66 protein-coding genes (2 of these 66 cut by a window edge) are annotated in these 53,057 nt (G+C 64.1%); 29 read left to right on the top strand and 37 right to left on the bottom strand.

The window, feature by feature from the left end; translation table 11 throughout:
* The 5 genes from P9236_RS22995 to groES form a co-directional block, all read right to left on the bottom strand.
* Nucleotides 1–234, bottom strand: the 5' portion of a protein-coding gene (locus P9236_RS22995) for a DUF982 domain-containing protein (protein ID WP_278076857.1). It extends 72 nt beyond the left edge of the window; only the first 234 of its 306 coding nucleotides appear in the window; its start codon is at nt 232–234; its stop codon lies beyond the left edge, outside the window.
* Nucleotides 215–646 carry a hypothetical protein gene (locus tag P9236_RS22990; protein WP_278076856.1) on the bottom strand — a complete coding sequence of 144 codons (432 nt, stop codon included), beginning with the start codon at nt 644–646 and terminating at the stop codon, nt 215–217. The genes P9236_RS22995 and P9236_RS22990 overlap by 20 nt, the downstream gene beginning before the upstream one ends.
* Nucleotides 647–701: 55 nt before the next feature.
* Nucleotides 702–920 carry a hypothetical protein gene (locus tag P9236_RS22985; RefSeq protein ID WP_278076855.1) on the bottom strand — a complete coding sequence of 73 codons (219 nt, stop codon included), beginning with the start codon at nt 918–920 and terminating at the stop codon, nt 702–704.
* A gap of 66 nt (nt 921–986) precedes the next feature.
* Nucleotides 987–2,615 (bottom strand): chaperonin GroEL, encoded by a 1,629-nt coding sequence (gene groL, locus P9236_RS22980; protein WP_278076854.1) that lies wholly within the window; start codon nt 2,613–2,615, stop codon nt 987–989.
* Nucleotides 2,616–2,668: 53 nt separating this feature from the next.
* Nucleotides 2,669–2,983, bottom strand: coding sequence for a co-chaperone GroES (gene groES / locus P9236_RS22975; protein WP_278076853.1), 315 nt, complete (start codon nt 2,981–2,983; stop codon nt 2,669–2,671).
* A 323-nt stretch (nt 2,984–3,306) separates the two neighbouring features.
* Between groES and P9236_RS22970 the strand changes: the two genes are divergently transcribed.
* From P9236_RS22970 to P9236_RS22955, 4 genes are all read left to right on the top strand, one after another.
* Nucleotides 3,307–3,648 carry a hypothetical protein gene (locus P9236_RS22970; protein WP_278076852.1) on the top strand — a complete coding sequence of 114 codons (342 nt, stop codon included), beginning with the start codon at nt 3,307–3,309 and terminating at the stop codon, nt 3,646–3,648.
* Between the two features lie 281 nt (nt 3,649–3,929).
* Nucleotides 3,930–4,403 carry an Hsp20 family protein gene (locus P9236_RS22965; protein WP_278076851.1) on the top strand — a complete coding sequence of 158 codons (474 nt, stop codon included), beginning with the start codon at nt 3,930–3,932 and terminating at the stop codon, nt 4,401–4,403.
* A gap of 91 nt (nt 4,404–4,494) precedes the next feature.
* Entirely contained in the window at nt 4,495–5,004 is a 510-nt protein-coding gene (locus P9236_RS22960) for an Hsp20/alpha crystallin family protein (RefSeq protein WP_278076850.1), read from the top strand.
* 344 nt (nt 5,005–5,348) lie between these two features.
* Nucleotides 5,349–6,767: a hypothetical protein gene (locus P9236_RS22955; RefSeq protein ID WP_278076849.1), complete on the top strand. Its 1,419-nt coding sequence runs from the start codon at nt 5,349–5,351 to the stop codon at nt 6,765–6,767.
* A gap of 143 nt (nt 6,768–6,910) precedes the next feature.
* On the opposite strand, the gene P9236_RS22950 is transcribed toward P9236_RS22955, so the two are convergent.
* From P9236_RS22950 to P9236_RS22940, 3 genes are all read right to left on the bottom strand, one after another.
* Nucleotides 6,911–7,804, bottom strand: coding sequence for a hypothetical protein (locus P9236_RS22950; protein WP_278076848.1), 894 nt, complete (start codon nt 7,802–7,804; stop codon nt 6,911–6,913).
* 94 nt (nt 7,805–7,898) lie between these two features.
* Entirely contained in the window at nt 7,899–9,557 is a 1,659-nt protein-coding gene (locus P9236_RS22945; protein ID WP_278076847.1) for an acyl-CoA synthetase, read from the bottom strand.
* A 368-nt stretch (nt 9,558–9,925) separates the two neighbouring features.
* Entirely contained in the window at nt 9,926–10,735 is an 810-nt protein-coding gene (locus tag P9236_RS22940) for a helix-turn-helix transcriptional regulator (RefSeq protein WP_278076846.1), read from the bottom strand.
* A 138-nt stretch (nt 10,736–10,873) separates the two neighbouring features.
* On the opposite strand from P9236_RS22940, the gene P9236_RS22935 reads away from it, so the two are divergent.
* Entirely contained in the window at nt 10,874–11,263 is a 390-nt protein-coding gene (locus P9236_RS22935; protein ID WP_278076845.1) for a VOC family protein, read from the top strand.
* A 3-nt stretch (nt 11,264–11,266) separates the two neighbouring features.
* Here the strand turns inward: P9236_RS22935 and P9236_RS22930 are convergent, their stop codons facing one another.
* Both P9236_RS22930 and P9236_RS22925 read right to left on the bottom strand, forming a co-directional pair.
* The gene (locus P9236_RS22930; protein ID WP_278076889.1) at nt 11,267–11,470 is read right to left on the bottom strand and encodes a WYL domain-containing protein; all 204 of its coding nucleotides are present in this window, start codon (nt 11,468–11,470) and stop codon (nt 11,267–11,269) included.
* Entirely contained in the window at nt 11,467–11,649 is a 183-nt protein-coding gene (locus tag P9236_RS22925; protein WP_278076891.1) for a hypothetical protein, read from the bottom strand. The genes P9236_RS22930 and P9236_RS22925 overlap by 4 nt, the downstream gene beginning before the upstream one ends.
* A 168-nt stretch (nt 11,650–11,817) precedes the next feature.
* On the opposite strand from P9236_RS22925, the gene P9236_RS22920 reads away from it, so the two are divergent.
* The 3 genes from P9236_RS22920 (at nt 11,818) to P9236_RS22910 (ending at nt 14,594) form a co-directional block, all read left to right on the top strand.
* On the top strand, nt 11,818–12,924 hold the full coding sequence (locus P9236_RS22920; protein ID WP_278076844.1) for a KamA family radical SAM protein: 1,107 nt from the start codon (nt 11,818–11,820) through the stop codon (nt 12,922–12,924).
* Nucleotides 12,925–13,050: 126 nt separating this feature from the next.
* Nucleotides 13,051–13,875, top strand: a complete 825-nt coding sequence (locus P9236_RS22915; RefSeq protein WP_278076843.1) for a BA14K family protein — start codon at nt 13,051–13,053, stop codon at nt 13,873–13,875.
* Between the two features lie 293 nt (nt 13,876–14,168).
* Nucleotides 14,169–14,594, top strand: a complete 426-nt coding sequence (locus tag P9236_RS22910) for a globin family protein (RefSeq protein WP_278076842.1) — start codon at nt 14,169–14,171, stop codon at nt 14,592–14,594.
* Between the two features lie 302 nt (nt 14,595–14,896).
* Here P9236_RS22910 and P9236_RS22905 read toward each other — a convergent pair whose 3' ends face one another.
* From P9236_RS22905 to P9236_RS22895, 3 genes are all read right to left on the bottom strand, one after another.
* Nucleotides 14,897–15,085: a hypothetical protein gene (locus P9236_RS22905; RefSeq protein WP_278076841.1), complete on the bottom strand. Its 189-nt coding sequence runs from the start codon at nt 15,083–15,085 to the stop codon at nt 14,897–14,899.
* 154 nt (nt 15,086–15,239) lie between these two features.
* Nucleotides 15,240–15,449, bottom strand: coding sequence for a cold-shock protein (locus P9236_RS22900; RefSeq protein ID WP_278076840.1), 210 nt, complete (start codon nt 15,447–15,449; stop codon nt 15,240–15,242).
* Nucleotides 15,450–15,798: 349 nt separating this feature from the next.
* On the bottom strand, nt 15,799–16,140 hold the full coding sequence (locus tag P9236_RS22895) for a hypothetical protein (RefSeq protein WP_278076839.1): 342 nt from the start codon (nt 16,138–16,140) through the stop codon (nt 15,799–15,801).
* A gap of 387 nt (nt 16,141–16,527) precedes the next feature.
* Here P9236_RS22895 and minC point away from each other — a divergent pair, with 387 nt between their 5' ends.
* From minC to minE, 3 genes are all read left to right on the top strand, one after another.
* Nucleotides 16,528–17,391 (top strand): septum site-determining protein MinC, encoded by an 864-nt coding sequence (minC, locus tag P9236_RS22890; protein WP_278076838.1) that lies wholly within the window; start codon nt 16,528–16,530, stop codon nt 17,389–17,391.
* A gap of 108 nt (nt 17,392–17,499) precedes the next feature.
* Nucleotides 17,500–18,315 carry a septum site-determining protein MinD gene (gene minD, locus P9236_RS22885; RefSeq protein ID WP_278076837.1) on the top strand — a complete coding sequence of 272 codons (816 nt, stop codon included), beginning with the start codon at nt 17,500–17,502 and terminating at the stop codon, nt 18,313–18,315.
* Nucleotides 18,312–18,584 carry a cell division topological specificity factor MinE gene (gene minE, locus P9236_RS22880; protein WP_040973218.1) on the top strand — a complete coding sequence of 91 codons (273 nt, stop codon included), beginning with the start codon at nt 18,312–18,314 and terminating at the stop codon, nt 18,582–18,584. Before minD ends, minE begins: the two co-directional genes overlap by 4 nt.
* 64 nt (nt 18,585–18,648) lie before the next feature.
* Here minE and P9236_RS22875 read toward each other — a convergent pair whose 3' ends face one another.
* From P9236_RS22875 to P9236_RS22855, 5 genes are all read right to left on the bottom strand, one after another.
* Nucleotides 18,649–20,427, bottom strand: a complete 1,779-nt coding sequence (locus tag P9236_RS22875) for an ABC transporter ATP-binding protein (RefSeq protein ID WP_278076888.1) — start codon at nt 20,425–20,427, stop codon at nt 18,649–18,651.
* Between the two features lie 11 nt (nt 20,428–20,438).
* Entirely contained in the window at nt 20,439–21,464 is a 1,026-nt protein-coding gene (locus P9236_RS22870; RefSeq protein WP_278076836.1) for a glycosyltransferase, read from the bottom strand.
* Between the two features lie 250 nt (nt 21,465–21,714).
* Entirely contained in the window at nt 21,715–22,827 is a 1,113-nt protein-coding gene (locus P9236_RS22865) for a glycosyltransferase family A protein (RefSeq protein ID WP_278076835.1), read from the bottom strand.
* The gene (locus tag P9236_RS22860) at nt 22,827–23,972 is read right to left on the bottom strand and encodes an acyltransferase (RefSeq protein ID WP_278076834.1); all 1,146 of its coding nucleotides are present in this window, start codon (nt 23,970–23,972) and stop codon (nt 22,827–22,829) included. Before P9236_RS22860 ends, P9236_RS22865 begins: the two co-directional genes overlap by 1 nt.
* Nucleotides 23,956–24,165: a hypothetical protein gene (locus tag P9236_RS22855; RefSeq protein WP_278076832.1), complete on the bottom strand. Its 210-nt coding sequence runs from the start codon at nt 24,163–24,165 to the stop codon at nt 23,956–23,958. Before P9236_RS22855 ends, P9236_RS22860 begins: the two co-directional genes overlap by 17 nt.
* 410 nt (nt 24,166–24,575) lie before the next feature.
* Here P9236_RS22855 and P9236_RS22850 point away from each other — a divergent pair, with 410 nt between their 5' ends.
* From P9236_RS22850 to P9236_RS22840, 3 genes are all read left to right on the top strand, one after another.
* The gene (locus P9236_RS22850; RefSeq protein ID WP_278076830.1) at nt 24,576–25,481 is read left to right on the top strand and encodes a DMT family transporter; all 906 of its coding nucleotides are present in this window, start codon (nt 24,576–24,578) and stop codon (nt 25,479–25,481) included.
* A 381-nt stretch (nt 25,482–25,862) separates the two neighbouring features.
* The gene (locus P9236_RS22845; protein WP_278076829.1) at nt 25,863–26,498 is read left to right on the top strand and encodes a hypothetical protein; all 636 of its coding nucleotides are present in this window, start codon (nt 25,863–25,865) and stop codon (nt 26,496–26,498) included.
* Nucleotides 26,499–27,108: 610 nt separating this feature from the next.
* On the top strand, nt 27,109–27,585 hold the full coding sequence (locus P9236_RS22840) for a hypothetical protein (RefSeq protein ID WP_278076828.1): 477 nt from the start codon (nt 27,109–27,111) through the stop codon (nt 27,583–27,585).
* A gap of 142 nt (nt 27,586–27,727) precedes the next feature.
* On the opposite strand, the gene P9236_RS22835 is transcribed toward P9236_RS22840, so the two are convergent.
* Together P9236_RS22835 and P9236_RS22830 are read right to left on the bottom strand one after the other, a co-directional pair.
* Nucleotides 27,728–28,372, bottom strand: a complete 645-nt coding sequence (locus P9236_RS22835) for a response regulator transcription factor (RefSeq protein WP_278076827.1) — start codon at nt 28,370–28,372, stop codon at nt 27,728–27,730.
* Entirely contained in the window at nt 28,369–29,766 is a 1,398-nt protein-coding gene (locus P9236_RS22830) for a sensor histidine kinase (RefSeq protein WP_278076887.1), read from the bottom strand. Before P9236_RS22830 ends, P9236_RS22835 begins: the two co-directional genes overlap by 4 nt.
* Before the next feature lie 207 nt (nt 29,767–29,973).
* Here P9236_RS22830 and P9236_RS22825 point away from each other — a divergent pair, with 207 nt between their 5' ends.
* Nucleotides 29,974–30,912 carry a 2-dehydropantoate 2-reductase gene (locus P9236_RS22825; RefSeq protein ID WP_278076826.1) on the top strand — a complete coding sequence of 313 codons (939 nt, stop codon included), beginning with the start codon at nt 29,974–29,976 and terminating at the stop codon, nt 30,910–30,912.
* 110 nt (nt 30,913–31,022) lie between these two features.
* Complete coding sequence (locus P9236_RS22820; RefSeq protein WP_278076825.1) at nt 31,023–31,763, top strand: class I SAM-dependent methyltransferase; 741 nt, start codon at nt 31,023–31,025, stop codon at nt 31,761–31,763.
* A gap of 272 nt (nt 31,764–32,035) precedes the next feature.
* Here P9236_RS22820 and P9236_RS22815 read toward each other — a convergent pair whose 3' ends face one another.
* The gene (locus tag P9236_RS22815) at nt 32,036–33,400 is read right to left on the bottom strand and encodes a (Fe-S)-binding protein (protein ID WP_278076824.1); all 1,365 of its coding nucleotides are present in this window, start codon (nt 33,398–33,400) and stop codon (nt 32,036–32,038) included.
* Nucleotides 33,401–33,682: 282 nt separating this feature from the next.
* Between P9236_RS22815 and P9236_RS22810 the strand changes: the two genes are divergently transcribed.
* Nucleotides 33,683–33,868: a hypothetical protein gene (locus P9236_RS22810; protein WP_278076822.1), complete on the top strand. Its 186-nt coding sequence runs from the start codon at nt 33,683–33,685 to the stop codon at nt 33,866–33,868.
* An 18-nt stretch (nt 33,869–33,886) separates the two neighbouring features.
* Here P9236_RS22810 and P9236_RS22805 read toward each other — a convergent pair whose 3' ends face one another.
* A complete protein-coding gene (locus P9236_RS22805) occupies nt 33,887–34,048 on the bottom strand; it encodes a hypothetical protein (RefSeq protein WP_278076821.1) in 162 nt (53 codons plus the stop codon).
* Nucleotides 34,049–34,177: 129 nt separating this feature from the next.
* Here P9236_RS22805 and P9236_RS22800 point away from each other — a divergent pair, with 129 nt between their 5' ends.
* Entirely contained in the window at nt 34,178–34,528 is a 351-nt protein-coding gene (locus P9236_RS22800) for an excalibur calcium-binding domain-containing protein (RefSeq protein WP_278076820.1), read from the top strand.
* 73 nt (nt 34,529–34,601) lie between these two features.
* Here the strand turns inward: P9236_RS22800 and P9236_RS22795 are convergent, their stop codons facing one another.
* From P9236_RS22795 to P9236_RS22785, 3 genes are read right to left on the bottom strand one after another with little or no spacing between them, the layout of a single operon-like run.
* Nucleotides 34,602–34,985 carry a VOC family protein gene (locus tag P9236_RS22795; RefSeq protein ID WP_278076818.1) on the bottom strand — a complete coding sequence of 128 codons (384 nt, stop codon included), beginning with the start codon at nt 34,983–34,985 and terminating at the stop codon, nt 34,602–34,604.
* A 13-nt stretch (nt 34,986–34,998) separates the two neighbouring features.
* Nucleotides 34,999–36,156 (bottom strand): chromate efflux transporter, encoded by a 1,158-nt coding sequence (chrA, locus tag P9236_RS22790; RefSeq protein WP_278076886.1) that lies wholly within the window; start codon nt 36,154–36,156, stop codon nt 34,999–35,001.
* 46 nt (nt 36,157–36,202) lie between these two features.
* On the bottom strand, nt 36,203–36,514 hold the full coding sequence (locus P9236_RS22785; RefSeq protein WP_278076817.1) for a PadR family transcriptional regulator: 312 nt from the start codon (nt 36,512–36,514) through the stop codon (nt 36,203–36,205).
* Between the two features lie 118 nt (nt 36,515–36,632).
* On the opposite strand from P9236_RS22785, the gene P9236_RS22780 reads away from it, so the two are divergent.
* Nucleotides 36,633–36,842, top strand: a complete 210-nt coding sequence (locus P9236_RS22780; RefSeq protein WP_278076816.1) for a hypothetical protein — start codon at nt 36,633–36,635, stop codon at nt 36,840–36,842.
* A 3-nt stretch (nt 36,843–36,845) separates the two neighbouring features.
* Here the strand turns inward: P9236_RS22780 and P9236_RS22775 are convergent, their stop codons facing one another.
* On the bottom strand, nt 36,846–37,028 hold the full coding sequence (locus P9236_RS22775; protein WP_210324999.1) for a hypothetical protein: 183 nt from the start codon (nt 37,026–37,028) through the stop codon (nt 36,846–36,848).
* A 206-nt stretch (nt 37,029–37,234) separates the two neighbouring features.
* On the opposite strand from P9236_RS22775, the gene P9236_RS22770 reads away from it, so the two are divergent.
* From P9236_RS22770 to P9236_RS22755, 4 genes are all read left to right on the top strand, one after another.
* Complete coding sequence (locus tag P9236_RS22770) at nt 37,235–37,384, top strand: hypothetical protein (RefSeq protein WP_095770090.1); 150 nt, start codon at nt 37,235–37,237, stop codon at nt 37,382–37,384.
* Between the two features lie 99 nt (nt 37,385–37,483).
* Nucleotides 37,484–37,741 carry a metal-sensing transcriptional repressor gene (locus tag P9236_RS22765; RefSeq protein WP_071036188.1) on the top strand — a complete coding sequence of 86 codons (258 nt, stop codon included), beginning with the start codon at nt 37,484–37,486 and terminating at the stop codon, nt 37,739–37,741.
* Nucleotides 37,742–37,748: 7 nt separating this feature from the next.
* Nucleotides 37,749–39,077, top strand: a complete 1,329-nt coding sequence (locus tag P9236_RS22760) for a cation diffusion facilitator family transporter (protein ID WP_278076815.1) — start codon at nt 37,749–37,751, stop codon at nt 39,075–39,077.
* The gene (locus P9236_RS22755; RefSeq protein WP_278076814.1) at nt 39,074–39,790 is read left to right on the top strand and encodes a sulfite exporter TauE/SafE family protein; all 717 of its coding nucleotides are present in this window, start codon (nt 39,074–39,076) and stop codon (nt 39,788–39,790) included. The genes P9236_RS22760 and P9236_RS22755 overlap by 4 nt, the downstream gene beginning before the upstream one ends.
* Nucleotides 39,791–39,882: 92 nt before the next feature.
* Here the strand turns inward: P9236_RS22755 and P9236_RS22750 are convergent, their stop codons facing one another.
* The 3 genes from P9236_RS22750 to P9236_RS22740 form a co-directional block, all read right to left on the bottom strand.
* Nucleotides 39,883–41,055 carry an MFS transporter gene (locus tag P9236_RS22750; protein WP_278076885.1) on the bottom strand — a complete coding sequence of 391 codons (1,173 nt, stop codon included), beginning with the start codon at nt 41,053–41,055 and terminating at the stop codon, nt 39,883–39,885.
* A gap of 99 nt (nt 41,056–41,154) precedes the next feature.
* On the bottom strand, nt 41,155–42,054 hold the full coding sequence (locus tag P9236_RS22745) for a DUF1259 domain-containing protein (RefSeq protein WP_278076813.1): 900 nt from the start codon (nt 42,052–42,054) through the stop codon (nt 41,155–41,157).
* Nucleotides 42,055–42,393: 339 nt separating this feature from the next.
* Nucleotides 42,394–43,242, bottom strand: coding sequence for an aminoglycoside phosphotransferase family protein (locus tag P9236_RS22740; protein WP_278076884.1), 849 nt, complete (start codon nt 43,240–43,242; stop codon nt 42,394–42,396).
* 286 nt (nt 43,243–43,528) lie between these two features.
* Here P9236_RS22740 and P9236_RS22735 point away from each other — a divergent pair, with 286 nt between their 5' ends.
* The gene (locus P9236_RS22735) at nt 43,529–43,801 is read left to right on the top strand and encodes a PilZ domain-containing protein (protein WP_278076812.1); all 273 of its coding nucleotides are present in this window, start codon (nt 43,529–43,531) and stop codon (nt 43,799–43,801) included.
* 105 nt (nt 43,802–43,906) lie between these two features.
* Nucleotides 43,907–44,449 (top strand): VOC family protein, encoded by a 543-nt coding sequence (locus tag P9236_RS22730; RefSeq protein WP_278076811.1) that lies wholly within the window; start codon nt 43,907–43,909, stop codon nt 44,447–44,449.
* On the opposite strand, the gene P9236_RS22725 is transcribed toward P9236_RS22730, so the two are convergent.
* The 3 genes from P9236_RS22725 to P9236_RS22715 all read right to left on the bottom strand — a co-directional run bounded on the left by P9236_RS22725 (nt 44,450) and on the right by P9236_RS22715 (nt 45,896).
* Nucleotides 44,450–44,917 carry an isoprenylcysteine carboxylmethyltransferase family protein gene (locus P9236_RS22725; protein ID WP_278076810.1) on the bottom strand — a complete coding sequence of 156 codons (468 nt, stop codon included), beginning with the start codon at nt 44,915–44,917 and terminating at the stop codon, nt 44,450–44,452. It lies immediately after the preceding gene.
* Between the two features lie 82 nt (nt 44,918–44,999).
* Complete coding sequence (locus P9236_RS22720; RefSeq protein WP_278076809.1) at nt 45,000–45,173, bottom strand: hypothetical protein; 174 nt, start codon at nt 45,171–45,173, stop codon at nt 45,000–45,002.
* Nucleotides 45,174–45,368: 195 nt separating this feature from the next.
* Nucleotides 45,369–45,896, bottom strand: coding sequence for a DUF6428 family protein (locus P9236_RS22715; protein WP_278076807.1), 528 nt, complete (start codon nt 45,894–45,896; stop codon nt 45,369–45,371).
* A 42-nt stretch (nt 45,897–45,938) separates the two neighbouring features.
* Here P9236_RS22715 and P9236_RS22710 point away from each other — a divergent pair, with 42 nt between their 5' ends.
* From P9236_RS22710 to arsC, 3 genes are read left to right on the top strand one after another with little or no spacing between them, the layout of a single operon-like run.
* The gene (locus P9236_RS22710; RefSeq protein ID WP_278076806.1) at nt 45,939–46,289 is read left to right on the top strand and encodes a metalloregulator ArsR/SmtB family transcription factor; all 351 of its coding nucleotides are present in this window, start codon (nt 45,939–45,941) and stop codon (nt 46,287–46,289) included.
* Nucleotides 46,286–46,984, top strand: a complete 699-nt coding sequence (locus tag P9236_RS22705; protein ID WP_278076805.1) for an MIP/aquaporin family protein — start codon at nt 46,286–46,288, stop codon at nt 46,982–46,984. Before P9236_RS22710 ends, P9236_RS22705 begins: the two co-directional genes overlap by 4 nt.
* Complete coding sequence (gene arsC, locus P9236_RS22700) at nt 46,981–47,391, top strand: arsenate reductase (glutaredoxin) (RefSeq protein WP_278076804.1); 411 nt, start codon at nt 46,981–46,983, stop codon at nt 47,389–47,391. Before P9236_RS22705 ends, arsC begins: the two co-directional genes overlap by 4 nt.
* 41 nt (nt 47,392–47,432) lie before the next feature.
* Here the strand turns inward: arsC and P9236_RS22695 are convergent, their stop codons facing one another.
* Complete coding sequence (locus P9236_RS22695) at nt 47,433–47,951, bottom strand: GNAT family N-acetyltransferase (protein ID WP_278076802.1); 519 nt, start codon at nt 47,949–47,951, stop codon at nt 47,433–47,435.
* Nucleotides 47,952–47,997: 46 nt separating this feature from the next.
* On the opposite strand from P9236_RS22695, the gene P9236_RS22690 reads away from it, so the two are divergent.
* On the top strand, nt 47,998–49,191 hold the full coding sequence (locus P9236_RS22690; RefSeq protein WP_278076801.1) for an MFS transporter: 1,194 nt from the start codon (nt 47,998–48,000) through the stop codon (nt 49,189–49,191).
* A 3-nt stretch (nt 49,192–49,194) separates the two neighbouring features.
* On the opposite strand, the gene P9236_RS22685 is transcribed toward P9236_RS22690, so the two are convergent.
* From P9236_RS22685 to P9236_RS22670, 4 genes are all read right to left on the bottom strand, one after another.
* Nucleotides 49,195–50,145: a S1/P1 nuclease gene (locus P9236_RS22685; RefSeq protein WP_278076799.1), complete on the bottom strand. Its 951-nt coding sequence runs from the start codon at nt 50,143–50,145 to the stop codon at nt 49,195–49,197.
* A gap of 145 nt (nt 50,146–50,290) precedes the next feature.
* Nucleotides 50,291–50,614, bottom strand: coding sequence for a DUF2934 domain-containing protein (locus P9236_RS22680; RefSeq protein WP_278076798.1), 324 nt, complete (start codon nt 50,612–50,614; stop codon nt 50,291–50,293).
* 100 nt (nt 50,615–50,714) lie between these two features.
* A complete protein-coding gene (locus P9236_RS22675) occupies nt 50,715–51,824 on the bottom strand; it encodes a mandelate racemase/muconate lactonizing enzyme family protein (RefSeq protein ID WP_278076797.1) in 1,110 nt (369 codons plus the stop codon).
* A protein-coding gene (locus tag P9236_RS22670) for an FAD-dependent oxidoreductase (protein ID WP_278076796.1) crosses the window boundary here: on the bottom strand, nt 51,824–53,057 show its 3' portion. Its footprint extends 1,205 nt past the window's final position; the window shows 1,234 of its 2,439 coding nt (coding positions 1,206–2,439); its start codon lies beyond the right edge, outside the window; it ends in the stop codon at nt 51,824–51,826. The genes P9236_RS22675 and P9236_RS22670 overlap by 1 nt, the downstream gene beginning before the upstream one ends.

Below are 53,057 nucleotides of genomic sequence, written 5' to 3'. Positions count from 1 at the left end.
CAGAATATCGTGGCGGCGCGCGAAGGCAACAAGGGTTGCCCTGACCGTTTCCGCGTCGATCTCCCCGGCAATGCCGGCTTTGCAGGCGTTGAGCGCGATCTCATGCGCGCTGCTCCTGTTCGCCGAAGGCCAGTCCTGAAGCAGGGCATGCGCCTCCATCACGGTTTCGAGCCTTGCTGGCAAGCCCATGCCGACGAGAATGGTGACAGGTTCTTCAAAGTGGTCGTGTTCCATGGTCCGAACCTCCTTTCGACTGCACGGCGATCGGATCGGGGCGAGGACCACCGGATGCGTGGCGACGCGGGTAGGGCGACTGCAGCACGATGCCGTGCGATTCCAGATGGTTGAGGATGTTGGCCTCGAGGCTTTGAATCGCCGCGGCCGGCCCCGTGTGCGCCACGGCTTTGGATTGGAGCAATCCCGGCGGCGGGAGCGCCTTGTGGGCCTTTACCAGCGCCTCGATCCAGGCGCCAACGGCGAGCGGTATCCGCGCGCGGCCGTCGACCCAGCGTGCCACTTCGCTTTGCGGATGGTTGAGCTCCTGAGCCAGGTCGACGGCGTCCCACCTCAGCACCTTCATGCATTCACGCAAACGTCCCGCAATCACAGTAACCTCCTTCAGCATGCCCGTATCGAATGCGGTCATCGATGCGGTGCAATTGACGAAGGACCCGCCTGGTGGGACGGGCCCAGTTCCTTGTTCAGCCCTTGGCGCCTGCCGTCGCCGACACCTGCTGCGCCGCCAGGAACATCAGCGTTGAGGCGGCGGTACGGCGTCTCCAGCCGGCGGCTTCGGCCGCGTCGAGCAATCCTGCAAGCTGCGGCTGCAGAGCGATTCGGCACTCCGCCTCATAGGCGAGGAATTCGCTCGGCTCATGTGTCGGTGCCGGCACCGGGCCGGTACCGCTCATCACATCCATGATGGCCTCCCAATCTGTCGCACGAGGCCCGCTCCCGAAGCCGGGCGCGGGCCTTTGGTCAGCGTCTTAGAAGTCCATGCCTGCACCGGTGGGCATGGCGGGCGCGGCTTCCTTCTTCGGCTTCTCGGCCACCATCGCTTCGGTGGTGACGAGCAGGCCGGCGACCGAGGCGGCGTCCTGCAGCGCGGTACGCACGACCTTGGCAGGGTCGATGACGCCCTGGCTGTAGAGATCGCCATATTGACCGGTCTGGGCGTTCCAGCCATAGGCGAAGTCGGTCTTCTCGCGCAGCTTGCCGACAATAATCGAGCCTTCCGCCCCGCTGTTTTCGGCGATCTGGCGAGCGGGAGCCTCGATGGCGCGCCGCACGATGTCGACGCCGTATCTCTGGTCAGGATTGTCGACGGCCACCGCGTCGAGCGCCTTGGCGGCCCTGAGCAGCGCCACGCCGCCGCCCGGAAGGATGCCTTCCTCGACCGCGGCGCGGGTCGCATGCATGGCATCGTCGACGCGATCCTTGCGCTCCTTGACCTCGACCTCCGTCGAGCCGCCGACGCGGATCACCGCGACGCCACCGGCAAGCTTGGCCAGACGCTCCTGCAGCTTCTCGCGATCGTAGTCCGAGGTGGTCTCCTCGATTTGCGCCTTGATCTGCGTAACGCGACCCTGGATCTCCTCCTTCTTGCCGGCGCCGTCGACGATCGTGGTGTTCTCCTTTTCGACCACCACCTTCTTGGCTCGGCCGAGCATCTCCAGCGTGACGTTTTCCAGCTTGATGCCGAGATCCTCGCTGATGGCGGTGCCGCCCGTGAGGATGGCGATGTCTTCCAGCATGGCCTTGCGGCGATCACCGAAGCCCGGAGCCTTGACGGCCGCGACCTTGAGGCCGCCGCGCAGCTTGTTGACCACCAGCGTCGCCAGCGCCTCGCCTTCGACATCCTCTGCGATGATCAGCAGGGGCTTGCCCGACTGCACCACCGCCTCCAGCACCGGGAGCAGGGCCTGCAGATTTGAGAGCTTCTTCTCATGGATCAGCACATAAGGCTCTTCCAGCTCGACGCGCATCTTGTCCTGGTTGGTGATGAAATACGGGCTGAGATAGCCGCGATCGAACTGCATGCCTTCGACGACTTCCAACTCGGTGTCGGCGGTCTTGGCTTCCTCGACGGTGATGACGCCTTCGTTGCCGACCTTCTGCATCGCTTCGGCTAGGAAGCGGCCGATCTCGGCGTCGCCATTGGCCGAAATCGTGCCAACCTGGGCGATCTCGTCATTTCTGGTCACCTTGCGGGCGTTAGTCTTCAACTCCTGGACAACAGCCTCGACTGCTTTGTCGATGCCGCGTTTCAGATCCATGGGATTCATGCCCGAAGCAACGGCCTTGGCGCCTTCCTTGACGATCGCCTGGGCGAGAACGGTTGCGGTGGTCGTGCCGTCGCCGGCAATGTCGCTGGTCTTCGACGCAACCTCGCGCACCATCTGCGCGCCCATGTTCTCGAACTTGTCCTCGAGCTCGATTTCCTTCGCGACGGTGACGCCGTCTTTGGTGATGCGTGGGGCGCCGAACGACTTGTCGATGACGACGTTGCGGCCCTTCGGACCGAGGGTCACTTTCACCGCGTCGGCGAGGATGTTGACGCCGCGCAGCATGCGCTCACGGGCGTCGGAATGGAACTTCACTTCCTTGGCAGCCATTGGAACACTCCTTCAGCAGGCAGCTTTCGTTGACCGGATAGAGTTGGGCCGGCTCAGGCCGCTTTTCCGAGCGCGGATGTCTGTTCGATCACACCCATCACGTCGCTTTCCTTCATGATGAGCAGGTCTTCGCCGTCGAGTTTGATCTCGGTGCCGGTCCACTTGCCGAACAGGATGCGGTCGCCGACCTTGACGTCGAGGGCGACGAGCTTGCCGCTTTCGTCGCGGGCGCCGGGACCGACGGCGATGATCTCGCCTTGCTGCGGTTTTTCCTTGGCTGTGTCGGGGATGATGATGCCGCCGGCCGTCTTCTCCTCTGCCTCGACGCGGCGGACCAGAACACGGTCATGCAATGGATGGAACTTCATATCGTTCTCCTTCGGGACAAACAGATTTTGAGAGGTTCCTCCACTCCGGGCCGGAAGGCCCGGAGCAGGGCTCGCGATCCTTTCGGCATCGCGCGCATGTGGATGTGGTTTTGCCTTTTCTGGTTTCAAGAGGTCGCGGAAAAATTTTTGGCACTCGTGCCATGCGAGTGCTAATGCCATGAAAACATGAGCCGAATCAGAACGGGTAGCGTGCTTCTCCGCTTGAATTTTCCGGAAGGCGGAACAAAATCATTCGAGCCCTCGACGAGTGAGCGCATTGAAGCTGAAGCTGTCGAAAGGAGTTTTGGAAGACGGAGGACCAGATGAACCGACAGGATGTCTCGCCGATAATCCCTTCTCTTGTTCCCGAAACATGCGATCTTGCGTTGGATCGGCTGCTGTCGCCGGCAAGGCATTTCAAGCACCCCGACGAGGTCGTGAAGGACGATACCCTTGACCTTCAGGAAAAGCGGGCAATCCTGTCGTCCTGGGCGTCGGATGCCTGTGCCGTTGAGTCCGTCCCGGCGTTGCGGCTGCCTCCGGGAAGCGATCTGCCGGTCTCCTTCGATCAGATCATGAATGCGCTATGCCAACTCGACGCCGCGGCCGCGCAGTCGACGCGCACGAGTAACCGTCGGCAAATTATTGACCGCCTGGATGCATGACATCTTCTATGATGACTATGCGGCTTTGGGGGCGCTGCACTTCTTCGTGCGCGCCGCCCCACCATCGCCCTGCAAGACCTTTAGATGGCTATTGCCATGCGTTGAAGGCGGGTCCCAGTCGCAGGTTCTTGGTGCAAAGCTGAACGGCTCAGGCCCCTTGACGCAAGGTAAATCAATTCCCAAATCGATTTTCGCCGGCGCTTGCAAGAGGCCGGCAAGGTCAAGGAGCGCCGCGTCCTTGGCGCTCCTCGTATCTATGTTGCTCAATGGAGGATGTAGCTATGAGAAACAGTTTCGACTTCTCTCCCCTGTTCCGGTCGAGCATCGGCTTTGATCGAATGCTGAGTGCGCTCGAGACGGCAAGCCGTATCGAAACCGCTGACAACTGGCCACCCTACGATATCGCCAAGACAAGCGAGGACGACTATCGCATCACTATGGCGGTGGCGGGCTTCAGCCAGGAAGAACTGGCCATTACCCAGGAGCAGAATATGCTCATGGTTTCTGGTCAGAAGGCAGGCGAAGACAAAGGTGAGTACCTGCATCGCGGCATTGCCGGCCGCGCGTTTCAGCGCCGCTTCGAGCTTGCCGACCATGTCAAGGTCGTCGGTGCCAGCCTCGTCAACGGCCTGCTCACGATCGATCTCAAGCGCGAGATTCCGGAAGAAATGAAGCCTCGCCGGATCGACATCGCGGCGGACAAGGCAGTGCCAAAAGCCGCGACGAAAAAGATCGAAGAGAAACAGGCCGCTTGAGGCCTCTTCTCGGCGCTACGTGCGGAGCGCCGGGTGATGTGTCCCGGCGCTTGAGGCATTGTCTTCCGGGCGAACGGAAAGGAGGAAAGCAATGAGTGTCCGCGATCTGATTCCCTGGGGCCGAAGCAATGGCAACCAGCTACCGAGTGTCTTTCGTGATGGCGAACGCGATCCGTTCCTGTCGCTGCATCGCGAGGTGAATCGGCTGTTCGACGACGTCTTCCGCGGCTTCGGCTCCGGCTTGCCGTCGTTGGGCGGCGTCTCAGCCCTCGGTGGCGGCTGGCCGAGCGTCGAGATCTCCGACAACGAGAAGGAGATCAGGGTGGCGGCCGAAGTGCCAGGCCTGGAGGAGAAGGACATCGAGGTCCTGCTCGATGACGGCGTGCTGACGCTGAAGGGTGAAAAGCGCTCTGAGACATTGGACAAGGAACGGCAGTTCTCGGAGCGCGTCTATGGTCGCTTCGAGCGTCGCATCCCTCTGGGCTACGAGATCGAAGAAGACAAGATCGATGCTCGCTTCAAGAACGGTGTGCTGACGGTAACGCTGCCCAAGACCGCGAAGGCGCAGTCGCAGGCCAAGCGCATCGAAATCAAGAGCTGATATCATGGCGGGGGTTGGACTGATGGCAACAGCCCCCGCCATATACGGAACGGCCGACGCTGGCGCGGGTGCTGACGAGAGCGTGGGATGATTGCCTGTTACGCGAGCCGCTGGCACTGCCACGCAACGCGCGTCGATGTCGTTCCGCCGAACGCTGCTCCACTGGAACCACTTACCGCGCTTGGCGCAGATGTCGCTTACGGAACATCGCGCAAGCGTCTGGAAAGGTGCGATAACCTTAATTTCTTCCGTCTTTTGGAGAGGGTTCCCGTACGGAATGCAAAGGGCTAGATTAGCAATTCGTTAATTAATACGGCGGGTGTGAGCGTAAGAGGTGTGCCGTTATGAATTTCAAATCCCTGATCAAGCGGGCCGAAAACGTAGACAAGGAATTTCAGGAGCTTCAGTCGGATTTGGCGGAAGCTTTCGAGGAATGTCTTGCGGCTGACGAACAGACGTCGATTGAGGACGACATGGTCGCCGATCTGGCGGCGGGCGACGAGGATCCTCCGGCCGAAAGCCAGCCCGAGGCAGTGGCCTCGCGGCTGACGCCGCATACTCAGACGCGGCTGGCCGCGCTGGAAGCGGTCTCCGGGCTTTTCCGCGACGGGCAGGGCCATCTGGAGGAGATCGAGGCGAGGCTGGCGGAAATCGCCACCGCGCATCAGATGACGCGCGACATCCTGAATGTCCTGCATCGCGACGCGCTCCGCGCCAACGAGCTGGAGCTGGCGAACGCCGCTCTGAGCGCCGAACACAAGACCATGTCGGAACAACTGCTCGACGCCGCCAGGAAGCAGCGCGAACGCGACGGCGCGGCCGAGGCCTGGCAACAGCGCGAGGCAAGCCTTGTCCAGGACCGGGAGGCACTGCGCGAGGCGCTTGCGGCGGTGCGGCTCGAACTGGTCGAGATGGGCAACGAGAGCGCAAGGCGCGAGGCGGAATTCGGCGAGATCGTCAAGACGTTGACCGCCAAGACCGTCGAAGCAGACCGGCGTGCCGCCGAGAACAAGCTGCTGCGCGAAAAGCAGGTCGGGCTTTCGGTCGACCTGGAGCAGGCGCAAAAGCGCGAGGCCGAGGCCCGGCACAAATTCGACGAGTTCGCCGCCGCCCACGCCAACGAAACCGCGCGAATTTCCGAGCTGTTGGCCCAGATCGGCAGCCACGACAAGGAGGAGGCTCGTCTGCAGAAGTCGCTGGAGGCGGCGCAGGCCAAGCTTGCCGAAGTGGCCGAGGCAGCCAGCATCGCCGAAAGCGACGGGGCGGCCGAGCTGGCGCGGAGCCAGGCGGAGATGCGCGGATTGCGTTCCGAGATCCAGGAACTGCAATCGCGGCTGGAGCAGGCCTCGAACGACAAGACCGAAGCCGCGGCCGAGATGACGAGGCTCAGGGCGCAGTTGAACGATGCCGTGACCGAACGGCAGATCGCGGAGGAACGGCTGGCGGTTCTCAGGAACGAGAGCGAAATGGACAAGAAGAACCTGTCGGTGGTCAGCACGAATCTCTCGCAGCTTTCCCTGCAGCAGGCGTCCGAGCAGATCCAGCTCGATATCCAGAAGCAGGAATGCGAGGATCTACGCGCCGAGATCGTGACGCTCAATGCCCGCATCCAGGAGCTGCTGCCCTACGAGCGGCTGCACAGGGTGACGGATGCCAGGTCGCGCAAGGACGTCGTGCCCATAACCAACGGCATCATCGCGGAAGCCGCGCGCCCGACCGCGCGGCGCAACAGCCGGCGCAACATGCGTGCCAACGCAAGTTAAAGCGCTCGCGGTATCAGCCTGTCGGCGTTGCTGCATCTAAGGCGCGTCTCGCTGAAACGACGCGCTTTAAGCCCTTGTTTTGAATGCATGTCGTTCTCCCAAAACCGCTGCTCGCTTTTGGGCGACATGCATCGGGAGAGAGCCTACTTGCCGGCCATATGGTCGGCAAGCTGCTGCGCCTCGGCAAGCAGCGCCGGGAAGGCCGGATCGCCCGGCAGGCGCGCGGCCATGCAGGCGCGATAGTCGCCGTCGCCTTTTTCCCAGGCGGCATTGGCGGAATCATAGGCCTGCTGGTCCTTGAGGTCCGAGCCCTGATAGGTCTCCTGGAATTTCTGGGCGGTCGCGTCCGCCGTGGTCCAAATGGCCTCGCAGGCCGCGATCTTCGGTATGGGCGGTGATGCGGGCGCCTCGGCGATCAGCACGCGGTCGCCCTTGACGACCGCGACGACGACCTGCTGGTCGTAGATAGGCCCCACATCCTGCGTCCAGCCGCCGAGCCGGGCGACGGTGATGTCGGCGCCTTCCGGTTTCTTCAGCGGAAAGTCGAGCGTCTTCACGAAGGCGGCATCGGCGCCAATCGCCTGGGTGTAGAAGCCATCGAGCTTCAGCGCCTCGTCGAGGCTGGTGGGCAGCCTGAGGCTTTCATCGTCCCCGTCGGCCCTTGACTGCAGCCAGCGGTCGGCGAGACCCCGCGTCGTCGCCACGATGCTCGGGCCTTCGTCGCTCTTGGCGTAACGCAACCCGTCGAGCATGCCGAAGCCGATATCGGAGGCGCTCAGGCTTTCCAGATTGATGGTGCCGGTTGCCGGAAAATCCTTGACCGAAAGCGGGCCGAGAATGGCCGAAAGACGCTTTTCGAGATCGGCCTGCGCCTTGGCATTCGCGGCATCGAGCGCTTCCACTTGAGCGTTCGAGCTTTCCAGCGCCGCGATGTCGGAAATCGCCTTGTCGCGCGCGGCGATATAGTCGTCCTCAGGCGAGGCCGCGAAAGCCGTGCCGCCCGCGAGAGCGAACAGAAGCGTCCAGATCAACCGCATGATGCAACCCCCGCGATGCGTTCTACCCAATGACAGGCGCACATTTGAAGACAAGATCGGGCCAAAAAAAGACGGCGAGAGCTGACAGAGTCCTTCACCCCTTCCGCTTCTCGACCTCCGCCTTCCTCAGCAGGAACCGCTGGATCTTGCCGCTCGGCGTCTTCGGCAGTTCGGTGACGAACTCGACCTCGCGCGGATAGGAATGCGCCGAGAGCCGCTTCTTGACATGTTGGGCAAGCTCCTCGGCCAGCGCTTCGCTGCCCTTGTAGGCCGGCGCCAGCACCACGAAGGCCTTGACGATTTCGGTGCGTTGCGGGTCGGGCACGCCGACCACCGCCGCCTCGTTGACTGCCGGATGCTCGATCAGCGCGCTTTCGACATCGAACGGCCCGATGCGGTAGCCGGCCGAGGTGATGACGTCGTCGGCGCGGCCGATGAAGGAAACCGAGCCATCCGGCTCGTACTCCACCGTGTCGCCGGTGCGATAATAGCCGCCGGCGATCGCCGGCGTCTCCGCTTGGTGGTAGCCGTCGAACCAGCGCAGCGGCGACCTGGCTATATCGACCGCCAGCACGCCCGGCTGGTTGGGACCGAGCTCGTTGCCGGCTTCGTCCAGCACCACCATGCGGTAGCCCGGCATGGCGAAGCCGGCCGAGCCCGCGCGGACAGGATGGCTGAGCCCATGATGGTTGTTCACCATCATGCCGTTCTCGGTCTGGCCGTAATGGTCGTGGATGGGCGCGGCGAGATGGGCGTCGAACCAGCGGATCACTTCCGGGTTGAGCGGCTCGCCGGCGCTGCTCACCACGCGCAGCTTGCCCTTGACGCGGCTGGCCGCCTCTGGCCCTTCCGCCATCAGCAGGCGATAGGCAGTGGGCGAGCCGGCGAGACTGGTCACACCCAGTCGTTCGATGATCTCGTAGGTGCTTCTGGCGTTGAAGGCGCCTTCGTAGAAGGTGGTGGCAATGCCGAGCTGGAGCGGCCCGGTGATGGCGTAGTAGAGCCCATAGGCCCAGCCGGGATCGGCGATGTTCCAGAAAATGTCGTCGGCGCGCAGCCCGATCGCGTCGCGCATATAGGCGCCGAAGGCAAGCAGCGCGCGGAGCGGCACCGGCACGCCTTTCGGGTGCCCGGTCGTGCCGGAGGTCGACATCATCATGAACAGATCGGAGCCCTTGCGCATCACCGGCTTGCACTCGGGGGAGGCGGCGGCAACGGCGGCGCGGAAATCGATATCGCCTTCGGGCAGAGTGTCGCCGGGGGCAAGGACGGTGGCGATGCGCGGATGGTTTTCCACATCGTCGAGCTTGCCGCGGTTTGCGGGGTTGGTCACCACCAGCTTCGCCCTGCTGTAGCTCAGCCGATGCTCGATGGCCTTCGGCCCGAAGGCGGTGAACAGCGGCTGGTAGACCGCGCCGACGCGCCAGGCGCCGAGGATCAGAGCCACCAGTTCGGGGATGCGCGGCAGCATGCCGGCAACGACATCGCCGGGGCCTACGCCGAGGTCCTTCAGCATGTTGCCGACGCGGCCCGACATGTCGGCGAGATCGTCGAAGCTGAATTCGCGCAGCTCGCCGCCGGCCGAGATGGCGCGCAGCGCCAGCCGGTTTTTGCCTGTGTAGCGGCCGCAGCATTCGACATAGGCGTTGATGCCGCTCGTCGGATCGCCGTCGAGCCTTGCGATCTCGTCCTCGATACGGAAGCGCCGGACGGCGTCCTCATAGCGCGGCAGCGCTGCCGGCATTTCAGTCATGGCAATCCTCCCTAGGCGGCACGCCATCTCCCCATGGCGCGGGTTGATGAGACATTGCCCGAAAACACGGCGCGGGTCGATTGCGGCAAAAGTCTGGATTTTGGCAGGCGAGCGACGTTGCGTTCTACGGCGCCCCCTCTGTCCTGCCGGACATCTCCCCCACGGGGAGGGAGATTGGCAGTTCCGCTGACGGCGATCCTCCTGCAACGTTGGAGATTGGCGAACCGAGCGAGACATCCGATCTGCCCTCAAGTGGGGGAGATGTCCGGCAGGACAGAGGGGGGGCGCGAAGGAACGCAAGCTTTCGTCGGTCAAAGCCTTTCCAACCAGCAAGTTAGCGTCCATTCCGGAATCCGCGTCTGAGCTGTCTACACACGCTTCCGGTAAAGGCTGATCGTCATCTCCTTGCCCACACCCGCGGGCGTCAGCATGAAGTAATCATAGGTCGCGACTTCGCCCGACGGGCCGACCAGCCCCTTCGACCAGATCGGCGCCTCTTCCACCCGCATCTCGGCCCACTGCCGCGCGAATTCCGGGCTGAGCGCCTTGAGTGGATCGAGCACCGCACGGATGTCGGGAGCCGCAGCACAGCCGACCGTCGCCGCGCGGAACTGCGCGATCGCCGAGCGCGCCACCACCTCCCAGTCGGCGAACAGCGCACGCCAGGCGGGATCGAGGAAGAGCCGCTTGAGCAGGTTGCGCTTCGCCGGATCCTCCGGGTGGTCGAACCCGCCGAACAGGCTTGCCGCCTCGTCGTTCCAGGCGAGGAAATCCCAGGCGCGGTTGAGCGCATAGGCCGGGTTGGGCGAGAGCGCCGCAATCAGGCCGGCTATCCACGGCTCGGGCGAGGGGTTGCCCGCCGACGCAGCCTCGGGCAGCCATTCCGGCTTCGCAAGCTTGAACAGGTGCTCGCGCTCGATCGGCAGCAGCTTCAGGACATCGGCGAGCGCATTGAGCACCTGCGCGGAGGGATTGGCCTTACGTCCCTGTTCCAGCCACGTGTACCAGGTCGCGCTGATGCCGGCGAGCAGCGCCACCTCCTCGCGCAGCAGGCCGGAAGCCCGCCTGCGCCTGCCGGTGCTGATGCCATGCCGCGAAGGTTCCACCCGTTCGCGCATGGCGCGCAGGAAGCGGCCGAGCTCCTTGCGCCTGTCGGCCTCGGCCGTTCGTTCCAGCATGTCCGACCTCGAAAGAGGTAGCGGCGCTACCAGCAGCGCCACTCATCTTGTACCATCTGGCTACCAGTATAAATGGAGCAGCGCATCTGACAACGCACCGGTCGCACCCAACGCGGCCGACTGGCCAAGGATCCAAAAATGAATGCGCTGAAAAACATCAGGAACATCGACTACACCGTCATCTTCGCCCGCGACATGAAAGCGATGCGCGGTTTCTACGAGGACATCATGGGCTTTCCCGTCCACTCGACCCTGGGCGAGGGCTGGACCGCCTACCAGGTCGGCTCCTGCCTGCTGGCCCTGACGAGGCGTGGCGTGATGTTCGACGATGCGCCGGCGCCGGCGGGCGCGCTGTCGCTGCAACTCGCCTTCCGCGTCGCACCGGCCGATGTCGACCAATGCGCCAAGGCCCTGCGTGAGAAGGGCGTCGCCATCGAGATGGAGCCGACCGACCAGCCCTGGGGCCACCGCACGCTGTTCTTCCGCGACCCCGACGGCAACGTGCTGGAGATCTACGCGGAGATCTAGGGATCAGGGGAGGCGCAGTCCTTGCGCCTCCATGTGCCGTTTCCAGCGGCTGCGCAGCTCTGCCAACCGGCAGCCGATGCGCTCGTCGAGGAAGGTGGCGGCGCTGACGCGGTCGGTGCGGAAATGGCGAAAATCCTGTCGCAGCTCGCACCAGGCGGCGAGCAGCCGCACCGTCTCGGCATAGCCGATCACCGTCGGCCAGATCAGGCGTTCGCTCCCCTCGTCGCGTTCGTTGCGGTGGCGGATGTGGATCTTATGGCCGTCACGTCGTCGCGCACGCTGTGCGCCACATGCAGATTGACGATCAGCGAAAGGATCAGCAGCCCTGCGCCGACCAGGATGAGCCCGCCGATGAGGAGGTAGCCATGGCCTGCGTTGAAATCCATTGGTTCGCCCCCGAAGCCCCGGACAACCCAGACTAATACCATTCCGCCGAAACAACTATCCGAAGGGCAGAGGCGAGACGAAGCGTCTGCCGCTCTGCGGCAACCGTGGCGGTTGACCTATCCGCCCATCCGGCCGATATCCTGCCCAAAATCGTCCCGGAATCCTCTATGACCGCAGACCTCGAACAACCAGCCGCCGCACGCAACGCCGACGCCGCCTGGCAGGACGACGTCCGCGCCGGCGCGCGCCATGTGCGCGACCTTGCGGCGCTGCCGCTCTCGCCGGCCGAGCGCGCGGCTGCCCAGGACGCCGCCGCCGCTCACAAGGTGCGCGTGCCGAAACCCTATCTCGAGCTGATCGACTGGGACGACCCCAACGATCCGATCCGCGCCCAGGTGATCCCGTCGCCGCAAGAGCTCGTCGCCACCGAGGGTGAACTGGAAGACCCGATTGGCGACCATGCCTTTAGCCCGGTGCCGCGGCTGACGCATCGTCATGCCGACCGCGTGCTTCTGTTCCCCACCTATCAATGCGCCGTCTATTGCCGCTTCTGCTTCCGGAAGGAATCGCTGACAGCGATCGGCCGCGGCTACACACGGGAAGCGCTGGAGCCGGCGCTCGCCTATATCGCCGGGCACGAGGAGATCCGCGAGGTGATCCTGACTGGCGGCGATCCGCTGTCGCTGCCCGACAAGGCGCTCGCCGAAATCCGCGCCCGCATCGAGGCGATCCCGCATGTGCGGTTGCTCCGCATCCATACCCGCGTGCCGGTGGCGCTGCCTTCGCGCATCACGCCCGGCCTGGTGGCGGCCCTGCAGGGAAGGCTGATGGTGACGGTGGTCACCCACTTCAATCACCCGCGGGAGCTGACCGCCGAAGCCGAGGCAGCCTGCCGGACGATGCGGCAGTCGGGTTTCGTCCTGCTCAACCAGAGCGTCCTGCTCAAGGGCGTCAACGACCGTGTCGAGGTGCTGGAGGAGCTTTGCCGCGAGCTGATGTATCGCCTTGGGGTAAAACCCTATTACCTGCATCATGGCGATCTGGCGCGCGGCATGGCGCACCGCCGCACCACGATTGCCGAGGGCCAGGTGCTGGTCGCCGAACTGCGCGCCCGGGTCTCCGGCGTCTGCAATCCGACCTATGTCATCGATTTGCCCGATGGCGGCGGCAAGGTGCCGCTCGGCTCCAGCCACGTCGAGGGCCAGGATGGCGACACCTGGCGGATTCGTGGCCAGGACGGAAAGACGAGGGAGTACAAGGAAGTGGTCGGATAGGGGATACCTCAAGCCGAGCAGAGGGGGCGCTGTCCCGCCGACTTTCAGAGACTGGTTCCTCGCTCTCTGCAAGGAACTTCCGTCCCGCGCCCCGCATTCTATGCGCGGGGGCTTAAGGAGTGCAGCGTGAAGGCTTTGTTGGGAGTTGTCGGCGGCTTCGTGCTGACCTTGGCCGTGTTCGCCAGCGGGCTCGCCTTCGCCACCTGGCTGCTGGCCGCCAAGCCGGTGCGCCAGGCGACGCCGGCGATCGGCGTTTCCGAGCTTTGGACCAAGGACGCCCAGCCGGTCGATCCGGCGAAGCAGGATCTTCAACGCATCCCGGCCCAGCAGTCGGCCGGCGCGCCTGCCAAGGCCGGCGAGGGCGCCAAGGCGGATACCGGCGCGCAGACCGCGGCTCTCCCAACGCCGCAACCCGCCGCGCCGCGGCAATTGCAGCCCTTGCCCGATGTCGCCCAGCCCAGCGTTCCGCAGACGGGCCAGGCCGATGCCGCCGCCCGGCCTTCCGGGCAGCCTCCGGCCCAGCAGGCGCAATTGCCCGCCGCCCATCTCGAATGGTGCGCCAACCGCTACCGCAGCTACCGTCCGGAAGAAAACAGCTACCGCTCCTACAGCGGCGAACTGCGCCCCTGCGTCTCGCCCTATTTCGATCCCGGTGGCGACAGCACCGCTTCGACCGATGCAGGCCAGAATGGGCAGATCGATCAAGGCGCGATGGCCGACGACCAGGCCGAGATGGAAGGCTACGCGCCCACGCGGGGCGGCTACGCCACCACCTATGGCGGCCCGCCGGAAGAGATCTCGCCCGAGGATCAAGCCCCCAGGGATCGACTTTTGGGCCCACAAATGTCGGGCGACCATGTCGACTACTGCTTCAGCCGCTACCGCACCTACAATCCGCAGGACAATACCTACCAGCCCTATGACGGCGGCCCGCGTCGGCAATGCGAGTAGGGCGCTTTCATCGTCCTTGCAGAGCAATCACCGAAAGGCGCCAATCGCCACGGTGAAGGAGGCACCATCGCGGACGCTGCAATCTCCGCCCTTGAGGGGGGGAGGGGGCGGCAGACCAGAGGGGGGTGCCTCGCGCCATTCGTTTCCGGTTGGCTTTGCGCGAAGCAAAGACCGGGCGGAACCCGATACCCCGCAGAGACAAGCCTGAAACACAAAGCCTCCACAACCGGCATCCCCGCGAAACGCCCGGACATGATCCTCGCGCAGGCAAAGAAACGCGGAGGAGCGCGCCGATGACACCCGACCAGATCAAGCTCGTGCAGGATAGTTTTCGCGAGGTGGTGCCGATCAAGACGGCGGCCGCCGCCTTGTTCTACGAGAAGCTGTTTGCCATCGACGGCAGCCTCAAGGCGCTGTTTCACGCGACCGACATGGGCAAACAGGGCGCCAAGTTGATGGCGGCGCTGGGTTTCGTCGTGCACGGGCTTTCCCGCGCCGAGACCATCCTGCCCGCCGTCCAGGATCTCGCCAGGCGCCACGTCGGCTACGGCGTCGAGGAGCGCCACTACCCGATCGTCGGCCAGGCGCTGATCGAGACGCTCGAGACAGGCCTCGGCGAGGCTTTCACGGCCGACGTGCGGGAAGCCTGGGCAGCCGCCTATGGCCTGCTCGCCGGCGTCATGATCGCGGCCGCCCGCGAGGTGCAGTTGGCGGCCTGAGTTGGCTTTGGTCCCTCACTTGGCGGAGCGAGGGACCGAGTGCGGCGGGGCGGAGAAGGGCTTTTGTAGCGAGTTCCCCTTCTCCGTCCCCGCCCGCCGTGGAGCGCCGGAACCGTCAATCTCCGCCATCGAGGGGAGATGCCCGGCAGGGGCAGAGGGGCTGTCCCGCCAGTGTTCACCGCCAAACCTCCCGGGCTGGGCGGCCTACGAAATCCGCTCTTGCGACTCCCAACACTTGACCTTCCGCCAGATGTTGAAATCGCTCTCTCCCCGCAAGAGGAGAAGCGCCTGTACTGCTGTCGCTATTTCCGTCTTGCCGGCTTTTTCTTCGGCGTCGCTTCGACCTGCCCGCGGGCGAGTCTGGCTGCGCGAAGCCGTTCCGTCTTTGCCTGCCGGGCGGCCGCTTCCCCCTCGATTATCGCGCGCGCCGTCCTCGCGGTGGCCTCGCTCTTGGCGTCGCCCTTCGGCTTGAACAAACTCGTTTCAGCCATGGTCTTACCTCGCTGCTTGAAACGAAAAAGGCCGGGCAAGCCCGACCTCCTCCAAAAGCATGTCTCTCGAAAGTGGGAACCGAGACATGCGTGAAAACCAAAGTGCTCCAAGGCCAGATGCCAGTACATCCGTGGTCAAAGGCCATGGATGCGCTCAGGCCGCCTGGAGATTCTCCGCGGAGCTCTTGCCGTTCCGCTGGTCCTTCACGATGTCGAAGCTCACCTTCTGGCCCTCCGCCAGGGAGCGCATTCCGGCGCGCTCGACGGCGGAGATATGGACGAACACGTCCGGCTGCCCATTGCCCTGTTCGATGAAGCCGAAGCCTTTGGTGGTGTTGAAAAACTTCACGGTCCCGGTAGTCATACGATTTTCCTTTCAAATCGACACAAATCATCGCCGCTTGGCTTCATGCCAAACGTCGCAGTCTTCGAAATTGAGAGGGAAGATCGTCAGGGCGCCAAGGCGCGGAAACAACATTCGTTCCACAAGATCGATTTGAAAAAACATAGCGCTTGATCGACGTCACGACAAGGCGCGACAAATAATATTATCAATGGCCCTTTGTGACGGGCGGCTTCAGGACGTGGATAACGCTCGCTCTGTCGGCGGCGATGTGATCTCCGCAGCCTCGTTCATGGCGCCAAGGTCGCAGTGGTTAGCCACCGCCGCCCTGCGTTCACGCTGGGCGGCGAGGCTCAAGCCAATCTGCCGCCTAACTCGCCCAGATCGAGCAACCAACCTTCTGTCCCGTCGCGGGATCCTGGACGACTTTCGCGGACACGCGGCGCAGCCCAACCCTGTTGGCTTTGACTTCCTTGCTCGCGAGGTAGGTCGGGTCGCCGACTTCCCAGTGGTAGCGCGTGTTTGCCGGCGCGCGCTTCCAGGTGAATTTCGTGCCGTAGGCCAGCTGTCCCGGAACGTTGCTGTCGAACCGGCAGTCGATGGTCGCCGGTATCGCTCCCTTCGCCGCCATCGCGTTGACGACGGCGTCGGCATTCGCCGTTGTCAGCCATTCGTCTATGCCGCTCGTCTGGTATGTGTCTCTGCCACTCATGGGGAATGACGCGCATCCCGTAAGCAGCAGCAACACAGCGATTGTTGCGCTTGCTCTGCCTGCCCGCCTGCTGCCTGCGTGATTGATGCACATGCCCCGCTCCCTTGCTCTGGAAGAAATGGAAAATTAACCGTGTCGAATGGTGCCGGTGCGGCGTCTCTTCGTATATTAGGAACTTCACATGCCCGACGCGGGGGCTCAAAGCATGTCGCCCAAAGTGTGCGGCGGCTTCGAGAACGACCTGCATGACAGCAAGGCGGCCCGTGTGACCGCCCCGCCACAAAACTTAGCCGTGCCCGTTCCTTAACGGCACGCGCCCACAAAATTAACCTTTTGTTAACCATTCGGCCGGCACCCTTTAACCATTGAGTAAGGATTCGTCTGGCCGTGACCTTCGCCGCCCCTTTGCACAACAAATCCATCCGCTTCCGCGCCCGCTCGTTCGTGGCTTTCACTCTCACCCCGGAAGCTCCCATCGACGACTGGCTGGAGGGTCTCGATCACTGGATCGGCAACTCGCCGGGTTATTTTGCCGGCCGCCCGGTGGTGCTCGATTTGAACACTTTGAAGCCGGGGCCGGAGGAGATCGCGGCGCTGGTCGGCACGCTCGCGCGGCGCGGCATCCGCGTCTACGCCATCGAGCTCGAGGGCGCCGATCTCGGGCCCGATTTGCCGCCGCTGCTTGCCGGCGCCAAGGAAGCGACCGCCGAAGGGCTGCTGGGCAGGGCCGCGCGCAAGGCGAAGGCGGAAGAAATCACGGTCGAGACGGCCGCTGTGGAAGACGTGCAGCCGGGTCAGGTGAGGGCGCCGCAGGATGAGCTGGCAAAGCTCGATGCGGAGAACGCTGAAGTCGCCGAAGCAACCAAGGCCGAACCGGCGAGGTCGGGGCAGGGCACCGTGGAGGCGCGGCACGAGCCCGCCGCCGGCACGCTGATGATTAAGGCGCCGATCCGCTCCGGACAGTCGGTCTTCCACCCGCATGGCGACGTCATCGTGCTGGGCTCGGTCGCGTCCGGCTCCGAGATCGTCGCCGGCGGCTCGATCCATGTCTATGGCACGCTGCGCGGTCGCGCTATCGCCGGCTCGGAGGGCAATGTTTCGGCGCGCATCTTCTGCCGCAAGAACGAGGCCGAACTGCTCGCCGTCGACGGCTGGTACACCACGGCCGAGGAGATGGAAGGCGTGTCGCGCGGCAAGGCGGTGCAGGCCTTCCTCGACAACGATGCGCTGTGCGTCGTGCCGCTCGGCTGAGTTTTTTGGGGCGGCAAGCTTCGGACCGGTTTCGCGTGCCAAGGTTGTCAACGAATCCGCCGTGCCCGGCACGGTCATGAATAAGAATCGCCAATGGAGGCTGGATATATGGGCAAGGTAGTCGTGGTCACTTCGGGCAAGGGGGGCGTCGGCAAGACGACCTCGACGGCCGCGCTCGGCGCTGCCGTGGCCAAGACCGGCAAGAAGGTGGCGCTGGTCGATTTCGACGTCGGCCTGCGCAACCTCGACCTCATCATGGGGGCCGAACGCCGCGTGGTGTTCGATCTCGTCAACGTCATCCAGGGCACTGCGAAGCTGTCGCAGGCGCTGATCCGCGACAAGCGGCTGGAGACGCTCTATCTGCTGCCGGCCTCGCAGACGCGCGACAAGGACGCGCTGACCGAAGAGGGCGTGGCCGAAGTCATCACTCGGCTGCGTTCGGTGTTCGACTATGTCTTCTGCGACAGCCCGGCCGGCATCGAGCGCGGCGCCCAGCTCGCCATGCGCTTCGCCGACGAGGCGGTCATCGTCACCAACCCGGAAGTGAGCTCGGTGCGCGACTCCGACCGCATCATCGGCCTGCTCGACGCCCGCACGATGAAGGCCGAGCAGGGCGAGTTGATCCAGAAGCACGTGCTGGTCACCCGCTACGACGCGGCGCGCGCGTCGCGCGGCGAGATGTTGTCGATCGACGACGTGCTGGAGATCCTTTCGACGCCGCTGCTCGGCATCATCCCGGAAAGCCAGGATGTGCTGCGGGCCTCGAATCTCGGCGCGCCGGTGACGCTCAGTGAGCCGATCAATTCCGCCGCCAAGGCCTATCTCGAAGCGGCAAGACGCCTGGAAGGCGAGGACCTGCCGGTGGTCGTCCCCTTCGAACGCAAGGGTTTCCTCGATCGGCTTCTCGGAAGGAGGGCGGCATGAGCATCCTCGACCTTTTCAAGCGGCGCACCAGCGCGCCGGTGGCGCGCGAGCGGCTGCAGCTGCTGCTCGCCTATGAGCGCCAGAGCCGCGGCCAGCCAGACCTGGTCTCCATCCTGCGCGAGGAGATCATGGCGGTCATTGCCAAGCACGTGCAGATCGACCAGGACTATCTCCAGGTCTCGATGGACCGCGGCGCGACCATGTCGACGCTGGAGATCGACATCCAGATCCCCAACAAGAGCGCCGTGCCGCTGGCGATGGCTGGGTGATTAGCTGATCTCCCCCACAAGGGGGGAGATTGGCAGCTTTGGCGCCGCGTCACTTCTGCGCAAATCACTCCGGCTGATAAAGCTCATCCATGCTGCGCGCCGCCAGCTCCGCGAACGGCGCCTGCTTCTTCACCCGTCCGTGCTCCAGAATCACCAGGTCGTCGCAGAACGAGATCGTCGAGTGGTGGTGGCTGATGACGATGGTCGTGCGGCGGCCGGCGCGCGATTTCAGCGTTTCCACGATCGCCGCTTCCGACAGCCCGTCGACGGCGTTGGTGGCCTCGTCGAGGATCAGTATGTCGGGGTCGCGCAGCAGCGCGCGGGCGAGCGCGATGCGCTGCCTTTGCCCGGCCGACAGATTGACGCCGCGATAGCCGACGACGGTCAGGTAGCCCTGCGGCAGCCTCTCGATGAATTCATGCGCCTCGGCGAGCGTGGCCGCGCGGCGCGCCTCTTCCGCGCTCGCGGTGTCCTTGCCGTAGGTGATGTTGTCGAGAATGGTGCCGTCCACCAGCTCCAGTTCCTGGCTGGCGAGAGCAATGTGAGCCCGCCATTCGGCCGCGTCGATCTCGCCGAGCGGCGCGCCGTCGACGAGGATCTTGCCGCCGTCCGGCTCGACGAAGCGACAGAGCAGGTTGACGATCGTCGTCTTGCCGGCGCCGGAGCGGCCGATCAGCGCCGTCGAGCGGCCGCTGACGATATCGAAGCTCGCCGCATGCAGCACCGCCGCGCGCTGCTCCTCATTGGCGTAGCTGAAGCTCACGCCCTCGAAGGCGATCTTCTCGCCGAGGCCCGTGAACGGACGGCTGCCTTGCGGCGGGGCGGGCTTGCCTTCGGGGTCGAGCAGCCAGGTCACCTCTTCCAGCGAGCCCGAAAGCCCCTGCAACTGGCTCCAGGTCATCTGCAGGGCTCTCACATGGGGCTGCAGGCGGTAGAGCAGGATGAGGAAGGCCGCGACCAGCGGGAAGCTCAAGCCCGCAAGCCAGGCGCCGATCACCACCGCCAGGAACAGCATGGCGTGCAGCACTTCCGTCAGCGGTGCCAGCGCGCCCTGGCGGTTGGCGAGCAGGAAGGCCGCGCGCCGCACGCTGTCGGACGCCCTGTCGAACGCCGCCTTCTCGCGCTCCTCCTGGCCGAAGATGCGGATCAGGCGGCCGGCGTGGACGAGATGCAGCATCTGCGAGGCCAAGGCGCTATTGCGCGCCGAAACACTGCGGCTTGGTGCTCTGAGATGCGCCGACAGCGCCATATGCGCCGCCTGCACGAGCGCCAGCCCCAGCATCACCAGCAGCGTCATCTGCCAGGAGAGCAGCAGCAGGAAGGCGAGCAGGATGAGTGCCGCCGATGCGCTGACGATGGCGCCGAGCATCCCCTGGATGGCGTCCGAGGCGCGCCAGGATTCGCTGGAGATGATGTTGAGCAGCCGCCCTGGGCTCTCCTTCAGGAAGAACGGATAGCCGACCTCGAGCAGCCGCCCGGCCAGCGCGCCGCGGATCGCCTGGCCGGCCTTGCCGTAGACATGCGCGGTGAGCACCGAATTGGCGAAAGCGAGCAGGTTTTTCAGCAGGATCGAGCCCAGGATCGCGGCCGAAATCGCGATCAGCCGCTCGCGCTCGCCAAGACCCGCGCCGACCTTCTGCAGAAGGGCGGAGAGGCCCGCCATGCCGGTCGCCTCGCCATGCCCCATGATGATGCCGAGCAGCGGGATGATCAGCCCGATGCCGAACCCTTCGAGCGCGGCACCGGCCAGCCCGAGCGCGACGACGACGGGCAACAGGCCGAGCTGGCGGCGGTCGAGCGCCCGTCGCAGCATCGACAGCCCCAGCATCTTGCGCTCACTCATGTTGCGCCCGTTCATCGTGCGCCGGCCTCTGCCTTGGCCTCGATGGTTTCCTGGGCCGGTTGCGGCTGCCGATCCGGCCGCCTGGCCAGCACGAGGGCCATGAACTTCGCCGCGCCCGCGAGGTTCATCAGCACGATCGGCCAGTGCGATAGCCTGAGCTCCTGGTCGAAGCGCGGGCCGCCGATCAGCTCGCGCATGGCCGACCGCATCGCCCAGTAGAAATGGCGAAGCAGCCAGGGCGCACGGCGCAGATGCTTGAGACAGAGCGCGCCATTGCCGAAATGATAGTCGCGGTGCAGCCGGTCGACCGCCTTGCGGTCGCGCCGGCCATGGTGATGGAAGATCGTCATGTCGGGCACATATTCCACCGCCATGCCGGCAAGCACGGCGCGCACCAGATAATCCGTGTCCTCGGCCGAGCGCAGCGCCCCGCCGGCGCCGAGACGTTCATCGAAGGGGCCGATGCGGGCGGCAACGTCGCGATGCATGGTCATGTTGCAGCCTAGCACGAAGCCGCCCGGATGGACGGCCGGCGTCAGCCGCTGGCGCTCCTCGCAGCGCTTGATGGTGAAGGGCAGGTCGCGCGCGTCGCCGATCTCGACGCGGCCGCCGCGGATCAGCCATTTCTCGCCGCTTGCATAATGCCGCTCGAGGTCGACGAGGTAGTTGCGGTCGAGCCTGCAATCGTCGTCGACGAAGACCAGCACCCGTCCGCGCGCCCGGGCGAGCCCCGCATTGCGCGCCGCCGCCAGTCCGGGGCGCGGCTCGCGGATCGCAGTCAGCGCGATATCGGAGGTCGCGGCTATCCGCGAAAGATAATCGACCGTGCCGTCGCGCGAACCGTTGTCGACCACCACCAGCTCGGCGGCTAAGGCTGGGTGAGCGCGGCAGGCGGCGCGGATCGAGTCGATGCAAAGTTCGAGCACGCCGAGGCGGTCGCGCGTGCAGACGATGAAGGAAACCCACGGCCGTTGCCTGGGCCAGGGAGGGACGGGCAGGACCGGGTGCCACGGCAGTGGACGGCGCTCGGCGTTCATGGGGAGGACTCCGCGCTGTGACGTCGCGGGGCGAGCGGGGCGCCGAAGCTGCCAATCTCCCCCCTTGTGGGGGAGATGGCCGGCAGGCCAGAGGGGGGCGCGAAGGAACGCCTGCTTTGATGGTTGGCTGGTTTCAGACTGGCGAAGTCGGGCCGCCAATGGCTGAAAAGTAGGGCGGGACAGCGCCCCCCTCTGGCCTGCCGGACATCTCCCCCACAAGGGGGGAGATTGGCGGTTGCAACGCCTCGCCTCATGCCGTCCCCATCCGATAAGGCGCAAGCACGGACGCCGCCGACGCGGATTTGAAGCGGTAGGCGACCCGGTCGGCGCGTTTGCCTGCCCACATCGAGGCTTGGCTCAGCCAGGGCGCCCAGGCGCCGGGGCGCAGCGCATACTGCTCGCGGCGGCGGATCACCTTCCATTTCGCGCTCAGCGTCAAAAGCTCATGCGTGAATGCCGGTTGCCCCTCGTCGTTGACGAGCTGGTAGAGGAAATAGAATAGGTTGAGCGCGCCGGCCTCGTAGCTCGGCCGCGCTGCCGCGGGCAGCGCTGCAATCCGCCCTTCCAGCGCGCGGATGAAGGCCGCCGCCCGGGCCACGGTGTCGAAGGAAACCTGATCGCCGATGGCGCGCAAATCCTCACTGTCTTCCGCCAGACCCTCGCGCTCGAGATTCTCGCCGACGATCCTGAGATGCGTGCGTCGCATCTCGCTGGTGTGCCGGCTGGTCACGCTGCCGGGATGCACGCGGTAGACCAGCAGGCTCTCCTCCATCAAGGCAGCCGGATAGAGGTCGGTGAGCCGCCGAAAGAGGTCGAAATCCTCTGCATGCTGGTAGACGCCATCATAGTGCAGATCGGCCTCGCCGATGACCCGGCGGTTGTAGACCACGGTCGGGTGGATGAAGATCGTGAAGAACTTCGACAGCACCGGGAGGCCGAGCCGGAACACCGGATCGAGCCGCCCCTTAGCGATGCGGCCGTGCAGCAGCGGATCGACGAGCGCGCCGCAGAAGCCGAGTTCCGGCCGCGCGGCAAACAGCGCCGCCTGGCGCGACAGCCGCCACGGATAGGCGAAGTCGTCGGCGTCCATGCGCGCGACGAGCTCGCCCTGCGCCACCGCCAGCCCCTCATTGAGACTGGCGACCAGACCGCGGTTCTCGCGCGAGATGATGGACACGCGGCTGTCGGCTTTGCGGGAGCGCTCGAGAATCTCCAGCGACCGGTCGGTCGAGCCGTCGTCGATGGCGATGACTTCGAGCCGGCCGTAGTCCTGCCGCAGGATCGAACCGATTGCAGCGCCGACATAGGGCTCGGCATTGTAGACCGGCAAAAGCACCGAGACGAGGGGAGCAGCGCTTGCCATTATCGTCTCGCCTCCGTATGCCGAAGGTCGAGCGCTGAACCGCCGGCCGTCGGGCTGATCCAGCTCGTCTCTCCCGGCGAGCGCGCGCGCCGTACATACGGGAAATAATGCTTGAAGCCGTTGAGCGGCTTCTCGAAGAGGGTCCAGGAGAGCGAGGCGGCGATCAGCGTGGCGGCGCCGGCGACGAGGAAACGGCCCGGTCCCTGTTCCGAGACGTTGAGCGGGATCCATGGCTGCGCCTTGACGGCATAGGCCAGAAGGATCGGATGGTAGAGATAGACGCCGTAGCTGATGCGGCCGAGCGAAAGCAGCGGCGGCAGTTCGGCCAGCCTGCCGAGCCTGCCGCCGAGGCCGTTCGAGCAGGCGGCGACGATCGCCGCCAGCGGCACCAGCGGCAGCACCTGCACCAGCACCCAGCGCGGCCACTCCCATGTCGAGCTGGCCGGCCCCGGATCGGACCAGACGACGAGCAGGAAAACCGCCGCCGGGGCCGGCCAGGAGAGCCGCATCCATTGCGGGATGTCCGCGCCCCTGGCGCGGCGCACGGCAAGCAGGGCGCCGCAGGCGAGCGCGTCCATCGAGGCTGGCGGCAAAAGGTCCCGCGCCAGCGCCGGATCGGCCGCGATCGGCCAGTAGAAGCGGTAGGCGAGCGAGAAGCAGATGACGCCGATGGTGATCGCCTCGATGCGCTTGCGCGGCGCCAGAAGCACGATCAGCGGCCAGGCGAGATAGAACTGCTCCTCGATGCTGAGGCTCCAGAAATGGCAGAGCAGCCAGGGATTCCAATCGTTGCGCAGCGCATACCAGAAATTCGAGAGATAGAGCGCATGCCAGGCGAGCGAGGATTTGGACTGTTCCAGGTCGGTGAGCCAGACGAGCCCCAGCACCGCGAAATAGGGTGGGAAGATCCGGATCACGCGCCTGGCATAGAAGGAACGCAGCGTCGGTCCCGCGGCGAATGCGTCGGTATCGCGCGCGTCCAGCAAAAGCCGGGTGATCAGGAAGCCGGAGAGCACGAAGAACAGCCGCACGCCGAGATGGCCGAGGAAGGAAGTGCCGTTCGGCGCAAGGAAATGCGCGTAGAGCACCAGCGTCACGGCAACGGCCCGCAGCGAATCGAGTTGGACGTCACGCGCGTTCGCCATCAGCGGCTTCCACAAGGTCCGCGGTGCCGGGCGGCATAGTTTGCGCAAACCCTACCGCTGCCTGCCGACGAATCTCCGAGCCGAGGGTGCGATCCTTGCCGGCCAGCGAAATGCCCACGCGGGTCAAAATAATGGCATCCTCCACCGGGCATGCCCCCAGCCCACGATTGTCGCGGTCGATGTTGCAGCGCAACACAAAATGCTTACAGCGCTGAAATAAAGATGTGATGCCGACAACCGGGGGAATAGTTTCACCCTTAAATTATGGGCTGAACCTTCCAATGGTCCCATATATTTATGGGCAGTTGGTCTGAGCTTCACGGAAGTATTTATCGCCAACGATGGTGAGAAGGTTTGCCGGCAACCACAGCGGGAAACGCCTGATACTGGATGGAGGTCTACGACGTAGCCATTGATTCTTATGTCGCTGCCTATAAAAGAGCCTTGGATTTCAATGCTTTGTGCAGCGCAGCAGGCCTCGGGGAGAGGGCGGTGGTCGTCGCCTCGCCCTGTCCCAGCATCCGCCGCCCGCTGCCTCACGACAGCGCGGCCGCCAGGCTCTATCTCCGCATCCGACCATGCTGGCGGGGAAATGGAGAGGAAGTGACGCCGACGTCGATCGCAAAACCGGAGGCGCAGCTGGGCGCCTTGCCCGTCCTCGGCCTGCTTGGCGCCATTCTATCGGTGCAGGTGGGCGCCGCCTTCGCCAAGGGCCTGTTCCCGGTCCTCGGGGCGGAGGGCACGACGATGCTGAGGCTTGCCATCGGCGCGCTGATGCTGGCGGCGGTGCTGCGGCCGTGGAAGGTGCTGCCGACGCGCCAAGGTTTGCCCTGGCTTGCCGCCTACGGCGTCACTGTTTCGGTCATGAATCTGCTCTTCTATGCCGCGCTCGAACGCATTCCGCTGGGCGTCTGCGTCGCGCTTGAATTTACCGGCCCGCTTTTCGTCGCGACGCTGGGTTCCAGGCGCCTGCTCGACCTTGTCTGGGTGCTGCTGGCGGTCGCCGGCATCGTGCTGCTTTCGCCGTTTGCTGACGTCGACCATGTGGCCGATGTCAGCCGCGGGCTCGATCCGGCGGGCGTGCTGCTCGCGCTTGCCGCAGGCTGCTGCTGGGGACTCTACATCATCTTCGCGCAGAAGGCCGGCGCCGGCCTTGGCGCCCGTACCTCGGCCTATGGCATGGCGATCGCGGCGCTTGTTGCGCTGCCCTTCGGCTTCACCGCCGCGCAACCCTATCTCACCGACCCGCATGTCATGACGGGTGCGGTCGTCGTCGGGCTGTTTTCCAGCGCGCTGCCCTTCTGGCTGGAGATGATGGTGCTGGCCAGAATGCCGGCGAAAGTCTATGGCATGATCGTCTGTCTGGAACCTGCGGGCGGCGCGCTGACAGGTTTTCTCTTCCTGCATGAGAGCTTGAGCGCCTTGCAATGCGCCGGTATCGGCGCCGTGATCGCCGCCGCTTTTGGCGCGGCCGTGACGGCGAGGGCGCCGGTTCCGTCGCCCGGCTGACGCATGTCGCAAAGTGCGCAGCGGTTTTGGGACAACGACATGCGTGAGCCAAAGAAACATATCGCCCAAAAGTGCGCAGGGGGGAAACGGCGTGCAGAAAAACAAACACTTAAAGCATGTTGCCTGAATTCGTTTCACCGCGGCGTGCTTTAAGCCGCTGGCAGGGCAAAGGAAAAAAGCCGTGCGCGCAGCTGCGCCGGACCACATCCGGTGGTTGAGATAAGACTTAGGTCTTATGCCTTTGCGGAAAAGGTCTGAGAAAACAAGACAAGGGTCGTGGGCCACTTCCCCATGACGCGCTGATTGGGGATGCTGATGCTGCGACATTGCCGGTGGGGTAGTTCGGCCGAAGGGCTGGGTGGCCGGTATGGGGAGAATGGGATGCGCGCAGCGCGCATGGGCTGCAGGCTTGGCTTGCGGGCGCTCACTGCGCTGGCGTTGTTTGTCGCGCCTCTTCAACTCTCCTTGGACGGTTCTGTCGTGACCAAGGCCTATGCCGGCAAAGGCGGCAACGGCAATGGTAATGGCGGCAACGGCAATGGCGGTGGAAATAGCGGCAACGGCGGAAATAGCGGCGGAAACGGAAATAGCGGGAACGGCGGCTCTAACGGCAATTCCGGCGGCAACAGCGGCAGCAGCGACGGCGGCGGAAATAGCGGCAGCAACAGCGGCAGCAACAGCGGCAACGGAAACAGCGGTTCGAACGGTAACGGCAATAGCGGGAACGCCGGGGGTAACAGCAACAGCGGTGGAAACATCGGCAACAGTGGTGGAACGGGCGGCAGCGTAAGCAGCGCCGGCACCGCGAACGCCAGCATCGCCGATGTCGACGATCATGTGAACGCGGCCACCGGCGACAAGGTCGAGGTCAGTGGCAACAGCATTCAGGTCACGCACCGGAACGGAATGAAGGAGAGGATCGAGAACGGCCGTTTCAGGATGGAGGACAAGTTTGGTCGCACCATCGTCGAGCGCAAGGCCACAATGGCCGATCTCAGTCGCCTGAAGAGTTTGTGAGAAGAGAGTTTGTGAGAGCGAGGTTCTATCTGGATTAGATCGTTAAGGGGCCAAAGGCCAGCGCTGCAAAATCAGGTTGCCACCTTTTGCTTCGTCTCTTCGGTCCTGATCGTCTTATGACGGAACTCCCGCTGCTCACCTTGCCCCCGCCCTTTGGCGGGGGTACTTTTTTGGGCCCTTGGGCACGATTGCCGGATAGACGGACCCTTGGCGTATGGCCCCGCAGGTCGGGGGAGAATCCATACGCAATCTAAAGTGTTACAGCGCCTTTTTGCGCCCAGGTGACGCTTGCGCCATAGGATGCCGCGGTTCGTTTGGCGTCCGCGTGGTTCTCGCGTGCCCCAGTCATAGTGAATTGCCGGCGAATTTCCAAGCGATTTGGTTAACGCTGCGGCACTCGCGGCTTCGAGCTGTTCTCCCAGTGGTTGCGACAATGGTCCCCAAGCGGCCGCAAAAAAAGTCCGACTGGACATGGCATGGGTCGTGGGCCACTTCCGTAGCCTTACCAAACTGTGAATCCTTTCCTAGTGAAGACACCGGTTCCGCCTTGGTCAGGCCGAGAGCGGAACTTCGGCAGGGCCGAGGCGGGACCGGTACAAAAAAGGACAGCATGCGCAAACCCGCCTTCCAAAGGCTTGCTCGTTTCACGCTGCGCGGCACGGCCGCGCTGGCGCTTGCTGTCGCGACTTTTCATTTCATGCCCGATAGCGCGGCCAAGTTCCTCGTGGCCACCGCTTATGCCGGCAACGGCAATGGTGGTGGAGGCAATGGTGGTGGCGGCGGCAATGGCGGCGGCAACAGCAGCGGGGGCAATTCGAGCAACGGCAACGCTGGTGGCAACAATGCCAATGCCGGTCCCGGCAACAACAGCGGCAAAGGCAACACCAACCCGGGCAAGGCAAGTCATGTCGATGCCAATACCGGCGATACCGTCGAGATCGACGGCAACAAGATCACGGTGATCCACCGCAACGGCATGAAGGAGGAGATCGAGAACGGCCGCTTCGAGATGACCGATGCGCAAGGCCGCACCATCGTCGAACGGCGGGCGACACAGGAGGATCTGGCCCGTCTGCTAAGCTTGTGAGGGTTGAGAGAAGCTACCCCCTTTTCCCATACCCTCGCATGTCACCCCCGTCTTCCGGAGGCGGGGGTGATTTGCGTTTAGGGAATAGGCAGTGGGGATTGGGCAGTAGAGTGCTTTTTTCCTATTCCCTACTGCCTAATCCCTACTGCCTGTCTTTCGCCTCATGCATCAGCAGCGCCGCTTCCGTCCGATTGCGCACGTTGAGCTTGGCGAGCACCCTGGTCATGTGGTGTTTGACCGTCTTTTCTTGCAGCGACAGCCGGGCGGCGACTTCCTTGTTGCTCAAGCCCTCGGCCACCAGCCGCAGGATTTCGGCCTCGCGGCCGGTAAGCTGGCTGAGCGGATCGGGCTTGCGACCGGTGGGCTGCAACAGGTCGGACAGCAGCCGGGCCGACAGCGTCGGCGAGACGTAGCTCTGGCCGTTGGCGACATCGCGCAGGATTTCGGCCAGCGACTTGGAGCCGACGCCCTTCAGCACGTAGCCTCGCGCGCCCGCCTTCAGCGCCTGCGCCACGTCGGCGTTGGTTTCCGAAACCGTCAGCATGACGATCTTCTGCTCGGGGACGGCGGAAAGGATGCTGGCCAGCGCATTGAGGCCGCCGCCCGGCATGCTGATGTCGAGCATCAGGATGTCGGGCGCGTTGGCGCGGACCAGCCTTTCGGCATCTTCGGCGCTGGCGCCTTCGCCTACAAGCTCGAAGCCGCCGATCTCGCCGAGGCTGCGCGCCACGCCCTCGCGGAACAGCGGATGGTCGTCGACAATGGCGATGCGGATGGGTGTGTTCACGGCTGCTCCTCGACAGACAATGTGATTACCAGTCTCGTTCCTCCAGGACCCGAAAGCGTCTCGAATTGTCCGCCGATGCTTTCGATGCGCTCCCTGAGGCCGGCGAGTCCGAGGCCTTCGCTCCTTGCGGGATCGAAGCCCGGTCCGGTGTCCTGCACCTCGACCAGCAGCTTGCCGCCCTTCATCGTGGCTCTCACCTGCTGGCCCTTGCCCTTGCCGTGCCGGTAGGCGTTGTTCAGCCCTTCCTGCACGAAACGATAGATGCTGATCTTCTCCGAGGTGCCGAGTTCCGGCAAGCGCTCCGGCAGGGTGAGCAGCACCTTGGTGTCGGTGCGGCGCTCATGCTCGGCCACCGCCAGCCGCAATATGTCGGCCACCGCCTGCGTCTCGATCTGCGGCAGCACCAGGCCGTTGCAGATGCCGCGTATCTCGCGCATCGCCTCGCCTAGCGTCTTGTGGATGCCGGCGATCTCGGCCTCGCGCTGCGGTTTCGGCGTCGACGGATCGACCAGCACCGGGCTGTCCATCCTGAGCGCGGCGAGCGCCACCAGCTGCGCGGGCCCGTCATGCAGGTCGGCGCCAATGCGTCTCAGATACCGCTCGTTGATGGCGGTGGCGCGGCGCGAGGCACGCTGCACGCGCTGGCGCAGCGACGAATTCTGCGCCAGCGCCGTCTGCAGCTCGGCGACCTTGGCCTCCAGCGCCGCGCGCTGTGTCTGGATGGTTCGGCTGCCGCGAAACACGATGCCCGACAAAAGCGCCAGCGAGGCCGCCGTGGCGGCGGCGACCACCAGCCAGCTCCACAACAGGGCGGCGCGCAGCGATTCCTCGAAGTCGCCGGACAGTTCGTAGAACTCCGTGACGGCGACGACATCGCCGGACCAAGGCTCGCGCACCGGATTGTAGATCTCGAGCAGCGGCAGGCCGAGCGCCCGTTCCTTGTCGTTTTCCTCGTCCTCCAGCTGGTTGTATTTGACCATGACGTTGCCGGCGAAGGCGGCGATCAGGTTGGGGTTCGGCTTGAACCGTTTGCCGATGAGGTCGGAATCCTTGGAATAAAGGATCGTGCCGTCGCGTCGCCACAGCTTGAACGACACCAGCCGCTTTCCCAAGGCTCCCTGTCCGAGCGTCTCGTCCAGCGCCCGCTTGACGGTGGAGTCCAACTGCTGGCTCTTGCGCAGGTCAGGCAAGAGCGGCGCGATCACGCTGTCGACATAGAGCGCGGTGGTGGTGGCGGAATTGTGCATGACACCTTGGCGGATCTGCGATGTCACCCACAGGCCCACAACCAGCATCACCGCCAGAAGCACGATGCCTCCGGCAATCACGAATTGCCAGGCCAGCGAACGCCCGCCCCAGATTTGCACAAGTCGTTTCAAGATCTCCCTGAGCATACGCATGATTCACCCCGCCGCTGGCAAGGATTATAGGCCAGGCGCAACGATTGCGACACCGACCTTGGTCCGTCCCCATGGCGAAGGTTAACCGGGCGGCTCCAGCGCCGACTGGCGAGTTAATAAAGAAACAGCTAATATTATAGCGACCCGCGGGTGCGTTCCGGCGTCGCGGCGATAGCGGCAGCTGGCGTCGAGAGGGACGGCATGCGGATCGCAATGATGGGAGCGGGCGGCATCGGCGGCTATGTCGGCGCAAGGCTCGCCGAGGCAGGGGGCGACGTCAGCTTCATTGCTCGCGGTGCGCATCTTGAAGCAATGCGCCGGAACGGCCTACGAATTCGGAGCGACACCGGCGACGTCTTCCTACCCACCGTGTCCGCGAGCGCCGCTCCGGCCGACATCGGCCCCGTCGATCTCGTGATCTTCGCGGTCAAGCTCTACGACAGCGAGACGGCCGCAGCGGCGCTGGGACCGCTGATTGCCGGCAATACCCGCGTCGTGACGTTGCAAAACGGCATCGACGGCATCGAGATTCTGCGCCGCCATGTTCGCGGCGACAAGGTGATCGGCGGCGCCACCTACCTTTCCGGTTTCATCGACAGGCCCGGAGAGGTCGTCCATTCGGGCGGGCTGCCGCACATTCTCGTTGGCGGGCATCGCGATCCCGTCATCCACGAGCTGCAGGCGCTTTGCGATCGAGCCGTCGGGCTCGAGCTGAAGCCGGTCGCCGACATCGACGGCGTGTTGTGGGAAAAGTTCGTGACGCTCGCGGCTTTCTCCGGCGGTACCTCGCTCATGCGTTCGGGGATCGGTCCGATCCTGGCGGATCCCGAAGCCCGCACCTTCATCGAGCAATTGCGTGACGAGGGGATGGCGATCGCCGCCGCGGCCGGCCACCCGTTGGCCGAAGGGTTCGAGGACCGTGTCGTCGCGAGGTGGGCCGTGCTTCCTCCACATGTGAAATCGTCGATGGCCAACGACCTCGACAGAGGCAAGCCCATCGAGGTCGCCTGGCTGTCCGGGCGCATGCACGAATTGGGTATGAAACTGGGCGTGGCGACGCCCGGCCACACCGCGGTGTTCCGCGCCCTGCATCTGCACGCATCGGGTGGGGCCGCTAGAGCAACTCGAGAAAAAGCGTGAAGACGGTTTCCGTCCGGAATTGCGTGAAAACAAAGAGTTAGAGCGGCTCCACGTTTCGGTGAACCGACGAACCGCTCTACCAGGCTCTTCGAGGTTCGAGGAAGGACATCATGGCAAGCACATCGACCGAAAGCATGCCGGTGACGATAGGTACGAAGGTCGCCGGCTCGCAGGACATGTTCAACAGGGAGCTCGACACCTACCGCAGGGTCGTGGGTGCGAACCTCATGTATCATCGCGAGGTCTATGGCCTTCTTCGCGGCCTGCTCGTCGAGCAGGCGCCGGCGTCGTTCCGGTTCCTCGATATTGCCTGTGGAGATGCCAGCGCCTCCGCGGCGATGCTGAGGACCATGGCGATCGGCAACTATGTCGGCATCGACTTGTCGGAGGCGTCGCTGCGGCTTGCGGCGCAGGCGCTCGACAGCCTTCCTTGTCCCGTCGAGCTGCGTTGCGGTGATTTCGCGCAGGCGATGGCGAAATGGTCGGAGCCGGTCGATGTGATCTGGATCGGCATGTCGCTGCATCATCTGCCGACCGAAGGCAAGGCCAGACTGATGCGGGACGCCCACAGAGCCCTGGGAGGGCTGGGTCTGTTCGCCATCTGGGAGCCGGCACTCTTCGAGGGAGAGGATCGCGCCGCCTGGCTTGCGCGCTTCTCCCTGTTGCGCGACGAATGGTCGGCCGTTTCCGACGAGGAGTTCGCGTCGATGGAAAGGCACATGCTTCTGGCCGATTTCCCGGAAACCGTCGCAACATGGCTCGCGATGGGCAGGGACGCGGGCTTTTCGCACGCGGAGGAGATTTTCACGATGCCCAACAGAATGGGCAGGGTGTTCCGCTACTGGAACTAAAGCATGTCTCCCGAAAGTGGGTACCGGTTTCGGGACAAAGACATGCGTAAAATCAAAACCTAAAGCGCATGGAGCGAATCTGAAAGATCGCGACGCGCTTTAATGCATGTCGCCCAAAGTGCGCAGCGGTTTTGGGGCGAACGACATGCAAAAAGCGAAGATGTTAAGAGCGTCGTATCCGTTTTCGAACGCGCTTTGGTCGGCGCGTCAGGCGAGCATCTCATCCAAGCGGAAACCGCCGCGAATGACGTGATGGGCCAGGATGCCAACACTCAAGATGGCGCCAGGACGCTCGCGCCACCCTCGTGGCCGCCCTTCAGAGGGAGCGGCTGGTCACCGAGCAGCACCCTGACCACGACCTCACGAGCATCGCGGGGATCAAGAGAGTGCTTGGCGATCAGGTCGCTACATTCGGTGACGATCTGGTCGGCGTCCTGCATGACCTTGAGCTGCTTGTAGCGATCGTGCCGGTGCAACCCCATGCTTTCACCAACCACTTCAAGGATATTGATGATGCGGAATGGCCAATCGCGCTCGTGTGCACACAGTTCGCGATGATCGGAATGATAAACAGCGACCAGCGCGTCGACGCCCGCGTCACGCGCCGCTTGAAGTTCCCTAAGCTGCAACTCGCGCTTGAACTTTGGAAGTGCGCCGACATGCACGCTCTGCAGACCCACAGCCGGCTGGTTCAGATCGACAAGTTCGATACCGGGGACGGTCTTCAGGATTCCGGTGGCGGCTTCCACGACGCCGGCTACGCCAGGATGCTTGTGCAATGCGACGCGCATCTCGACCCTGCGCCGCAGGTGCGGCTTCAGCTGCGCCAGCCGATCGCCAAGGAACCCCATGAACGGGTTCATCTCGAACGGGCGGGAGCCACGCTGTCGTTCCACCGTCGGCAGAATGGTTTCGGTGAACTGGATGTAGCAAGTTGGACACCAGGTGATCACCTGTCCCGACCTGGAGTGCGACAGCTTCTCCATGCTGTTCGACCCAAGGCGGCCGGCCATCTCGGCGTCGCCGGACCTGAGCTGCGAAATGCCGCAGCAATGGCTGGGGCCACCCATGACCTGGTAGCTGACGCCGAGCACGTCCATGATATCGAGGGCAAGCAAGGCGATATGCGGCGTCTTGAGCACGTTGCAGCCGGTGTAGAAGACGAAATCCGCCGTCTTGGCGGGCATGGATGCCGACGCTGACTTTTGACCCAGCCGCTCCAGCATCTCCGCATCGAGTTGCAAACGCGACAGCATCGTCACACCGCGGCTGACCTCGCGGTATCTCTCCACGCCTTGCCGGCGTCGTTCAGCAAGCTCTTTTTCGGACTTCGCAATGCCAAGTCGTGCCATGGCAAGGAGAAAGCGTGGATTGACGCCGTAATCGCACGCCTTGATACATTCTCCGCTGAGCATGCAGGAGGCTGCCCATTTACGGGACGTCTCCGGACCGTCACCGGTGCGGACAAGATCAAGAATACCGCCGATGAGGTCTTCGGGCTGCGCATCCGAGATGCCGGCGGGCGCCACGCTTGGACAAACCCCAACGCACTTGCCACATCGCGTGCAGGCGTCAAGCATATCCTGGACGCGTTCGCCCAGAGCCGCCTCGAAGGATGTCTCGTTCACCAGGGGCATCGCCGACTCCGAGTCTGCTGACGGATGGGCCGTACGCGCGCATTGGCAGACCAGAAACTAGCATGACAATCGGCAATCTTGAAGCACGAGGCTTTCGTCCGCCGCCTGGGACAGCTGCGCGAGGTGAGATCCGCGGCTGCGGGAAATCTCGAAGTGGTTTCCACGACTTGCCGAGGCGGCTGGGTCGTTCCTCGAGGATGCCTTGCTTGCGATGGAACGGCGGATAGGGCGGCCGCGTTCTATGTCGCTATGTCGAACGGGTCTCATCCCGACAAGGCCGAAATGGCGGCCGTGGTCACGCTCGCGGAGGCGGAGCGCCAGGCACGCGCTGAAAAAAACGCCAGGCTGAAATATCTGCGCACGCACGCCTCATGGCTGGTGCTCGATCCCGATGCGCTCTTCCGCGACGAGATCGATTGCTCGGCGCTGTTCGGCGATATACCGATGCCGAAGGTGGGCTCGTCCTAACCGGCAAACACCCTCGGACTACCACGCCATCTCCAGCCGCTCGACGGAATCTGCGCGCGATTTCTCGATCAGCCGCGCCGCGGCCAAGGGCGCCAGGATCACGAGGAAGGCCGTGATATAGAGGAAGATCGACAACGCCAGGTCGGTCCCGCTGTGGTCGTAGCAGACAGCAAATTCCATGGCGCTTTACTCCGTTTGAACCCGCATGCTGCGCATGTGGTTTCATGAACAAGTCGAGCATGATCCTGATTTGCATTGAATACAACGGATTGCTAATTTTAATTGGGTTGTTAGCGGGGGCTTGGCGGGATGTTCCTGCCGTTCTTCCATTGGCCGTCGGCCCACCAGCGCCGCCGGCTGGGCAAATGGAGAAGGGTGGCGCTGTTCGCGCCTTTCATCCTGCTTTGCGCCTACGTCGTCGACGGCTCGATCGGCATCCACTTCGCTTCGCCGTTGTCGTTGCTGCGCCACCTTGCCGCCTTTCCCAACTGCGCCACCGCCCGCTTGGTCGGCCTTGCGCCGGCACGCGCCGGAGAGCCCGGCTACTGGCCGACGCACGACGCCGACCACGACGGCATCGCATGCGAGCGCTGGTACGCAGGATATGGGGCGAATGCGAGCGGGGTGAGGGTGCACCGCCATTGGCGTACGGGCAGATAGGATCGAGCGATATCCCTCTTGACGATCGACCCGCGGTTGCTCGTCCGAGATGGCCGGCTACGGAACGGCGAAGCTACTTGCGTGGCGGCTCGAACAGCTCGATCGGATTGCCGGCGGGGTCGTCGAGCAGGATCTGCCTGCCGCCGATTCCGGCAACGGTGTCATTGCGAAACCGGGCGCCGAGGGCCTTCAAACGGGCGACCTCGTCCTCGATATCCGCAACCTCGATCTGGATTCGGTTCCAACCGCCGGGTGCCGGCTTGCGGCCGTCGGGCATCGGCTGGGATGCGCCGCCCGGCCCGGTCGTTGCGTTGATCAGCAGTCGAAGGTCGCCTTTGTCCAGCATGGCGAAACTCGGCGCCGGATGCATCACGACGGAGAAGCCGAGCGCTTTCGTGTAGAACGCGATGGCCGCGTCCACATCGTCGACAATGTAGCGGACATTCACTGTTGCCATGGTCTTGCTCCTTTCAGGTCAAAGCAAGGATCGTGCTCGCCGCCGCCAGCAAAACGACCACGATCCACGGGGGTGCCCTCCAGACGGTGAGCAGGAGAAAGCCCGCCAGCGCCAGCGCGAAGTCGCCTGGCACGCGGATGGCGCTGGTCCAGACCGGGTTGTAGAGGGCGGCGCCCAGAATTCCGACGACGGCCGCGTTCGCGCCGCGCATCGCCGCCTGGGCCATCGGCCTTGAGCGAAAGTCGTCCCAGAACGGCAGCGCTCCGACGACCAGCAGCAGCCCGGGCAGGAAGAGCGCGACAAGCGCGATCGTCGCCCCGGCGATGCCGTTCGGCGCCGGCCCCATGACCGCTCCGAGATAGGCCGCGAAGGTGAAGAGCGGACCCGGCACCGCCTGGGCCGCGCCATAGCCGGCGAGGAAGGCGTTGTTGTCCACCCAGCCGGGTGCAACGACCTGCGCCTGCAGCAAGGGCAGAACCACATGTCCGCCGCCGAAGACCAGCGAACCCGCGCGATAGAAGGCTGCGAAGAGAGCGATGGCCTGGGCCTGTCCCGCAAGCAGCATCGACAGCACGAAGAGCAGGGCGAAGGCACCGAGCGCCAGCATGCCGAACGTTTTGGAAACACGCAAATGCAACTCACCGATCGCCGGCGTGCTTCCGCTTCGGCACAGCCATAATCCGGCAAGGCTTCCAAGAGCGATCGCGGCGATCTGGGCGACGGAGCTGGCCGCGAAAGTTACGATCAGCACCGCCGTAAGCGCGATTGCCGCCCGTTCCCGATCCGGCGTGAGGCTCCGCGCCATGCCCCACACCGCTTGCGCGACGACCGCAACGGCCACCACCTTCAGGCCGTGCAACAGGCCGGCCTCGGCCGTTCCCGCGAAAGCGGACGATCCATAGGCGAAGAGAACGAGCAGGATGGCGGAAGGCAGCGTGAAGCCGATCCAGGCGGCCGCCGCGCCCAACGGACCGGCGCGCAGCATTCCGAGCGCAAACGCCACCTGGCTGCTTGCGGGGCCAGGCAGGAACTGGCAGAGCGCCACGATGTCGGCGTAGCCTTCCTCGTCGATCCATTTACGCCGGAGCACCAATTCGTCGCGGAAATAGCCGAGATGGGCGATCGGCCCGCCGAACGAGCTCACGCCCAGTTTGGTGAAAGCCGCGAGCACCTCCCAGGCCGCGCCGGTCGGGAATGCGGTGACCCGATGTGTCGGTTCAGACGCTGCGTCCTGAGACGACTTCACGAAACAGCTCCCTGATCTTGTCCTGCGCGGCCGCCAGCCCCTCGAGGCCATGACGGGTGGCTGTGTAGAGGCGTCGTTGCGACCGGCCTGTTCGCTCGATGCGTGACTCGAGATAGCCCTTGCGCTCCATGGCATGCAGCATCGGATAGAGTGTGCCGGGACTGACGCGGTAACCGTGGCGCGCCAGTTCCTCGATCATCCATTGCCCGTAGAGATCGCCTTCGGCCGCGTGGTGCAGGATGTGAAGCCTTATGAATCCTGCCAACAGCTCCTGGTGCTGCATCGCCACCGCCACTCCACACTATCGAGTTTCGATATCGGGAACCGATAATATCCTTGCGAGTTGAGTTTGCAACCGCCGGACCACCGGCGGGTGGATCAGCAACGGAAGGAGCTCCCTCATGGCAAGTGAACGCGACAAAGACCCCCGTCACCACACGCACAACATGCAAATCCGGCTGCAGGAGACGATGGATCACCTGCGCCAGGATATCGCCAAGGTGGATGAGCCGCAGTTGAGGGCTATGTTCGAAACCGCCGCCGAGGTGCTGGGCGGACTGAAAAAGGCGTTCAGCGACTACGAGAAGAAGAACGAGACGGCTTGGCGATAAAACTCAGGCGCAGTCCTTGAGCTCGACCACTTCGACGCCGAGACGGAAAGCCTGGCCGTCGGCATAGGAACGCGCATATTGCTCGGCCTCGAAGGGGAAGGTCAGCGTGGTGCCGTAGGCGGTGACGCGCACCGTCCACTTCTGGCCCTTGACGAGTTCAACGCCGTGAAGCTTCGCCGTCACCATCTCACCCTCCTCCAGTCCGGCATGCCGCAACGCACCCATAACGTCGCGGAAGTCATTTGAGTACAAATAATCCGACCGAATTATGTCGCTGCCACGTCGATTCCGACATTCGGGCCATCCCTTCCGTGAAATGGATCACGTTCGGCCCGGCCGGAACCCGGTCGGGTCCAGGGTGTTGGAGCTATGAAATCGAAGAGGAGGTCGTCATGATCCGCAAGCTGAAGTCCGGCGAATACCGTCTCTATTCGCGTAAAGTGGATCCGAGGACCGGCAAGCGCCGGAACCTCGGCACCTTCAAGTCGCGCGAGGCCGCCGAGAAGCACGAGCGCGAGGTTCAGTACTTCAAGCGGCACTAGTTTCTCGCGACGATCGACCGGGATGGATACGCAAGGCCAACCAGAACTGCTGGCGTTCCGTCCATTGCTACATCCTACCCTGGGGGATAGGATAATCGTATGACGATACACAGCTCCCATCCCGACATCATCGCCCGACTCAAGCGCGCGCATGGCCATCTCGCCGCGGTGCTCGCCATGTTCGAGCAGGGACGCTCCTGCCTCGACCTCGCGCAACAGCTTCATGCCGTCGAAAGCGCGGTCGGCAACGCCAAGCGCGAGCTGATCCACGACCACATGGAGCATTGCCTGGTCGAAGGCGGCGAGCCGACCAGGGACACGCTCAAGGAACTGAAGCAGCTCACCAAATATCTGTGAGGCCGCCATGTGGGCAAGAATTCTGGACTGGTTCGGGTTCGGGGCTCATGGTCACGACCATGGCGGGCACAGCCATGATCATCATGGCCCGCACGGCCACACCCATGGCGTGATCGACGCCACGATCGCCACCACCGATCGCGGCATATGGGCGATCAAATGGTCGTTCGTCATCCTGGCGATCACGGCCGCCTTGCAGGTTGTCGTCGTCGTGTTTTCGGGAAGCGTGGCGCTGCTTGCCGACACCATCCACAACATGGCCGACGCGACCACCGCCATCCCGCTTTGGATCGCCTTCGTGCTGGCGCGCCGCAAGCCGACCCGGATCTTCACCTACGGCCTCGGCCGGGTGGAGGATTTGGCCGGCATCGTCATCGTGCTCATCATCCTGGCGAGCGCGATTGTCGCCGGATACGAGGCGATGGACCGCCTGCTCAATCCCCAGCCAGTGCGGTTCCTCGGCTGGCTCGCGGCTGCCGGCGTCGTCGGCTTCCTCGGCAACGAGGCGGTGGCCGTGTTCCGCATCCGCGTCGGCCGTGAGATCAACAGCGCCGCGCTGATCGCCGACGGCTATCACGCCCGCACAGACGGATTGACCAGCCTCGCCGTCGTCGTAGGTGCGATCGGCGTCTGGCTTGGCTTTCCGCTAGCGGACCCGATCATCGGCCTCATCATCACCGTCGCCATCTTCGGCATCGTCTGGCAGTCGGCGCGCTCTGTGCTGACCCGCATGCTCGACGGGGTGGAGCCCGGATTGGTCGACGAGATCCATCACGCTGCCGAACATGTCGTGGGCATCGAGAAGGTGGCCGAGGCGAAGGCCCGCTGGCTCGGCCACAAGCTGCATGTCGACGTGGCGATCGCGGTCAATGACGGGCTGCTGCTCGCCGCCGCGAACAACATCGCCGCATCGCTGAAAGCCGAGCTTTTCGCGCACATTCCGGCGCTCGACATCGCCACGGTCCGTTTCGCCGAGTCGGGCGCCGAAGGTGCTCACCATCACGCGCCCGACCCGTTCCTGGTGTCGGGCAAGCTCGCCAGCGGGCTCCTGGAGATCGTCGACACGCCGCAGGGCGAGCGCATGCGCCTGCGCCTGTCGCGCCATGCCGAGGGCCTGCAGGCGAACGTCGCCATCGAGCGGCCGGGCGGCACGGTCGAGCGCCTGCCGCTGTCGCCGGTCGCCGGCGACCACCACTACCTGCAGAGCCTGGCCGCCCCGGCCGAGCCGCACGAATTCAGCGCCAGGCTGCAGCTTTCCGCCGGCGCCGACAGCGAGGATCTGCCCTTCGCCATGGCGGAGCCGGAAGGCCACCAGCACGGGCACATGCATGGATGATACAGGCGCTCTTCGACTACCAGCGCGAGATCTACCTGGCGGTGGCGCAGCACCTCAAATCCTTCGCCGCTGACGGCAACTGGCTTGCCCTGTTTGCTGTGTTGCCGATGGGCGTGGTGTTCGGCGCGGCCCACGCGCTGACGCCGGGCCACAGCAAAACGCTGCTTGCCGCCTATATCACCGGATCGCAAGTGAAGCTGTCGCGAGGGTTGCTGGTATCGCTGGCACTTTCCCTCACGCATATCGCGCTTGCCGTCCTGATTGCGCTGCTGGCGCTGCCAGTGGTCTCGATTGCGCTGGGCAGCGTCGGCCGCGCTCCGGCGCTGGAAGTTCTCAGCCGCGGGCTGCTCGGGCTCGTAGGCGCTTGGATGATCTGGCGCGCGCTGCGCGGCCGTCACCAACATCATGCCCATGAAGGGGAAGCGTTTGGTATCATGGCGGGGCTTATCCCGTGTCCGTTGACGCTTTTCGTGATGACCTTCGCGATAGCGCGCGGAGTGCCGTGGGCGGGTATCGTCTTCGCGATAGCCATGATGGCCGGTGTGGCGGTTACCCTTGGTATCGTCGTTGGCCTGGCTGTCCTGTTTCGCAGAGGCTCCGCCGTCGTTCTTCAGCGCTTCGGCTCCAGTACCGCGCGTATCTCGACGCTATTGGAGATCGGAACAGGATTGATCCTGGTCGGCGCCGCGGTGCGCCAGTTCTTGGTTGCTTGAGGCCGCTGGCTTTTGCGTTCAGAGGTGGCTGAATTCTGGTCGCGCAGCCCGAAATCGGGCTGTTTTCTGCCGTCTTGCGGACAGGCGCAGCCTCATCGCTCTTCGGGCGGCTTGATATGGCGGAAAGCCCAAAGCAAGGCCAGGTCATAGACGATCTTGAGGGCACCGCAGATCACCAGAGGCCAAGCTTCGAATCCCGCAGCAAATAGCGCGCCGGCAATGGCGGGGCTAGCAGCGGCGGCGAGGCTGCGTGGCACCGAGGTGACGCTCGCCGCCGCGGGCCGCTCGGGTGGCGTGACGACCGCCATCACATATGAGGAGCGGGTCGGCACGTCCATCTGGGACAGCGCCGCGCGTACGAGAAGAAATGCCAGGGAGGCATCGAGGTTCGGCACCAGGGCAGCCAGGATCAGGCAAATGCTTGACGGGATGTGAGTGAACACCATCGTGTTCACAAGCCCGATGCGGTTCGACAGCCATGCGGCGACCGGAAATGAAACCGCCGACAAAACACCCGACCAGAAAAAGAACACCCCGGCAGTCGATAGCGAAAGCCCAAACTTGCTGAACAGCCACAGAGCCATGAGCGACTGCACCGCGAAACCGCCGGCGAACGCATCGATGCTGAACAGGGCCGCCAGCTTGTAAACAATGGTGCGCGACGGCCCAAGTGCCCCGGCGGGCCGCTCCTGTGCAGACGTTTTCGGACCAGCTGGAATGCGCGCGTACACCGTGCCCCCCGCCACGCCAAGAACGGCATAGAGGACAAACATTGCCTTCAGCGCCGTGATCCGCGACATGCCGATCGTCACCAGGAAGTCCGGACTGGTTGCGGCAAGGGCGCCAAGCGCTGCCGCCAGTGCGCCCAACAGGCTGTAGCGTGCGAAAGCCTTGGTGCGATCTGCATCCGCGACGAGACGCGACAAGACGGCATGCTCCAGCGGCACAAAGATGCTGACGCTGCCGGAGGAGGGGTTGATCGTGCCCAGAAAGGCCACGAGCAAAACGACTGCATAAGTGCTCGATCTTGCGTAGGCCAGCCCGGTTGCGATCATCAGGCCGGATGCAGCCAATAGCAGGCTGCGCCGGTCTGCCCGCACCGCCAGGAACCCGATGCCGAGCGTCAGCAGTGCCGAACCAAGGAGCGCGACGGTGGCGACAACGCCAATCTCGAGAGGTCCAAGCCCGATCGACGCCAGGTATACCGGCAAGAGTACCGCGGCAAAGCCGTCGCCAAAGTCTCGAAAGGCCCGCGCCGCGTATATATCCGCGGCACGGCCTCCTTTCCTCCCATGGCCGGCTTCCTCGACACCGTCCGGGCCAACGCGGTTGCCTTCGGAATTTCGAAGGGACTGTGCCAAAGATCAGCTACCCGTCTTGAGGTGCACTTGATCGAGCGCCAGCTTCAGCCCTTTGGCCAACTTCCCAACGTCGTCATTCGCCCAGAAATGCATGAAGAACAGCCGGGGTTGGTCGTCGAGCATATGGTTGTGCACGGCCGTCACCTCTATTCCACTTTCCCGCAAGGCTCTTAGCACCGGATTCACTTCGGAAGCGATCAGAACGAAATCGCCGGTGATCGCCGCCTTGCCACTCCCGGTCGGCTGAAAGTTGATGGCGATCGCAGAGCCCATTGCGTCAGGCACTTCCATACCGTCATCCTTGATGGACTCCGCACGCGGGATGCTGACCTGATAGACACCGCCATTGACCTTGCCCTTGCGGCCAAGCGCCTGGTCGATGGTCGACGTATCGAGATCAATCGCCTTCGAAGCAGCGGTGGCACTCGCCGGTGTGTCCGAAAGCGGCGTCGCACTCTGCTGCAGCGCCGAATGCAGCGCTGTGGCCAACTTTTCCGGATCGCCATGCCCCAGGACATGCATGTACATCGTCTCCGGCTGAGCCCTCCGCAGGTGATTGTGGAGCGCCGTGACCTCGATGCCGCTTTCGATCAGTTTCGTCATCACCGGGCTGATCTCGGATTCGGTCAACACGAGATCACCCATCACCATGGCATCGTGATCGCCCATGGGCTTGAATGCGAGCCACGAGCCGAGCGCCAAGGCCGGTTTGAGCTCCACTCCGTCGAGCGTAACCTTCAGATCCGAACGAGGCAGTCCGACCCGATAGACGCCACCCGATGCCTCTGTGCCGGATTTCCCCAGCGCCCGCGCTACCGCTTTCCAGTCAGGTGCAGCAAGGGAAGGCTGGGTAATTCCGAGGCAGGCTGCAAACGCGAACGCAGCTATGATTTTTCCATGCATGATTTGCTCCTGTGCTCAGCCCCAGGTGCCCAAATGGAAAACGCCCGCGGTTCCACAATTGCCAACGTTCTCGCGCAATTGTGATACGCACTCCGCGGTTACGCTGCCGGCTGTGCTTCTCGCCATTCGGCACGATGCCTAAAGCCCGTGGCGATCTTTCAAATTCGTTCCATGCGCCTTAGGTTTTTGATTTTACGCCTGTCTTTGTCCCGAAACGGGTTCCCACTTTTGGGAGGCGTGCCTGAGCATAAGGCGCATTGCCTGCAGCTACCCGAATGCAACGCACCTTGGGCCGCGGTTTGATTGCGCCTGGGTGGTAGCGGTTATTCGAAATCGGGTTCAGATTTCCGGATCGTCGAGGATGCGACGGAGCGTGCTGCGGCCGAGCGCGCTCATGGCCGGGTTGGTATTTTGATAATACCATACCAAGCCCATCGCTTGCTGGAACGCCCACGCCGCTCCGCGTTTCCACTCGATGGTGCTTGATCGAAGATGAATGCGCACCGTCTCGCGCCGGTCGCGATCAAGAAGATGCCATGCGGCGACGAGGTCCAGCGCAGGGTCGGCCGGTCCGAAGCTGCCGCAGTCGAGCACGCCGACAAGGCGTTCCCCTCGCACGAGGAGGTTGGCCGGAATGAGATCCCCGTGGTTCATGACATCGGGGCCGGACGGCGGCAATTCGCGCAGATCGGCCCACTTGCGGCGGAGCCGCGGCACGTCGAGGATATCCTCGCTGTTCCTGAAGCAGATCGACATCCAGTCGTCATGGTCGGGAAGATGTCCGCCCCTTCCCCGCCGATCGAAGCGGCGGCCCCTGGTGTCCGCCGCGCGCAATGAAGCGATAAGCCTGGCAATGTCGAGCGCGAAGGTCGCCGAATTTGCAAGCCCGTCCGGCGTGGCGGCATCACCGTCTATCCAGCTCTGCAGCGCCCACGGCATCGGGTAGCGCGGGCCGGGTCTGCCAATACCGAGCGGTCGAGGAGCGGCAAACGGGGAATGCCGTGCAAATTCGGCCATGGCTGCGGCCTCGCTGTTCAGTATGTTGACGCACTCGATCGGGTCCGCGAAGCGCAGGGGAAATCTCGCCGCCACGCTCGATCCAATCCGGAAGATCGCATTGACGGTCCCGATCGCGCCGAGCGGCTCGACCCGCTGATGGCGATATTGCGGGAATTGGTCGGAGATCATATCGCGAACGATGTCTGCATCGATATGAACCTGATCGCTGTGCATCATGCTGCTGATGTTTCCATGCCAGTATCAAATGTTGGGTCTAATTCATGTCGCCCGAAATGCGCAGCGTCCGCGGGACAGCCAATCTGCCGAATATTGGCGCCGGTATGTGTTCGGAAATGAGACCGGCGGCAAGCCGCGATTAGAAAACGCTAACGGAACGGAAACGCCTCGCTGCTATGGTTCTACGTTGCGGCAGGGGAGGCTGAACCCCGCCGAGGAAGTTCGGGACAAGTATACCATGGCCACCTTTCCCCATGTCGAGCGCCGCCTTTATGCGCGAGAGTTCGTGCTGAAGGAGGCGACCATCGTCACCGGCGACGCCAGTATCAGGTGCTCCATCCGCAACCAGCATGAGCATGGCGCCGAGCTGCGCGTCGGCGCGCAGGTGGAGCTGCCGGACCGTTTCACGCTCATTGTTCCCGACGACGATGCCGTCTATCGCGCCGTTGTGCGCTGGCGGCGCAACGAGCGCGTCGGCGTGCAGGTCTACAGCAATTCGATGAAGGGCTGACGGCCTCAACGCCTGATCTGCGTCGGTCGGTCAAGCTGTTGCTGATTCAATCTTTGTCCGCCCGGGTGCAGTCGGATATCGTCGCATCGCCGGCTGGAGAGGATCATGAACGTCTTGCCCGAAGTGCTCGGAGCCACGGAGCTGTCCAACGGATTTCTCGGCAATCTGGTTCAGGTCTGCTTCGTCACACGCGACTGCCGTCGCATGATGGAGGGTTTTGTCAGGCTCGGAATCGGCCCCTGGACGATCCGGACGGTCGACGCCTCGAACCTCAAGGCTACCTATCGCGGCCGGCCGGCTGATTTCTCGGTCAAGGTTTGCCTCGCCAACAGCCAGAATATGAACTGGGAGATCATCGAGCCGGTCAACGGACAGTCGATCTACGCGGAGTTCCTGGATCGGCACGGCGAGGGCATCCAGCATCTCGCCTTCAACTGCAACGGGATCGACTACGAGGAGCGCGTCCGGCAGTTCGAGGAGCGCGGCTATGCGGCGGTGCAGGCCGGCACCATATTCAACGGCATCGACTTCCACTATTTTTCGGCCGGGGACGATTTGCGGATCACCGTCGAAATCTACCGTGTGCCCACTGGGTTTGTGTTTCCGCAGCCCGAGGAGTGGTATCCCGCGCCTCCGCCCGTGGCCTGATCAAAAATAGCGGCGCACGCTCGCCTTGTAGGTGCGGTAGGCCTCGCCGAACTTGCGCTCCAGATAGGCTTCCTCGCGCAGCACCACTCCGGAATGCAGGATGAGGAACACCGGAACGAGAGCAAGCACGCCCCACCATGTGTCGAAGATGAGACCGATCCCCAGGAGCAGGCCCATCAGGCCGACATAGAGCGGGTTGCGGCTGAAGCCGAACGGGCCGCCGGTGACGATCGCCAGCGTCGGTTTCGTCGGATCGATATTGGTGCCGCCGTGCCGCATCGTCATGCGCCCCCAGGCGATGATGGCGATCGCCAGGGCCGCCAGCACGATGCCCAGCGCCATGGTCAGCGGCCTGCCGCCGATCGCGAGCGGCCAGACATAGCGCAGCACAAGCATCAGGATCACCGCCACGAGGAAAAGCAGCGGCGGGAACACCGCGACGCCGGGATTGTCCTTCTCGCCGTTCATGGCCATCTCCGCTGGTCCGAACCCTAAATTTGGAGCTTCGTCGGAGGTTCAAGAAGCTTCCGGTTTCGACCGGGCTTTTTTTCTAGCTGTCAGCCGTCTCCAGCTTGGATCGTATGGAGCCGATGGCTTTTTCGATGGCCTCGGCGGCTTGCAGATCCAACGCAATGTCCAACAGGCCATCCGTTGTCCGGATCGAGAGGATGCCTATGTGCCCCTTCTCGTCCTTGACTGTGCCGACATGGATTTCGGTCGGCACGAAAGGGGGCGCCTTGTCCCTGCTATTCATCGTTCACCTATGTTGACGGGGGACGAACGACAATCGCGCAAACCGCTTACCCGTTCAAGCGGGCTTAGGTTGTATCCGTGTCAGCCGATGTCGGCTTCGCCAACTGGATTTTTGGATGGCGCGGGCGCTTTGCAGGCACATGCCGGCTGCACGCGGTACGCGCCGCTAACAACAGGCGCTTGCGCCGCAGCACGACGCGCTGGCGGCTTTCTGTTCTTCCAGCCAGCGGTCGCGCGGCTTGCAGCTTGCCGGCCGTGGTGACAGCTCGACCTCGACGGTATCGCCAACCAATGCCGGTTGGGCCGCTCGGTGAAGTTCCATCGGCCGGATGCCGTCGCTGATTTCGAAGGTCAACTTGGCCGACGGGTCGAGGGCCACATGGTCTGCCACCTTGCGGATGATCGCGGTAAACTTGCCGGCCGCCATATGGACCGGCCCACCTTCGTCGACGTCCCACAGCTGCACGAAAATCTCCGACCAGGCTTCCGGATTGGCGCCGCAATCCAGCGCCGAGAACTGTCCCGCCTTGACCTCGGTCACGTGATAGCCCGACTTTACCGGCCGGCCGTCATAGCGGAACACCAGCGGTTTTTCCTTGTGGTCGGCCAGCGCGTCGAGCAGATCGCCGATGGTGAGATCCGATGGGTCCATGGCGAGGGCAGGGGCTATTTTACGGTTGTCAGGAGAGAGCATGTCGGCTATTCCTCATTTCAACATTTCAAGGATTATTGAAATATGGATGAACGTCAAGCCCTGACCGCCTTTGGCGCGCTGTCGCAGGAGACCCGGCTGCAGCTGCTGCGATTGCTGGTCGTCGCAGGGCCGGAAGGCATCGCCGCCGGCTCGCTCGCCGAACAGGTCGCGGTTTCGCCGTCCAATGTCAGCTTCCATCTCAAGGAGCTGGAGCGCGCCGGCCTGGTGAGCGCGCGACGTGACGCGCGCTCGATCGTCTACAGCGCGGAATACGATGCGCTGTCCAGCCTGATCCGCTTCCTGATGGAGGATTGCTGCTCCGGCCGGCCGGAAATCTGCGCGCCGGCGCTTGCCGCGCCTTGCTGCCTGCCGGAGGAGGGGACCCGGCAATGACATCCTTCGACCTTCGTCGCCGGGTTGTCGCCGAAGCGCTGGGCACCGGTCTTCTGGTCGCGACCGTGGTCGGCTCCGGCATCATGGCCGAGACGCTGACGCATGATGTGGCGCTGGCGCTGCTCGGCAACACGCTCGCGACCGGCGCCATGCTGGTGGTCTTGATCACCATTCTCGGGCCGATCTCCGGCGCGCATTTCAATCCGGCCGTCTCGCTGGTGTTCTGCCTCAACCGGTCGCTGCCGGCCCGCGATTTCGCCGCCTACCTGGCCGCGCAGGTCGTCGGCGGCATTGCCGGCACCGTCGCGGCGCATCTCATGTTTTCCCTGCCGGTTCTGGAAGTCGCGACGAAGCTCCGTGCCGGACCCGCGCAGTGGTTCTCCGAAGCGGTCGCTACCTTCGGGCTGGTCGCGGTCATTCTCTCAGGCCTCCGGTTCGAGCAACGCGCCGTACCATGGCTGGTCGGCCTCTACATCACCGCCGCCTATTGGTTCACCGCCTCCACTTCTTTCGCCAATCCGGCGGTCGCGCTGGCGCGCTCGCTCACCGACACCTTTTCCGGCATCAGGCCGGCCGATCTGCCGGGCTTCATCGTTGCCGAGCTGCTCGGCGCCTTGATCGCGTCGGCGCTGATGGGCTGGCTGCTGAGGCCTGAAACCGTTCAGCAATCCGAACCACTGAAAGCCAAACCATGACGGTCACGATCTATCACAATCCCGCCTGCGGCACCTCGCGCAACACGCTCGCCATGATTCGCGCCAGCGGCGAGGAGCCGGTGGTGATCGAATATCTGAAGACGCCGCCGAGCCGCGAGCGGTTGCTGGACCTGATCTCGGCGATGGGGATCACCCCGCGCGAGCTGCTGAGGGAGAAGGGAACGCCTTATGCGGAACTTGGCCTCGCCGATCCGAAATGGAGCGACGACCAATTGATCGATTTCATGCTGGCCCACCCGATCCTTATCAACCGGCCGATCGTCGAGACGCCCAAGGGCACAAGGCTCTGCCGGCCGTCGGAGGCGGTGCTTTCGCTGCTCGACAATCCCGTGCGCGAATTCGTCAAGGAAGATGGCGAGAAGGTCGCCTATATGCCTCCGGCCTAATGCATGTCGCCCTTGGGAAGACGACGTGCATGAAAACAAACCTAGGGCTGCAGATGCTTCATGAAGTAGATCGAGGCTCGTGGTTTGCCGAACGGATCGACGAAGTGATGCGGCACGACACCGACTTCCCGCCAGTTCATGCGCCGATAGAGCCGCTCGCTTGCTCCGCCCTCGGCGGTGTCGAGAAGGAGCAGGGAGCGCTTTCTCTTCCTTGCCTCGTCTTCGATGAATGCCATCAGCGCCGAACCGATCCCTTGCCGCTGGAAGCCCCGGTGCACGAGAAGCTTGTAGACTTCCGCCCGGTGCAGGGCGTTCGGTTCCGGCGACAGATAGAGCTGGACGGTGCCGACCAGCTTGTCATCGACATAGGCGCAGATGAGCAGGCGGTCCCCATCCGCCAGGGAGCCGAAGAGACCCTGCCAATAAGCCTGCGCCTGCTCGGCGCCGAACGGCAGTACGAAGCCGACCAGCGCGCCGTCCTCGATGGTCTGCATCAAGATCTCGGCAAGAGCGCCGAGTTGAGCCGTTGCCTCGGTCTCGTCGATCACCGCGATGCGCATGCGCTGCCCCTTTTAGGCACGACAATTAATGGGCTTTGAGCGTTTCGTGAAGGCGGAAGTCGCAGCGCCGGCCGGCCGCAGCCGCCTCGTCCTCGTCTCGGCGCTCGGCATCACGCAGATCCTCGCCTGGGGATCGTCCTACTATCTGCCCGCCGTGCTCGCCGCGCCGATCGCCGCCGATACCGGCTGGTCGCTGGCCTCGGTCGTTGCCGGACTCTCCTGCGGGCTCTTGTTGGCCGGACTGGTATCGTCCGTCACCGGGCGGCTGATCCAGCGCCATGGCGGCCGGCCGGTGCTCGCCGCGAGCTCGATGCTTTTGGCCGCCGCTCACCTGCTGATGGCGGCGGCCAACGCCTATCCGCTCTACCTGCTTGCCTGGCTGCTTATGGGATTAGGCATGTCGAGCGGCCTTTACGATGCCGGCTTCGCCACGCTCGGCCGCCTCTATGGACAAGGGGCGCGTGGCGCGATCACCAACCTGACGCTTTTCGGCGGCTTTGCCAGCACTGTTTGCTGGCCGCTCAGCGCCTTCCTCGTCGAGCATGAAGGCTGGCGCATCGCCTGCCTCTGCTATGCCGCGATCCATCTTTTGATCTGCCTTCCGCTTCACCTCTTGGTGATCCCGCCGCCACCGGCTGTGGCACCCGCGCCGGCAAGAAGCGAGGGCGGACAGGCGCATGCCGCGGGCCGGGCGAGGACACGCTTCATCCTCCTTGCCTCGATCCAGACGGTATCGGCGCTGATCGCGTCGATGCTCTCCGTCCACCTCCTCACCCTCCTGCAGCTGCGCGGCGTCAGCCTGGCGGTCGCCGTCGGCCTGGGCGCCCTGGTCGGCCCGTCTCAGGTCGGCGCGCGCGTGGCCGAAATGCTGATCGGCCGCAATCGGCACCATCCGATCTGGACGATGCTGACATCGGTATCGCTGCTGGCCGCCGGGGTCTGGTTGCTCTTTACAAGCCAGACCTTCATCGCGCTGGCGCTGATCCTCTATGGCGCCGGCAATGGCATCCATACGATCGCTCGCGGTGCCCTGCCGCTGGTGCTGTTCGACCCGCAACAATACGCGGCGCTCATGGGCAGGCTCGCAACGCCCAGTCTTATCGTCCAGGCGGCGGCGCCCTCAGTCGGGGCTCTCCTCTTGGGCGCGGGCGGCGGGACGCTGCTCCTGAAAGTCCTCGCGATCGCCGCGCTGATCAATGTCGGGCTTTGCGCCCGGCTGGTATCCGTCGTGCGTCGGTGACCCCTATTTGTCCACCGCCAGCGTCTCGTTGAGCACGGCAGCCAAATGCAGGCCGCCGAGCGCGAGCTGCTGGATGGCGACCGGCGAGAATTTGTCGAAATAGGCCTGGTCGAGGATCACCGCATGCGGGTTGTCCGACTTGATCGACGTGCCCTTGGGCAGCGCGCGATAGGCGTCCTCGGCAATTCCATGGCACGCTGCCAGCCATTTCTCCGGCGTCTGGTCGGCTGCCGGCATCGGCGCGAGATTTGGGATGACATCGGTCTCGAGGTCGAGCGAAACCTTGCCCCAGTCATAGTATTTGAACAGAATCAGGCTCGAATCCCACACCGCGTGGAGGGTGGTGAGGTCGCGATAGGTAGAGCCGTCCGGCTTCGGCCGCGAGACGTTGAAGGTCACCGTCAGCGTATTGCCGCCCTGGTCGCCCTGGTCGCTGTCCAGCCGCTCGACGCAATGCAGCGGCTGCGACAGGTCGCCGACCAGATGGATGACGAAGGCGAGCGCCTTCCCGCGCTCCTCGTCGCTCTTCTTCGGATCGGCGAGGATCTTCTCCTGCGCCGGCAGCGCCTTCATCAGGCAGGTGCCGAACGTCGCATCGTCCTTGCAGTCGCGCGCCGGGTAGTAGGCTGTGGTGCCGGCGCTCGCGTCGCCCGGCTTCGACGCCAGCGGGATGTCGACGAAATGCCAGTTCGACGTCTCCTTGTGGTTCTCGGCGCGATAATCGTCGGCCCAGCTCGCGACCGAGGCCAGCGAGACGGTCGCCGGCGGCTTGAGCTTGAGATGCGAACGCAAGAGCTGTTCGACCACGTCATAGGCGCCCGGGCTCAGCCTGTGCTGCGCGATCTCGGCGATCACCGCATGGCCTTCCTGGCCCCAGGCCAGCGCCTGGCCGCACATCGTCACGCTCAACGACATTGCCGTGGCCCAGCAAACCGCCGCCGTCTTCCAGTTCATCGCCTTGCCTCCTCAACAAGGTTCCGTTCTGGAAAGTACAATCGAGGCGCGTGTCACAAACAAGCGGTTTTCCAAACGACGCTCTCGTGCGAAGACATGCGCGAGATCAAGCGTATGCAGCGGATCTGAAAGATCGCGACGGGCTTTATAGCCCTTTCCGCGCCTGGATGGCCCGCGCCGCCTGTTCGATCGCGGCGCGGTCGTTGCCCAGCCTGTCGAGCAATTCCTGCGCCTCTCCGCTGCTGATTCCGGTACGCATCGCAAGCGACTCGACCGTCAGCACATCCGCGCTGTCGACCTCGCGCGTTTCGGGCAGCGCATCGTCCGCCGTGAGCGGCAGGGCGGCCTCGCGGTCGATCTCCATCTCGGCCTGATGCCAGTGCCGCTCGTGGTCGCCATGGATGCCGCCTTCGCGCTGCCAGATCTCGTAGGCGCGCTGCCTGATCTTCTCGATCCGATCGTCGTCCATCGCTGTTTCCTCCGTGCGTCGTCCTCAACGCAGGGCGAGGCGGAACGATCCGCGGTATTCGAGAAGTGATCGGCTGGCCGGCGGGTTGGTGGCGTATCGGTCAGGACCCGTATATCGCCACCGGCTTGCCGAACATGCCGGGTTCCGGTTTCACGCCCAGTCCCGGCCGTTGCGGCACGGCGATGTGCCCGTCGCGGATGACGACCGGGTTTTTCGCGTCGAAATGCCCCTTGATGTACTCCTGTGCGATCCAGGCGCCTTCCATTCGGCGCGGCTCCACAGTCGCCGCGAGATGCACGCAGGCCGCCGCGATGATGTCGCCGCCCCAGGCATCGTCGCAGCTGTGCGGCAGCGAGCGGATGGCGCACAGGTCGCGCACCGTCGTCATCTTGGTTAGCCCGCCGAGGCGCGTCACCTTGAAGCCGAAGCCGTCCGCGATACCGAGCGAGATTGCCCGCAGCACCGCGTTTTGGTCCTCGGTGCTTTCGTCGAGATAGACCGGATGCGTGATGCGACCTTTGAGCGTCGCGATCTCGTCCATGGTGTTGCAGGGCTGCTCGAACACGAAGGGGATAACCTGACAGAGCCGGTCGAGATGCATGGCGGCCGCGACCGTCAGGCCCCTGTTGCCGTCGACCGCCAGCCGCGCCTTGTAGCCGACCGCTTCCCAGACCTTGTGGACGACGGCGACGTCCTCTTCCAGGTCGCGCCCGCCGATCTTGACCTGCAGGCGCGGATAGCCGGCCTTCACCTTGTCGGCCGCTATCCTGGCCGTCTCCTCCGGAGGACCGACGATCAGCGAGTAATAGGCCGGTACGCGGTCGGTGAGCGCACCGCCGAGCAGCGTCGAGACCGGCACGCCGAGCTTCTGGCCAAGCAGGTCGAGAAAGGCCATGTCGAAGGCGGCCTTGGCATAGCCGTGCCCGTTGAGCTGCTCGTCCATCTGTTTGGCCAGCAGCCTGATCGAGGCGATTTCCGCGCCGATCAGCCCCGGAGCGATTTCGGCGATCGCGGCGCGGGCGCCCAGCGCATGGTGCGGCTGGTAGACCGGGCCGATCGGGCAGGTCTCGCCCCAACCGACCAGCCCGTCATCCGTCACGATCTCGACCAGCGTCGAGTCCAGCGCCTCGACATCGGCGCTGGCCATCCGGTAGGCGCCGCCTTTGACCGGCAGCTGCGCCGTATAGATGTTGATCCGGTCGATGCGCATCACATCCGCGCCCTGGCCGACGTCGGATCGTAAGGCGAATCCGCGATCACCTCGGCGATCTTCCGTTCCCCCAGGATCGCGACGTCGAGCTTCGTGCCGGGTTTGGAAAAACGCTCCGGCAAGAGGGCCAGCGCCACGTCATGCCCGAGCGCATAGCCGTATCCGCCCGACGTGATGCGCCCGACCAGCGCGCCATCGATGTACAGACCCTCGGAGGCGAGCGCGCTCGCGCCGTCGGTTTCGATCTTGAGCGTCACCGACCGGCGCTGGTCATTCCTCGCCTTGTATTCCAACACCGCATCGCGCCCGACGAAGTCGCCCTTGTCGAGGCGGATGAAGCGGTCGAGTCCGCTCTCCAGCGCATTGAGCTCCGGGTTCATGTCGCGGTACATCGCACGGTAGGATTTCTCCAGCCTGAGCGACTCCAGCGCATGCAGCCCGACGAGGCGGATGCCGTGCTTCTCGCCTTCCTTCAGGATCGCTTCCAGCAACTGCCGCTGGTAGGGCAGCGGATGGTAGAGCTCCCATCCTAGCTCGCCTTCACAGTTCACGCGCAACAGCCGCACGTCGCTGGCCAGGGCGACGCTGCCGGTCTTGACGCCGAACCATGGGAACTTTTCGTTCGACAGATCGATCTCGGTCAGCGGCTGCAGCACGTCGCGCGCGTTCGGCCCGACGACGGTGAAGCAGCCGCGCTCGTTGGTGACGTTCTTCAAGGACACGCTGCCGTCGGCAGGCAGAAGTCTCGAGAGATCATCGAAATTCCAGCGCTCCGCCCGCGGCGTCGAGACCAGGTAGAAGCTCTCTTCGCCGAGGCGCGCAACCATGTATTCCGCCTGCACGCCGCCGCCGGCGGTGAGGTGATGCGCCAACGCCACCTTGCCGACCGCGGGCAGGCGATTGGCCAGGATCCTGTCCAGCCAGGCGTCGGCGTTCGGCCCCGACACTTCGAACTTGGTCATCGGCGTCATCTCGACCAGGCCGACGGCGTTGCGCACCGCCAGCACTTCCTCGGCGACGAAGTTCCCTTTGGGTGTCCAGCGCCAGCTGTACTGGTCCTTGGCCTCGACGCCTTTGGGCGCGAACCAGTTGGGCATTTCCCAGCCGTTGAGCACGCCCCAAACGGCGCCGAGCTCGGTCAGCCGGTCATAGGACGGCGCGGTCTTCTGCGGGCGGGCCGCGGGCATGTCCTGCCCAGGATATTTCTGCTCGGCATGCGTTCCCCAGGCCTCG

The sequence above is a fragment of the Mesorhizobium sp. WSM4884 genome (assembly GCF_029625675.1).
Classification (GTDB): Bacteria; Pseudomonadota; Alphaproteobacteria; order Rhizobiales; family Rhizobiaceae; genus Mesorhizobium.
This window is presented reverse-complemented; position numbering and strand designations above follow the sequence as displayed.

Bases quoted from the DNA above. Each gene is read 5' to 3' on its own strand.
- P9236_RS22920 (WP_278076844.1), top strand. From the start codon at position 11,818: ATGACCGCAGACCTCGAACAACCAGCCGCCGCACGCAACGCCGACGCC.
- P9236_RS22945 (WP_278076847.1), bottom strand. From the start codon at position 9,557: ATGACTGAAATGCCGGCAGCGCTGCCGCGCTATGAGGACGCCGTCCGG.
- P9236_RS22935 (WP_278076845.1), top strand. From the start codon at position 10,874: ATGAATGCGCTGAAAAACATCAGGAACATCGACTACACCGTCATCTTC.
- P9236_RS22830 (WP_278076887.1), bottom strand. From the start codon at position 29,766: ATGCTCAGGGAGATCTTGAAACGACTTGTGCAAATCTGGGGCGGGCGT.
- P9236_RS22960 (WP_278076850.1), top strand. From the start codon at position 4,495: ATGAGTGTCCGCGATCTGATTCCCTGGGGCCGAAGCAATGGCAACCAG.
- P9236_RS22870 (WP_278076836.1), bottom strand. From the start codon at position 21,464: ATGAACGCCGAGCGCCGTCCACTGCCGTGGCACCCGGTCCTGCCCGTC.
- P9236_RS22845 (WP_278076829.1), top strand. From the start codon at position 25,863: ATGCGCGCAGCGCGCATGGGCTGCAGGCTTGGCTTGCGGGCGCTCACT.
- groL (WP_278076854.1), bottom strand. From the start codon at position 2,615: ATGGCTGCCAAGGAAGTGAAGTTCCATTCCGACGCCCGTGAGCGCATG.
- minD (WP_278076837.1), top strand. From the start codon at position 17,500: ATGGGCAAGGTAGTCGTGGTCACTTCGGGCAAGGGGGGCGTCGGCAAG.
- P9236_RS22730 (WP_278076811.1), top strand. From the start codon at position 43,907: ATGAACGTCTTGCCCGAAGTGCTCGGAGCCACGGAGCTGTCCAACGGA.
- P9236_RS22695 (WP_278076802.1), bottom strand. From the start codon at position 47,951: ATGCGCATCGCGGTGATCGACGAGACCGAGGCAACGGCTCAACTCGGC.
- P9236_RS22810 (WP_278076822.1), top strand. From the start codon at position 33,683: ATGGCGGCCGTGGTCACGCTCGCGGAGGCGGAGCGCCAGGCACGCGCT.
- P9236_RS22770 (WP_095770090.1), top strand. From the start codon at position 37,235: ATGATCCGCAAGCTGAAGTCCGGCGAATACCGTCTCTATTCGCGTAAA.
- P9236_RS22955 (WP_278076849.1), top strand. From the start codon at position 5,349: ATGAATTTCAAATCCCTGATCAAGCGGGCCGAAAACGTAGACAAGGAA.
- P9236_RS22840 (WP_278076828.1), top strand. From the start codon at position 27,109: ATGCGCAAACCCGCCTTCCAAAGGCTTGCTCGTTTCACGCTGCGCGGC.
- P9236_RS22875 (WP_278076888.1), bottom strand. From the start codon at position 20,427: ATGAGTGAGCGCAAGATGCTGGGGCTGTCGATGCTGCGACGGGCGCTC.
- P9236_RS22760 (WP_278076815.1), top strand. From the start codon at position 37,749: ATGTGGGCAAGAATTCTGGACTGGTTCGGGTTCGGGGCTCATGGTCAC.
- P9236_RS22780 (WP_278076816.1), top strand. From the start codon at position 36,633: ATGGCAAGTGAACGCGACAAAGACCCCCGTCACCACACGCACAACATG.
- P9236_RS22775 (WP_210324999.1), bottom strand. From the start codon at position 37,028: ATGGTGACGGCGAAGCTTCACGGCGTTGAACTCGTCAAGGGCCAGAAG.
- P9236_RS22710 (WP_278076806.1), top strand. From the start codon at position 45,939: ATGGATGAACGTCAAGCCCTGACCGCCTTTGGCGCGCTGTCGCAGGAG.
- P9236_RS22825 (WP_278076826.1), top strand. From the start codon at position 29,974: ATGCGGATCGCAATGATGGGAGCGGGCGGCATCGGCGGCTATGTCGGC.
- P9236_RS22985 (WP_278076855.1), bottom strand. From the start codon at position 920: ATGGATGTGATGAGCGGTACCGGCCCGGTGCCGGCACCGACACATGAG.
- P9236_RS22685 (WP_278076799.1), bottom strand. From the start codon at position 50,145: ATGAACTGGAAGACGGCGGCGGTTTGCTGGGCCACGGCAATGTCGTTG.
- minE (WP_040973218.1), top strand. From the start codon at position 18,312: ATGAGCATCCTCGACCTTTTCAAGCGGCGCACCAGCGCGCCGGTGGCG.
- P9236_RS22765 (WP_071036188.1), top strand. From the start codon at position 37,484: ATGACGATACACAGCTCCCATCCCGACATCATCGCCCGACTCAAGCGC.
- P9236_RS22905 (WP_278076841.1), bottom strand. From the start codon at position 15,085: ATGGCTGAAACGAGTTTGTTCAAGCCGAAGGGCGACGCCAAGAGCGAG.
- groES (WP_278076853.1), bottom strand. From the start codon at position 2,983: ATGAAGTTCCATCCATTGCATGACCGTGTTCTGGTCCGCCGCGTCGAG.
- P9236_RS22755 (WP_278076814.1), top strand. From the start codon at position 39,074: ATGATACAGGCGCTCTTCGACTACCAGCGCGAGATCTACCTGGCGGTG.
- P9236_RS22950 (WP_278076848.1), bottom strand. From the start codon at position 7,804: ATGCGGTTGATCTGGACGCTTCTGTTCGCTCTCGCGGGCGGCACGGCT.
- P9236_RS22715 (WP_278076807.1), bottom strand. From the start codon at position 45,896: ATGCTCTCTCCTGACAACCGTAAAATAGCCCCTGCCCTCGCCATGGAC.
- P9236_RS22675 (WP_278076797.1), bottom strand. From the start codon at position 51,824: ATGCGCATCGACCGGATCAACATCTATACGGCGCAGCTGCCGGTCAAA.
- P9236_RS22970 (WP_278076852.1), top strand. From the start codon at position 3,307: ATGAACCGACAGGATGTCTCGCCGATAATCCCTTCTCTTGTTCCCGAA.
- P9236_RS22725 (WP_278076810.1), bottom strand. From the start codon at position 44,917: ATGAACGGCGAGAAGGACAATCCCGGCGTCGCGGTGTTCCCGCCGCTG.
- P9236_RS22965 (WP_278076851.1), top strand. From the start codon at position 3,930: ATGAGAAACAGTTTCGACTTCTCTCCCCTGTTCCGGTCGAGCATCGGC.
- P9236_RS22820 (WP_278076825.1), top strand. From the start codon at position 31,023: ATGGCAAGCACATCGACCGAAAGCATGCCGGTGACGATAGGTACGAAG.
- arsC (WP_278076804.1), top strand. From the start codon at position 46,981: ATGACGGTCACGATCTATCACAATCCCGCCTGCGGCACCTCGCGCAAC.
- P9236_RS22990 (WP_278076856.1), bottom strand. From the start codon at position 646: ATGACCGCATTCGATACGGGCATGCTGAAGGAGGTTACTGTGATTGCG.
- P9236_RS22910 (WP_278076842.1), top strand. From the start codon at position 14,169: ATGACACCCGACCAGATCAAGCTCGTGCAGGATAGTTTTCGCGAGGTG.
- P9236_RS22705 (WP_278076805.1), top strand. From the start codon at position 46,286: ATGACATCCTTCGACCTTCGTCGCCGGGTTGTCGCCGAAGCGCTGGGC.
- P9236_RS22745 (WP_278076813.1), bottom strand. From the start codon at position 42,054: ATGCATGGAAAAATCATAGCTGCGTTCGCGTTTGCAGCCTGCCTCGGA.
- P9236_RS22860 (WP_278076834.1), bottom strand. From the start codon at position 23,972: ATGGCGAACGCGCGTGACGTCCAACTCGATTCGCTGCGGGCCGTTGCC.
- P9236_RS22785 (WP_278076817.1), bottom strand. From the start codon at position 36,514: ATGCAGCACCAGGAGCTGTTGGCAGGATTCATAAGGCTTCACATCCTG.
- P9236_RS22865 (WP_278076835.1), bottom strand. From the start codon at position 22,827: ATGGCAAGCGCTGCTCCCCTCGTCTCGGTGCTTTTGCCGGTCTACAAT.
- P9236_RS22925 (WP_278076891.1), bottom strand. From the start codon at position 11,649: ATGGATTTCAACGCAGGCCATGGCTACCTCCTCATCGGCGGGCTCATC.
- P9236_RS22815 (WP_278076824.1), bottom strand. From the start codon at position 33,400: ATGCCCCTGGTGAACGAGACATCCTTCGAGGCGGCTCTGGGCGAACGC.
- P9236_RS22740 (WP_278076884.1), bottom strand. From the start codon at position 43,242: ATGATCTCCGACCAATTCCCGCAATATCGCCATCAGCGGGTCGAGCCG.
- P9236_RS22805 (WP_278076821.1), bottom strand. From the start codon at position 34,048: ATGGAATTTGCTGTCTGCTACGACCACAGCGGGACCGACCTGGCGTTG.
- P9236_RS22680 (WP_278076798.1), bottom strand. From the start codon at position 50,614: ATGGACGACGATCGGATCGAGAAGATCAGGCAGCGCGCCTACGAGATC.
- P9236_RS22940 (WP_278076846.1), bottom strand. From the start codon at position 10,735: ATGCTGGAACGAACGGCCGAGGCCGACAGGCGCAAGGAGCTCGGCCGC.
- P9236_RS22800 (WP_278076820.1), top strand. From the start codon at position 34,178: ATGTTCCTGCCGTTCTTCCATTGGCCGTCGGCCCACCAGCGCCGCCGG.
- P9236_RS22735 (WP_278076812.1), top strand. From the start codon at position 43,529: ATGGCCACCTTTCCCCATGTCGAGCGCCGCCTTTATGCGCGAGAGTTC.
- P9236_RS22895 (WP_278076839.1), bottom strand. From the start codon at position 16,140: ATGAGTGGCAGAGACACATACCAGACGAGCGGCATAGACGAATGGCTG.
- P9236_RS22900 (WP_278076840.1), bottom strand. From the start codon at position 15,449: ATGACTACCGGGACCGTGAAGTTTTTCAACACCACCAAAGGCTTCGGC.
- P9236_RS22795 (WP_278076818.1), bottom strand. From the start codon at position 34,985: ATGGCAACAGTGAATGTCCGCTACATTGTCGACGATGTGGACGCGGCC.